Consider the following 57,015-nt stretch of genomic DNA (forward strand, 5'->3'; position numbering starts at 1 on the left):
TTCCCAGGACCGCACCGATCTGCCGGGTGGTGTTGTAGACGCCCGAACCGGCCCCTGCCTGGCGCGGCGGCAGGTTCCTGGTGGCCGTTGTGCTGAGCGGGGCCCAGATGCCGGCGTTGGCGAAGCCCAGGACGGCGCTGGGCAGCAGGAACAGCAGGATGGGCGTATCCGGCTGCATCAGGGCCGAGTTCCACAGCAGTGCCACCGCCATGAGCACCAGCCCGGTGGCGGTGATGTATTTCGGGTTGACCCGGTCCACCAGCTTGCCCACCACGGGCGCCAGCCCGCCGGAGATCAGGGCCATGGGCACCATCATCAGGGCGGACTGCGTGGGGGTGAGGCCCCGGACCAGCTGGTAGTAGAAGATGAGCGGCAGGCTGAAGGCGGTCACGGTGAAGCCCACGGTGGTGATTCCGATGTTGGCCAGGGAGAAGTTGCGGTCCCGGAACAGTCCCAGCGGCAGGAGCGGCTCGCCCTTGTTGAACCGCTGCCACAGGACGAAGCCGATCAGCACCACGATGCCGGCGATGATCAGGCCCCACACGCTGATGGGCCCCGTGATGGTGCCCCAGTTGTAGGTCTCGCCCTCCTGGATCCCGAACACCAGCAGGAAGAGCCCGACGGCGCTCAGCAGCACGCCGGGAATGTCGAACTTGTGCGGGTGGGTGCTCAGGGCCGGAACGTTGCGCAGCGCAAGGATGAAGCCAACGACGCCGATGGGCACGTTGATGAAGAAGATCCACTCCCAGCCAAGGCCGTCCACCAGGACCCCGCCCAGGATGGGTCCCACAAGTGTTGCCATCCCGGCCGTGGCGCCCCAGACGGCCATGGCTGATCCGCGGCGGTCCGGCGGGAAGATCCGGGTGATCACGGCCATGGTCTGGGGAGTCATCATCGCGGCGCCAAGGCCCTGGAGGACGCGGGCGGCAATGAGGATCCGGACGTCGCCTGAGAATCCGCACCACAGCGAGGCGAGGGTGAAGACCACCAGGCCGGAGAGGTAGAGCTTCTTGGGCCCGAACCTGTCGCCCAGCCTGCCGGTGATGAGCAGGGGGACGGCGTAGGCCAGCAGGTAGGCGCTGGTCACCCAGATCACCGAGTTGATGTCGGCGTCCAGGCCCTCCATGATGCGGGGGTTGGCCACGGACACGATTGTGGTGTCGATCAGGATCATGAAGAACCCGATCACCAGGGACCACAGTGCCGGCCAGGGCTTTGCTACGTTTTCCACTCGGTCTTCCTTCAGGAGTTTTTTGTGCCGGGCGGAACCCGGGTGAAGCTAGCCCAGCAGGTCCAGGATCTCCGTGCGGGCGAACATTTGCGCTGCGGCCCGTGCCGACGGCGAACCGGCATCCGGATCCGCGCCGGCGCCGAGCAGGACGCGGGCCACGTCCGTGTAGCCCTTGAAGGCCGCGCCGGCCAGCGGGGTTTGGCCCCGGTCGTTGGCGGTGTTGGGGTCGGCACCGTGCTGCAGGAGCAGCCCAACGGTGCCGGCGTGGCCGTGGTAGGCGGCCAGCATGACCAGGGAGTCACCGGCGGAGTTGGTCAGCGCGGCGGGAACCCCGGCGTCCAGGTAGGCACCCAGCAGCGCGTCGCTTCCTTCCCGTGCAGCCTGGAAAAGCGTTTGCGCCAAAGCCAGCGCGTCGTCGTCGTACCCTTCCGCTGCCTGCGCCCCAAGGCCGGCAGGGGTGGTCCCGGTGTGTTCGGTCATCAGCGTGGCCCTTTCAGGAATCCGGTCTGGCGCCCCACCACCTGGCCGGCGTCCGGGGCGACAATGAGTTCCTGGACGGCAGGATACGGCTCATCGCCGTCCAGGACCGTCAGTATCTCAGCCGGCGCCACGGAACGCTTTATGACTGCCAGGGCCACGGGCCCCATCTCGTAGTGCTGGGCCACCGAGGTCACCGTTCCCACCTTGCGCTCCCCCGCAAGGACCGGGCTTCCGGCCGCGGGGAGGGTGTGCTGCGAACCGTCCAGCTGCAGGAAGACGAGCCGGCGGGGCGGGTGGCCGAGGTTGTGGACGCGGGCGATGGTTTCCTGGCCTTTGTAGCAGCCCTTGGCCAGGTGCACGGCGGTGCGGAGCAGGTCCAGTTCGTGCGGGATGGTCTTGTCATCCGTCTCGGCGCCGATCCGGGGGCGCCACGCGGCAATCCGCAGGGCCTCGGCGGCGAGCACGCCGGCCAGCGCGTGCCCGGAAACTGCGTCCTCCAATTCGGCGGCGGGAATGAGGTACTCGAACCACGGACGCTCCAGCCCCGGATGTTTCTCCTCGGGGACGACGGCGTAGGAGTATCCGCCGACGGACACGTGCGGCCATGGGTCCTGCCAGGCTAGGCGGCCGGACCACTCGGGGACGGCCCGGGTGCTGCCCACGACGGCCCAGTCTGCCGAGACGTCGGCGATTTCCACCCGGAGCATGAATTTCATCCGGTTGAGGTACTCAGCCAGCGGCGCTGCCTCGGCGGCCTCGACGATCAGCCAGGTGGTCCCGCCGTCGTCAACGACCCGGGCGTCAAAGTCGATGCGGCCCTGGACACTCAGGAGCAGCAGTTCGCTGGACTCCCCCGGCTTCAGCGCCGCCACCTGTTGCGAGGACAGGGTATTGAGCCAGCTCAGCCGATCCGGCCCGGTGACGGTGACCACGCCGCGGTGGGAAAGGTCGACGACGGCGGTTCCGGCAGCGAGTGCGCGCTGCTCGCGCAGGGGCTCGCCGTAGTGGGCGGCGACTCCTGCGTCAGGGCCGCCGGCCTCGACGGCGCCGGGGCGCGACAGCAAAGGGCTCGGGGTAGTCATATGAAGTAGAAGTCCTCGCAGGCTAACGGTATTCCGGGTTTTCGAAATCGAAATGGGTTCCGGCGTTCCATTCGTTGGGCAGGTTGCCGTAGGCGGGGTATCCGCCCGCATTCTTCAGGATCTTTGCCAGGTGCAGGAGGTTCCAGGTCATGAAGGTGGTGTTGCGGTTGGTGAAATCGCTTTCGGGGCCGCCGGAGCCCTCATCCAGGTAACTCGGGCCGGGGCCAACCGGGCCGATCCAGCCGGCGTCGGCCTGCGGCGGGATGCTGAAGCCGATGTGCTGCAGGCTGTAGAGGACGTTCATGGAACAGTGCTTGATGCCGTCCTCGTTGCCGGTGATCAGGCAGCCGCCCACCTTGGGATAGAACGCCCACTGCCCATTGCTGTTCAGCTCGCCGGAATGGGCGTAGAGGCGCTCAATGAGTTTCTTGGTCTGGGACGAGTTGTCGCCCAGCCAGATGGGGCCCGCCACCACCACGATGTCGGCCTCCTGGACGGCGGGATAGAGCGCCGGCCATTCGTCGGTGGCCCATCCGTGCTGGGTCATGTCAGGGTAGACACCGCTGGCAATGTCGTGGTCCACGGTGCGGATCACCGTGGTGCTGACACCCTGTTTTTCCATGATGCCGCGGCTGATGGCGATCAGGCCGTCCGTGTTGGACGTCTGCGGCGACTTCTTCAGGGTGCCGTTAAAGAAGACGGCTTTGAGTCCGCCGTAGCCGCCGGGCTTCCCCGCTTGTTCCGTGCCGTCTTCCACGAGGAGCCCTTTCCAGGTCAGGAGACTCTTGCTGTGTCAGGAGACTCTGTGCAGGAACGCGGAGGCGTGGGCTTCGAGGCCGCTGCCGCCCTCTCCCCCTGTTGCCACGTCCCACCGCCACAGCAGGTTGCCGTCCACCAGGCCGAAGATCCGGGTGGCCGCGCTGTACTCCTTGGAGTGGCTGCCACGCATCACCATGTCGGTGGTCAACTGGATCTGTGGGCCCTTGATCTGGCCGTAGTACAGCTCCGTGATTCCGCCGGGGTGGGCGATGGACACCGAGATGTCGAAGCCGCCGTCCTTGTTGCGCAGCGCTTCGACTTCGTCGGCGCTCTTCAGCACCGGGACGATGTCGGCCGGCACCAGGCCGGGGCCGCCGTCGGCATCCAGCTGCTTGCGCTCCAGCGCCCAGAAGCCGGTCTCAACGGTGAGCGGCCGCAGGCGCGTGCCCTCGTCGTCGGTCAACCAGCTTTCGGCCCGGTACTGGAGGTACGGCAGGCCGTTGTGGGTGAAGGAGACGTGCTGCAGGAAGTGTTCCGAGTCCTCGTCGCCGCTGCCCAGCCGGCCGCGGCCCTCCCACTCACCAATGAGCCATGAAAGGGGGACGAGTTCAGGGGTCAGATCTGTAGGAATCTCAATGGGCATTGGTATTACCTCGAGATACGGCTGGCTCCGGAAAGGGGGTGGCTACTTCTGGCCCTTGAAGAGGCGGTAGACCACGAAACCGGCGAACCAGGCCATGGACAGGCTCGCGATGCCGAGCAGGACAAGGAAGAAGATTTCAAAAGCAAGTACGGACATGGTGCCATCCTAACCCGTTAGTAGATGAGTAGTTTGTCTATGAAGTACGCAAGGGATCCCACCGCAGAAACCGGGGCAAGGCCCATGCTCAGGGCGGCAGGAAAATTCAGCGGAGCGCCGCGGAGCGTGGCCAGCCTGCGGAAACTTGCCAGGACTGCGCCCACCACCACCCCGAAGACGGCGGCGGGCAGGACGGCGATGTCCGACAGGACCAGTCCCGCCAGCGGCCCGGCCAGGCCGGCGAGCACAATGCCCAGCGGCGCAATGATGCTGTCCGGCCAGCGGATGAGGCCGGCGAGCAGGGCCACAGCCGCGCTGACGGCCGCCACCAGCAGCATCTCGCGGACGCCGTTGAACCGGGCACCGGCAACCCAGCCTGCTCCAAGGCAGGACAGCAGGACGCCGGCGCAGCAGCCGAGCGTGGACTCCAGCCGTTGGGCCTGGCCCGTGCCGCGGACCAGCTGCACCACGAAGACCGCCATCATTCCCAGTGCCACGAGGGCCGGCGTCCAGTCCAGGTAGCCCGGAGCCGGTGTCACCCCGGCGGCCACCGCAGCGCCCGCACCCGGAAGGGCGATGACGGCGGCGAGGGTCTTCTTGGCGGGGATGCGCAGGAAGTGCGGCCACCCGATGCCCACCGCGGCGGCAATGAGGATGCCGACGGCGACGAGCGCAACAGGAGACGCATACAACCCGGCGATGATGGCGATGAGGCCCGCGATCCCAATGACGCCGATGGTCCACGAACCAAGCGAACGCACGGGTGCCTGCAGTTCCGCCGTCATGCGGGGCCCGGCCTGTGGTTCGTCGGTGCACTCACTGCGCTGTTTTCCCATCCTGGCGTCGGCCGGAAGGCTGGTCCGCCCCCTCGTGGCAGGGCTGGTCCGCCCTGCTTCAATCCTGCCTTATGTGAACCGCATATGTCGCAAAACGTGCCTGTCCGCGGCCTGAATCTGTGGTCTGGAGGAGGCCGCCGGGTATACTCAAGGTTCAGCTACGCTCCCTGCTGAGGTGGCTGGCCGGCGGCGTGCTGACGGCTGGGAACCTCGTGCAGGAAGCCCGTACCGGCCGGTGAGAATCCGGTTCAGTCGCCCAATGATGCGCGGACGGCCCTTGGAGGAACAATGTCGCACATCCTGTTACTGACCAACAGCACCGGTTCTTCGGTGGACATCCTGCCTGCCCTCGAGTTGCTGAACCACCGGGTCCATATCCTCCCCGCCGAGCCCACGGCCCTCCTTGAGACGGACCCCTGCGACATCGTCCTGCTGGATGCCCGCAAGGACCTGGTGGGCGCCCGTTCGCTCACCCAGCTCCTGAAAGCCACCGGACTCAGCGCTCCCCTGGTCCTGATCCTGACCGAGGGCGGCATGGCTGCTGTGTCCTCGGCGTGGGCCGTTGACGACATTGTCCTCGATTCCGCTGGACCCGCCGAAGTGGAGGCGCGTATCCGGCTCTCCGTTGCCCGGGCCGTGCCCGAGCAGGAAGACGCCCCGAGCGAGATCCGTGCCGCCGGCGTCATCATCGACGAGGCAAGCTACACGGCACGGGTCAACGGCGCGCCGCTGAACCTGACCTTCAAGGAGTTCGAACTCCTGAAATACCTGGCGCAGCATCCCGGCCGCGTGTTCACCCGCCAGCAGCTGCTCACCGAGGTGTGGGGCTACGACTACTACGGCGGCACCCGCACCGTGGACGTCCACGTCCGGCGCCTCCGCGCCAAACTCGGCGCGGACCACGAGAACCTGATCAGCACGGTCAGGAACGTTGGCTACCGCCTCACCCTGGTCCGGCAGCAGGAAGACGAACTCACCGAGGCCTGAGCCCCGGCCCGCCATTGACGTATAGCCTTGGCTCATGACTCCAGCGCATCCGCAGAAGTGGCCCGTCCATGTCGTCCGGGGCGGAGTTGATCAACGACTCCTCAAGGACTGCCGCGACCTCCTGGCGGCGGCTGAGGAATCGGATGGAAACCCTTCCATTTCCGAGCAGAGCCTGGTGACCATGCGTGCCGGGGATTCCGCCGGGCACACGCTGCTGACGCTGGCCCTCTATGCGCCCGATGAGGACTCAGATCCCGCCACCGGAGAGGACCTGGCCGGGTTCGCAGTCGTGGTTGAGGAACCGGACGGCAACGGCATCCTGGAGATCGCCGTTCACCCCTCCTACCGGAACCAGGGAGTCGCGGACCGGCTGGTCGGCGCCCTCAAGGAAGTACGGGGCTTTGACGGGCTGAACGCCTGGTCCCACGGCAACCATGAGGCCGCCGCCGATCTTGCGGCGCGCTACGGCTACGCGCCGGTGCGTGAGTTGTGGAAGATGCGGATGACGACGGCGGGCGCGGAGCTTCCCGACGCCGGCCTCCCGGACGGGGTGGCCATCCGCCCCTTCGTGCCGGGCAAGGATGAGGACGCCTGGCTGGCCGCCAACAGGGCAGCCTTCGCCCACCATCCCGAGCAGGGGAACCTCACCCGGGCCGACCTCGAGGCGCGCATGGCGGAGGACTGGTTCGATCCCGCGGGTTTCTTCCTGGCGGAGGACCGGGACGGCCGCCTGCTGGGCTACCACTGGACCAAGGTCCACCCCCGGCACGGCTCGCACCCCGCGATCGGTGAGGTGTACGTGGTGGGCATAACGCCGGAAGCCCAGGGCATGGGCCTGGGCAAGGCCCTGACCATCGCCGGCATCAAGCACCTCCGCGACGCCGGGCTGAACGGGGTCATGCTCTATGTGGACGCCGACAATACCGCCGCTGTTGCCCTGTACCGGCGGCTCGGTTTCACGCGCTGGGACATGGACGTCATGTATGGACCGGCGGCAGGGTAGGCAGGGCAGCAACAACGTTCCCCTGCAGGGCGTAAAACAAGGGCCGTGGGGCAGGTGAATGCTTGTAAGGTTGAAAGGGAACCGCGCGGGGCGGAAGCGCCGGCACCAACGCGCAAGCTAAAGGAGAAGCCATGAACCCGGAACCCTCCGGAACAGCTACGTCCCAGGAAGTTGCGGTGCCCGTCCGGGCACGCTTCGGCTCCTCCGAGGTACCGGCGTCCAGGGCTACCCAGGACCGCATCGACATTCCGGAATTCGCACCGAACCTGCAGCCGGAAGGCGACATCCGGCCGGACCGCTTCCTGGACCGTGAGCTGAGCTGGCTCGCCTTCAACTCCCGCGTACTGGAGCTGGCCGAGGACCCCACCCTGCACCTGCTGGAACGCGTCAGCTTCCTTTCCATCTTCGCCTCCAACCTGGACGAGTTCTTCATGGTCCGCGTCGCCGGCCTCAAGCGCCGCATCGCCACGGGCCTCGCCGTCCCGTCGCCCGCCGGCCTGAGCCCTGTCGAGGTGCTGGAACGCATCAGCGAGGAAGCCCACCGGCTCCAGGAGCGGCACGCCGAGGTCTACGCCGACCAGATCCGCCCCGCCCTGGCCTACGAGCACATCCACCTCATGCACTGGGACGAACTGGACGACGCCGCAAAGCAGCAGCTCAGCGTGATGTTCGCGGAAAAAGTCTTCCCCATCCTTACCCCCTTGGCCGTTGACCCCGCCCACCCCTTCCCCTACATCTCCGGCCTGTCGCTGAACCTTGCCGTGGTGGTCCGGAACCCGATCAGCGACAAGGAACTCTTCGCCCGCGTCAAGGTCCCGGACCAGCTGCCGCGCCTGATCTCCATTGATGGTCCGCGCGCCGGCGCAATCCCCGGCCGGGTGGCCCGGTTCATCGCGCTCGAGGAAGTCATCGCCGTCCACCTGGACAAGCTGTTCCCGGGCATGGAGGTCCTGGAGCACCACACCTTCCGCGTCACACGCAACGAGGACGTCGAGGTGGAGGAGGACGACGCCGAGAACCTCCTGCAGGCCCTGGAGAAGGAACTCCTGCGCCGCCGCTTCGGCCCGCCGGTCAGGCTTGAAGTCACCCATGACATCAACCCCAACATCCGTGCGCTGCTGATCCGTGAGCTGGGCGTGGAAGAGTCAGAGGTCTACTCGGTGCCGGCACCGCTGGACCTCCGGGGCCTGTCCGTTATCGCCGCCATCGACCGGGCGGACCTGCACTACCCCAAGCACGTCCCGCACACCTCGCGGTACCTGAACGAGTCCGAAACCTCCAAGGCCGCGAACGTGTTTGCCGCCATGCGCCGCCGCGACATCCTGCTGCACCACCCGTACGATTCATTCTCCACGTCCGTGCAGGCGTTCCTGGAACAGGCTGCGGCGGACCCCAAGGTGCAGGCCATCAAGCAGACCCTGTACCGCACCTCCGGCGACTCCCCCATTGTGGACGCCCTGATTGACGCGGCCGAGGCCGGCAAGCAGGTCCTGGCCCTGGTGGAGATCAAGGCGCGGTTCGATGAGCAGGCCAACATCTCCTGGGCCCGCAAACTGGAGCAGGCCGGCGTGCACGTGGTGTACGGGATCGTCGGCCTGAAGACGCACTGCAAGCTTTCCCTGGTGGTCCGGCAGGAAGTGGACGGGTTGCGCCGCTACTGCCACATCGGCACCGGCAATTACCACCCCCGGACCGCCCGCTACTACGAGGACCTGGGCCTGCTGACCGCGAACGAACAGGTGGGCGAGGACCTGTCCAAGCTGTTCAACCAGCTTTCCGGCTACGCCCCCAAGTCCACCTTCAAGCGGCTCCTGGTGGCGCCGCGTTCCGTCCGGTCCGGGCTGATCGACCGGATCGAGACCGAGATCCGCAACGCCCGGGCCGGGGTGCCCGGGCAGGTGCAGATTAAGGTGAACTCCATGGTGGATGAGGCCATCATTGACTCGCTGTACCGCGCCTCGCAGGCGGGGGTCAAAGTGGACGTGGTGGTCCGTGGGATCTGCTCCCTGCGCCCCGGCGTTCCCGGTTTGAGCGACAACATCACCGTCCGCTCCATCCTGGGCCGGTTCCTGGAGCACTCGCGGGTGTTCGCCTTCGCCAACGGCGGGGACCCCGTGGTGTACATCGGCTCAGCCGACATGATGCACCGCAACCTGGACCGCAGGGTGGAGGCACTGGTTCAGCTGACCAGCGCGGACGACATCACCTACGTCCTTGACCTCCTGAAGCGGTACATGGCACCGGAAACGTCCAGCTGGCACCTGGACAACGAGGGCCGCTGGACCCGGCACCACCTGTCTGAGGACGGGAAGCCGCTGGAAGACGTCCAATCCTGGCTGTTGGCGTCCCGGCCGCGTCAACGCAGCCTGAGCCGGCGATAGGCAGCCGCGTTGTCGAGCGATGCACTCGTAGCTGACCAGACTGACCACCCGGGGGAACCCGTCGCCGTAACCGCTGCGGGTGCCATCCCGTGGCGGGTTAACAAGGATGGCCTTGAAGTGGCGCTGATCCACCGGCCGCGCTACGACGACTGGTCGTGGCCCAAGGGAAAGATCGACAACGGCGAGACCGTTCCCGAATGCGCCGTCCGTGAGGTGTGGGAGGAGATCGGCCTCCGGGCGCCGCTTGGGATACCCCTGCCGCCCATCCACTACCACGTATCATCCGGCCTCAAGGTGGTCTACTACTGGGCGGTCAAGGTCAACGGCAACACCCTGGTCCCGGACGGCAAGGAGGTGGACAGCGTCATGTGGTGCGCCCCCGAAAAGGCGGCCCGCCTGCTGTCCAACCCCTCCGACGTCGTCCCTCTTGAATACCTGCGTGACGCGCACGAACGGGGCACGCTGGACACCTGGCCGCTGCTGGTGCTCCGCCATGCCAAGGCCAAACCGCGCTCATCCTGGAGCAAGGCGGAGGGCGAGCGTCCGCTCGCGGCCACCGGCACCCGGCAGGCGCAGGCCGTGGGCCGGCTCCTGCAGGCATGGAAGCCGATGCGGGTGGTCACCAGTCCGTGGCTGCGCTGCGTCGCCACCGTGGCCCCCTATGCGCGGGCCACGGGAGCAAAGGTGAAGCTGGCGGAAGGCCTGACCGAGCACAAGCATCAGCGCAGTCCCAAGAAGACGGCTGCGGTCATCGAGTCCCTTTTCGACAAGCAGCGGCCCGTGGTTGTCTGTACGCACCGGCCCGCGCTGCCCACCGTCCTCAAGCAGCTGGCGGAGCACATGCCCTCGCACCTGACGAGACTGCTGCCGGCCAAGGAACCCTACCTGTCCCCCGGCGAAGTGGTGGTGTGCCACGTGGCCAATGGTGGGAAGAAACGGGTAGTGGCGGTGGAGCAGTTCAAGCCCTTCGACGACTAGCCGCGGTCCTCGCAGCTTGACCCAAGGCTCTTGTCGGCATTGACTTAGTGGCACGACGCACCGTTCTGGGGGGATAACGTGCAGGCTGCCACAATTGCTGTTGTCAACGATGTTCCACCGATGGCTCTCCTGGGGCCGTTCCTGCTTGCCGGCGGCGTATATTTCCTGCTCCGGTCCCTCATCCGGGGAGGCAGTGGGAGTGACCGTGCGGCAACCGCGTCCCGGCACGCCTTCTGGGTCGGCCTGGTTGGGTGGCTGGCAAGTTCGTTGTTGCCGGCTGCCAATGCAGGGATCCTTCCGATTTCCCCGGGTGCCACTGTTCCTGTGGACATTCCGTCTGCCCTTGCGTGGCCGGTCCTTGGCTGCCTGGCCGTTCATGCGCTGGGGCAACTCAGCTACCCCAGAGGCTCCGTAACGCCTCGACAATCCGGAAACCCACGGCGGGTCCGGGATCTTCTCCCACGCAGGCTCGGTTGGACCGTCCTGGCGGTCTTCGTGGGAGCTGCCGCACAGATTCTGTGGACCTCCACCTTGCCGCGCTTCGCCCCTCTCCCCTATGAGTCACAGCCGGACGGCGCAGGCGGCTACTCGACCGTGGGCGGCGAAGGCCGCATTCCCGGCGCCGAGCTGGCAGGTTACCTCGGTGGCGCCCTGCTGGTGCTGGCGGCGGGAACCCTGGTTGTCCTGGTCCTGATCACCCGCCGCTCGCTGTTGGCGGGGCTCACTTCCCTGCAGGATAGCCTTCTCCGGACCATCACCATGAACCGGCTGCTCCGGACTGTTGCCACCGTTGCCTCCGGCCTTGGGGCAATTGCCGGTAACCACGCGGCTCGACCGGATCCCGCCCTGGGACCCACAAGTTGGATGAACCCGGCAGGCATGCTCAACCTGGCGGTCCTGCTGTTGATGCTGTGCTGGCCCCCTCCCAAGCTGGAAGGCCCAAATGGGATGGGGCGTGGCGCCCCCACCGCGGCCCAGCCCGCAACAAGATTGTCCGTATCCATCGGTGCGGCCATGGGGTTGGCCGCCTTCGTCCCCGCGCCGGCAGTGCTGTTCGTGCCGGGCGCCATCGCCGGCGGCCCTGCAGTTCTGGTAGCTCTTTCGGCCGCCGCCATTTTGGCTGTTGTGGCCGGCGGCGAGGTCCTGCTGCACCGCAACCATGGCTTGGAGACCGAGCCCCGCCACTGGCCACGCCAGCCCGTCTCCCCTGCCCTGATGTCCATGCTGGTCGTATCGGCAGCCGTTCTGGTTGCGGTGATTGTGGCTGTCGCGGTGCGGCAGGCTGAGGTTTTAGTGCAGCCAACGTGGGAGGTGACCGCCTTGACCAGCGCAGGCATTGCGTTCTTGTCCGGCATTCCCCTGATGCTTGCCCGGCGTCGATACAGTGTTGCGGCCACGGTCCCGGACCTGGACGCCGCGCTCCGGGCCATCACGGTGCATCGTGTGGTCCGGACGCTGGCCGCATTCTTCGCCGCGCAGGCCGGGGTGCTGTTGATGAGCTCAGGCCCGAAACTGCATACGGCATCGCCCCTTGGTCCTGAACGGTGGGACTCCGTCTGGCAGGCCGCGTCCGCCGTCGGGGTTGTCCTGGTCACGGCGGCCGTGGTGGTCGCCGTGATCCCTGTGGGGGCGTCCGGCCGCGGGGCGCCCGGCCTTTCCCGACGGCCAGCCAGTAGACTTGGGGCGTGAGCATCCCTACGCCTTATGAAGATCTCCTGCGCGACGTCCTGGCCTCCGGCACCCATAAATCGGACCGCACGGGAACCGGAACCACCAGCGTTTTCGGCCGCCAGATGCGGTTTGACCTGGCCAAGACCTTCCCGCTGATCACCACCAAGCGGGTCCACTTCAAGTCCGTGGCAGTTGAACTCCTATGGTTCCTGCGCGGCGAAACCAACATCAAGTGGATGCAGGACCAGGGCGTCACTATCTGGAATGAATGGGCTGACGAGGACGGCGACCTTGGCCCCGTCTATGGCGTTCAGTGGCGCAGCTGGCCCACTCCTGACGGCGGACACATCGACCAGATCGCCGAGCTGGTGGAGAACCTGAAGAGCAACCCGGACTCCCGGCGGCACATGGTCTCCGCCTGGAACGTGGCCGAGCTCAACGACATGGCGCTGCCGCCGTGCCACGCGTTCTTCCAGTTCTACGTGGCCAACGGCAAGCTCTCCTGCCAGCTTTACCAGCGCAGCGCCGACATGTTCCTGGGTGTGCCGTTCAACATCGCCTCCTACGCGCTGCTCACCTGCATGGTGGCCCAGCAGGTGGGGCTTGAGCCCGGCGAGTTCGTGTGGACCGGCGGCGACGTCCACATCTACGAGAACCACATGGACCAGGTCCTCAAGCAGCTGGAACGCGAGCCCTATGACTACCCGCAGTTGAAGATCACGCGCAAGCCGGCATCGATCTTCGACTACACGCTGGAGGACTTTGAAGTGGTGGGCTACCAGCACCACCCCACCATCAAGGCGCCGATCGCCGTATGAGCACCGGGAACTTCACCGATCCGCAGTCCTTCACGGAGGAATTGGCCAGCTCGATCACCGGCGTCGGCCTGGTCTGGGCGCAGACCTCCGACGGCGTCATCGGCAAGGACGGGGACATGCCCTGGCACCTGCCCGAGGACCTCAAGCACTTCACCAGGCTCACCAGCGGGCACCCGGTCATCATGGGCCGCAAGACCTGGTTGTCCTTCCCCGACAAGTACCGTCCCCTGCCCGGCCGGACGAACATCGTCATTACCCGGCAGAAAAGCTGGGCCAGCACGCCTGAGGCGGAGGGCGCCGTCGTGGTTCCTTCCCTGGATGATGCGCTCCTTGAGTCGCAGTTTGTCGACGGCGGCGAGACGGTGTGGATCCTGGGCGGCGGCGACGTTTTCCGCCAGTCCACGGACCTCGCGAACGTCGCGGTGGTCACCACCATCGACGTGACGGCCGACGGCGACACGTTCGCCCCGGAGCTTGGCCCCAGTTGGGAGGCCTCCGCCTCCGTCCCGCCGGACGGCTGGCTGACCGCCGCCAACGGCACGCGCTACCGATTCACCAAATGGTCACGGACCGAGGGCTAGGAACATGCTGAAGAAACCCGAAACCCTGTTCGTGCTGGGCTACATGTTGCTGCCGCTGCTGGCGCTGCTCTCCGCGATCGTGGGGCTGACCATGATCCTGGGCGGCAACAAGATCGCCGGTGCCATCGTGCTGGTCATTGTTACCCAGATCTTCGCCTTCGGCGCGTTCTTCGCGCTGCGGGCCCGAAAGGCTGCTGTGCTGGAGGAGTCAGACCGGGGCTAGTAGATTCTGCCGTGCATGGGGAGGCCACCCCATCGCGGCAGTTGTGATCCTGCCTTAGGCTGGGGCCTGCAGCGCTCTGAACTGCTGCGGGACGAATATTGGGGGGAATCCTGGTGGCAGGAACTTTGTGGGGTGCCGACGTAGATCAACTGCGCACCCTCGCGCAGCAGTTCAGCAAGACCGCGGACCTGCTGCAGCAGCAGTCAATGCAGCTCAGCAGCCAGATCAACAACAATCCAGCGTGGAAGGGCGCAGACGCGCAGCGGTTCCGTTTGGACTGGAACAGCAACCACCGCACCCTTCTTCAGCAGACGGTCGCCCGGCTCCAGCAGGAGTCGAAAGTGCTGCTGAAGAACGCCGACGAGCAGGAGAAGGCGAGCACGAACGGCACTGCTTCGGGCGGTGCGGGTGTAGAGGCCAGCAGCAGTGGCTCCCGGCCGCCAATCCCCGGGCAGGGCAGCAACGATCCCTGGGGGCCGGGCTGGCTTACGGACCCTGATTCCCCTTGCCGCAACGGCTGGGATATCTACGGCCTCGCCAAGGCTTTCCCGAACCTACGGACGGGCCTTTTCGACATCGGCGCCATGCTGCACAAGTCGCGCATTGGCGACTTCCTGGACCCGTCAGCATGGCGGGCGTTCCAGGAGTCCAACGAGTTCAGCAAGTTCTTCAACCTCTCCAACAACCTTTTCGAGGGCAAGTTCCACGAAGTCCTGAACTTGGCCGACACCACTACTGCATTCAAGTACCTGGATGGCTTTGGCAAGGGCCTGGGAATCGTGGGAGTGGGCTTGGACGCCCTGGATGCCTTCAACAACTTCAAGGAAGGCGATTACGACGCAGGCAAGTATTCGCTTTTCAAGGTTGCGATGGGGGCCGGCTCGTTCGCCCCGCCGCCAGTGGGTACGGCCTGCATGGTAGCCAGCGGCGCCCTCGCCCTCTATGACAATGTCCCCGTTATCCACGCGGCCGTAGATAACGCCAAAGATAAGATCGCGGAGGGGACCGAGGCTGTCAGCGGTGCCATCAGCGACGGGGTCGACGCCGTCGGCGACTTCTTCGGCTTCTAATAACTGAGGAGAATAACCATTGACTGAACCAAGCACGGCCTTCGGCACGGCCGCCGGACAAGGCTTTCCCGATGCAATCGGTTTTGGCTTCGCCGAGCTATTACTCCTCCTGAACCTGCGTCGCGGCCCTGCAGCAGAGGCGTCGGCCAAGGCACTGCGGCTGGCGGAAGAGCTGGACGATGCCTCACTTCTCGCTGCCGGTGCTTCCTCCTTGGTGGCCCGCGGCTTGGCCACGGTGGAACCGGGGGGTGACCTCTCCGTCGCTGGACCGGTGGCAGCCGTGACGAGTGCCCTGACGGAGGCAGCCAAGCGTGTCCAGATCAATCTTTTGACCGCTGACTCGGTGGACAATGTGCTGTCCCTGGAGTCCCCCGAGTACCAGATACTCCTGCAGCCCCGCGCGTACCTCAGCTGGTTCGCGATGGCCCAGCGGCCCGATGCGACACCCGCAGAAGCGAATTTTTACATAGTCCGTAAGCATCTCGAAGACAACCCCTCCGGCGGGGCCACGATCCGGCTCCTGCAGAATGATGCGGAGAAACAGCTTCTGGTCAAGCGGAGCGGGCAGAGGTGGGCAGTAGGGTATGGCACCATTGATGCCCCCTCCGAACCCATTCAGGAAATTACCGGCCTCACAGACAGCCAGGTCCTGGACCACATCCGATCGATCAGACAGGACTAAGGTGCAAAACGGCATTCCAGGCAGCAACACGGGCAGTGGCTCGACTTCGGACGACCAAGTCCGTGCCGAACACGAGCAGGCGCTGGCACGCGGGGAAAAGAGAGTCCTGTTCCGCACCGTCGAGGGGAGGCTCTACAGCTACGCAAAGGATGAGCTCGGAGTGGTCACCGCCAGTTCGCACCCCCAAGTAAGGTCTGTCGTCGGCTTCCTGGTGTTGGCGGTTGTCTTCGCTGCCGTCGCGGTCTTCTCCATCCTGCTGGTGGCAGGACCCACAAGCAGGGGTCAAGACCCGATGTGGGACGCCCTCTTCCTGACAGTGCTGGGAGTGGCTGGCGTCCTGTACGCCCTCCGTATGGCGAAGGTGGCTGCGAGGGCCAAACGCCTGCGGACAGAACGGGGAATACCCGAACCCACAGCCCGTCAGTTCGACCGATGAAGAAACCTCACCTCGTCTTCCGCCTAACAACCGAAGAGCGCCATGAAAAGTGAAGTTTCCGGATCGAAAGGGTCCGGCCGCCGAGGGTACTACCGGCGGCAGGTGGAACTGGAGGCCGCGAAGCAGGGACTCACAGTCGAGGAATACGGGGTTTACAAGGGCGATGTCGGCAGTGCCGTCAAACCCATCAATTCCGCGGGCGGTCTGCTGTTCCTGGCCATCCTGATCACTCTGATCATGACCGTCGCGGCAGCATTACTCGTCAAGTTGTTCATCGATGGGACGGAGGACCCTGACTGGGGCAAGATCGTGTTCACTGTCGCCTTCGGACTGTGGATTATCCCCACAAGCTGGTCCTATTACTACAAGGAACGCAAGGCTGCACGTCTCCGGAAGGCAGCGGGGAAGACACTTGAACCTCCTACGCGCCGTTCGAGCCTGAGGGACTGGTGAAAACTTTGGCCCAAGAGCAGTGGGACCTGAGTTGACCCTGATGCACAACGACAACCGGGAGCGGCGGAACGACGTGGTGTACGCCGAGCATAAGGGCGCGCTCGCGCGGGGTGAAAAACGTGTGCTGCGAAAGACCAACACCGGCGAACTGCACAGCTATCCCGCCGACGAAATTGGATTCTCTCCCGGCCTGGGTCAGGCGCAGGTCCGGACATGGTGGGGCATGGGAATCCTCACTGCCGTCATGGTGGTCCTGGCAGTACTGTCCCTCGTGATACTGCTGAGGCCCGTACCCGACGGTGGCCAGCCGTTCTGGGGCGGACTGTTCCTCACCGCGTTCAGCGTTTATGGAGCCTGGTACAGCTACAGGCGGGAAGCACTGGAGATTCCCGAACCCAGCGCCCAACAGCTGGACTGGAACCAGGACCGGCATGGCCAGGCGTAGCCGGGGCGTGCCGCAGGAACCGGGCTATGTTCCCTACCAGCCGCCAGAAAAGCGGACTCTGCACCGGCTCTCTGAAAACGGCGGGATAGTTGCCTACACAGACGAAGAGTACGGGGTCCGCAAGGACGACGGGCTGGGCATCGTCAAACCCGTGAATTCCTCGGGCGGTCTGCTGTTCCTTTCCCTCCTGATGACGGCCATGTTCGGCCTGATGCTTTACGGCATCGTCCAGATGGCAGTGACTGACCAGTGGGAGATCCTCAGCCGGACGTGGTGGATGTACCTGCTGGTGCTCTACCCGCTGTTCGCAGGCTGGGCCGGCTTCTTGATGGAGCGCAAAGCCGAAAAGCTGCGGAGGGCGAAGAATCTCCCGCGGCCCGTGGAATAGCGCCTCAGGTGCGTGCCGCCGTCGTACTTTTCGATGACCCGTCCGCAGTGACGTAACCGACTGCGCCCTGCCGGTCGAGCCGTCTAAAATAGTCGAATGACTACAGCAGCTACCCCCTCCGTCGGCCTGGTCGGATGGCGCGGCATGGTCGGTTCCGTCCTCATGCAGCGCATGCAGGACGAGGGCGACTTCGCCAACATCAACCCGGTGTTCTTCTCCACCTCCAACGCGGGAGGTGCCGCGCCTTCCTTCGCTGAAGGCGCCGGCAAGCTCGAGAACGCGTTCGACGTCGACACGCTGGCCAAGCTGCCTATTATCGTCACTGCCCAGGGCGGGGACTACACCAAGCAGGTCCACGGCGAGCTGCGCAGCCGCGGCTGGGACGGCCTCTGGATCGACGCCGCTTCCACCCTGCGCATGAGCGACGACTCGATCATCGTGCTGGACCCCATCAACCGCGACGTCATCGACAAGGGCCTGGTGAACGGCACCAAGGACTTCATCGGCGGCAACTGCACCGTCTCCTGCATGCTGATGGGCCTCGGCGGCCTGTTCAAGAATGGCCTGGTGGAGTGGGGCACCTCCATGACCTACCAGGCTGCCTCCGGGGGCGGTGCCCGCCACATGCGTGAGCTCCTCAGCCAGTTCGGGACGCTCAACGCCGAGGTCAGCACCGAACTGGACGACCCCGCGTCGGCCATCCTGGACATCGACCGCAAGGTCCTGGCCCACCAGCGCAGCGACATCGACGCCGCCCAGTTCGGCGTCCCCCTTGCCGGCTCCCTGATCCCTTGGATCGACGCCGACCTGGGCAACGGACAGTCCAAGGAAGAGTGGAAGGCCGGGGTTGAGACCAACAAGATCCTGGGCACCTCCGAGGAAAACCGCGTGATCATGGACGGCCTCTGCGTCCGCATCGGCGCCATGCGCTCCCACTCCCAGGCACTGACGCTCAAGCTCCGCGAGGACCTGTCGGTCGCCGAGATCGAGAAGCTCCTCGCCGAGGACAACCAGTGGGCCAAGGTGGTGCCCAACACCAAGGAAGCCTCCATGGCCGAGCTGACCCCGGTGGCCGCATCGGGCACCCTGGACATTCCGGTGGGCCGCATCCGCAAGATGGAAATGGGCCCGCAGTACATCAGCGCTTTCACCGTGGGCGACCAGCTCCTCTGGGGCGCCGCCGAGCCGCTGCGCCGCATGCTCAACATCGCCACCGGCAACCTGTAGCCCGTACAGCTGCCCCATGAGCGGCCCTTGCCTACCAGGCAGGGGCCGCTTTTGCGTGGAAGAGGGTCAGGTGGCCAGGAACGTGGTGTAACGCCCCGCTGCCTTGGCAAGGGCTGCGTGGGCTGCCGGGCCCAGCGGCTTGGCCTCATCAAAGAGTTCAGGGACGACGGCGGCACCACGGCCCGTGCCCTGGAGCGCCCAGGTGCCCACCACCTTCCCCGCGACGACCACCGTCTTCTTGAAGACGCCGTTGCCGCCCGGCACGATCAAGTCGAAATCCTCCGGCGCCAGGACGGGTGTCCGGTCCGTGTAGCCGAGGACGAACTCATCGAATCCGGGCAGCAGGTGGACGGAGCGGCCGCCGGGGACTCCGGATTCCAGGAGGGCGGCCACGTCCGGTGAGAGCCAGTAGCTGGTGCCATCGATGTCCAGCTCCACCAGCTGGCTCCGGACGTGCTGGAACGCGGCGCGAACCTCGGTCAGCGGCAGCTGCGTCCACCAGGCGAAGTCGCGCAGGGTGGCCGGACCATGGCTTCGGAAGTAGCGCAGCGCAAACTCGGCAGTGGCTTCCTGGCGCTCCATCCGGCGGGACTCCGGGATCCATTCATCGAAGGCCGCGATCAGCTGCTGGTTGCCGGACAGCGGCCCCGGTACCAGCCAGCCGTGCCGGCACAGCGTGCCCAGGAGATGGACGCCGCGCTGGCCCTGCGTGGGCTGGCCGCCGGCGTCGAACACCTTGAACAGCCCGGGGCGGCTGAGGGGACCATCAGTGAGGATGCGGTCCAGCGCCAGGTCGCGCGCCTTCTCAACATCAGTCCAGGTGATTTCCAGTTGCCGGTGCCTGGCCGCGATGCTCCTGGTGAGCCGTTCGGCGGTGAGGTCCAGCATCCAGCGCAGGTCCTCGGGGGCAACGAGGTGCAGTGTTCCCCGCATGGGCCAGGACCGGACCACAGTCCCGGAATCGATGGCAGCACGCACGTCGGAAAGCCCCGCACCGGGCACCCTAACCCCCACGGCCCAGAGGGCTGCCGGCAGGTCCTGTGCCTGCATTGCGGTCATCCACCGGACCAGCTCCGGAGCTGAGGCAGCACCCTCCCCGGCAAGCCGTTGTGATCCGAGCCGGAGCCTGCCGAGCATCCTGCGGTGAAGCAGGGAACCAGATGCAGCCATGCGCCCATCCTAGGCCGGACACGGCCCTGGCGGGACTCCTAGAGGTCCAGGCCGATGAGCAGCGGCTCCGGATGCAGCTGGATGCCAAAACGGCGTTCGACGCCGGCGCGCACCTCGCGTGCCACCGCCACCATGTCGGCGGCGCTGGCGGAGCCGCGGTTGGTGATGGCCAGCGTGTGCTTGGTGGACAGGGATGCGCGGCCGCCGGCCACACCGTCCGGTTCCAGGCCAAAGCCCTTGCCGAACCCTGCCTGGTCGATCAGCCACGCCGCGGAAAGTTTCACCCGTCCGTCCTGGCCTGCCGGATAGCGCGGCGCCGATTCCGGCAGCGTGTCCGCCACGTCCGCCGAGACGATGGGGTTGGTGAAGAAGGAACCGGTGGAATAGGTATCGCGGTCGGCGCCGTCCCACACCATGCCCTTGGAGGCGCGCAGCCGGAGCACTTCCCGGCGGACGTCATTGGCATAGGCACGCTTGCCCGCCTCCACGCCCAGGGAGCGGGCCAGCTCGGCGTAACGGATGGGAGCGCTCATCCGTCCCAGCGGAAGCTGGAACTCCACGGTGAGGACCACGTACCGCGGCGAGCCGTTGACGGTGGTGCGCTTGAGGATGGAGTCCCGGTAGCCGAACTTCAGCTCTGAGTTGGTGAACGTTTGGACGGCGTTGCGTTCGCGGTCCCAGGTGCGGACGGCCGCGATGGTCTGGGACACTTCAGCGCCATAGGCACCCACGTTCTGGACCGGGGTGGCACCCGTGGAGCCGGGGATGCCGGACAAGGCCTCGATCCCGGACCACGCGTGCCGGACGGCGTGCTCCACGAGCTTGTCCCAGTTGTGGCCGGCCTGCACCACTACTGCCACTCCCCCGCAGGAGTCCTCCGCGTTGACCGTGAACCCCTCCGAGGCAATTTTGACGACAGTCCCGGGGAACCCGTCATCGGACACCAAAAGGTTGGACCCGCCGCTGATGATAAGGACCTGTTCGCCGGCCGCATCCGCGGTCCGCACGGCATCGATGATCTCTGCCTCGGTCCGGGCCTCGATGAACTTGCCGGCGGGGCCGCCGACGGCGGAGGTGGTCAGGGAGGAAAGCAGGGTGGGAGTCACCCGTCAACAATACTAGGGAAAGCTAGCCGGCCTTCCGGGCCACCGGGGACAACACGAAGCTCACGGCGAGCATCACCATCACGGCGAGGAGTGAGTGCAGGATCCCCACGTGTTCGGCCAGCAGGCCGAGGAGCGGGGGCCCGCACAGGAACGCGCCGTAGCCGATGGTGGACACCACTGACACGCGGGCCGCGGCCTTCGCAGGATCGTCGGCCGCGGCGGACATGCCCACCGGGAAGCCCAGGGAGGCGCCCAGGCCCCAGGCCGCGAGGCCCACGTACGCGAGCCACGGCGCAGGGGCGAAGACAAACACCGCCAGGCCCAGGACCGCCAGGGCGGCGCACCAGCGCATGACGGGCACCCGGCCGAAGCGGTCCAGCACCACTGTCCCGGCGAACCGGCCGATGGTCATGAACGTGACGAAAAGGCCATAGCCGGCAGCACCGGCGGCATCGCTCTGTCCGTGGCCGTCCGCCAGGGCAAGGGCCACCCAGTCCCCCGCCGCGCCTTCGGCCAGGGCGAGGCCGAGCACCAGGACGCCCAGCAGCAGCGTCCGGCGGTCCCGCCACGCCTGGGCGATCCTGCGCTTGTTGTCCAGCGGCGCGTCAGGGGTGCTACCGGCAGGGATTACGGGAATAGGGCCCGTGGTGGGGTCTTCGAAGTTGTCCGGGGAGTAGGTGCGCTCCCCCGCCACCGGGGTGATGTCGGCACGGAACCAGGACGCCGCCGTCGCCACCGACACGGCCACCACTGTTCCTGCCGCCGCAAGGTGCCAGAACACGGGCACAGATGCAGCAGCCGCAGCGGCGCCCAATCCCGCGCCGGCCACGGTTCCCAGGCTGAAGGCGCCATGGAGCCGCGGCATGATGTGCCGGCCCACGGCACGCTCCACCGCCGCGCCTTCCACGTTGGAGGCGGTGTTCCAGCTCCCGGTTCCCAAGCCGATGACGGCCAGGCCAACAGCGGTTGCCACAGGGTATGACAGCACGGTTGTGCCAAAACCCGCCGCCAGCAGGCCTAATCCCGCCATGATGCTGCCAGTACGGATGGTCCGTTTGGACCCCAGCCGCAGCACGATGAGGCCGGAGGCGGACACGGAAGCGAAGGAGCCAAGCGTCATGCACAGCAGGATGACGCCGACGGCGCCGGGGCTAAGATCCAGCGCATCCCGCATGGCGGGCAGCCGCGACACCCAGGAGGCGAAGGCCAGGCCGCTTGCTGTGTAGGCCACCACCACGGCGTTCCGCCAGTGCCTGACCTGGAGGGACGTGGCCTCGATTCCGGCTCCTGCGCTCAAGGGTGCGGACTCACGACAGTTTGACGACGGCCTGGGCCTTCATCAGCACTTTTTGCCCGGCCGAGACAACGGTGAGGTCGACGCGGGCGGTGCCTGCATCGGCGTCGAGCTTCCCGATGGTGCCGCTGACCTCGATGGTGGCGCCGGGCTCGTCCGTGCCGGTGGTGTCGGTGACCAGGACGGGCTTGGTGAAACGGGTCTGGAAGTCGACGACGGCGGCGGGGTCGCCTGCCCAGTCGGTGACCAGCTGGACGGCCGAACCCATGGTGAACATGCCGTGCGCGATGACGCCCGGCAGCTCCACGCCGGTGGCGAAGGCCTCGTTCCAGTGGATCGGGTTGAAGTCGCCGGAAGCACCGGCGTACTTCACCAGGTCGGTCCGGGTGACTTCGATGGTGCGGCTGCCGATTTCCTGGCCGGCGCTCAGTTCATTGAAGGTGGGGCTCATGGTTACTGTCCCTCTCCGCGGACCAGGATGGATGACGTGGTGGTGGTGACCGGTTCCCGGGAGTCGCCGGAAGCGAGGGCGAAGATCTCCGAGCGTGTGGTAATCATGGCGCCGCCGCCCATGGCCCGGACGCCGTCGACGTGGAGTTCCGCGACGAGCCGGTCGCCGGCAACGATGGGCCGGTGGTGGGTGAAGCGCTGGTCCGCGTGGACCACGCGGGAGAAGTCGATGCCGGCGTCCGGATCCTCGATGAGCTGGGCATCCGCCCGCTGGGCGATGATGATGGCGAAGGTGGGGGGTGCAACCAGGTCAGTGTGGCCCAGGGCCGTGGCGGCATCGACGTCGAAGTGTGCAGGGTGGGTGGCTTTGACCGCGCGGGCGAACTCGCGGATTTTCTCGCGGCCAACGTCGTACACCTCTGCGGCAGGGTAGCTTCGGCCCTGCAGATCCGGATTGATAGTCATGGATTCCAGCCTATCCCCGGCGCACCCGGGACAGGTTCCGCAACCCACTGGTATGATGGATTCATCATTCCATCAAGCCGCAGGAGCCACTCCGTTGCTGTCTTCCGCCCAAGCTCCGCTGTACGAGATCAAGGCCAATCTGTTCAAGGGCCTGGCGCACCCGGCCCGGATCCGGATCCTTGAACTGCTGGCCGCAGCTCCGCAGGAAACTGCGGCCGTCAGCTACCTTCTGGCAGAGACCGGGCTTGAAGCCTCGCACCTCTCCCAGCACCTGGCCACCCTGCGCAGGCATAGGGTGGTGACCTCCGTACGCACCGCCAACGCCGTGACTTACCAACTGGCGCACCCAGGGGTTTCGCAACTGCTCGCCATCGCCCGGACCTTCCTCCTGGACAGCCTGTCCGAATCGAACGAACAGCTCCGGCTGGCACAGCAACTGCCGGCGGAGCACCTGTCCCGCGGATCAGCCTCGTGACGGCCACCGCCGCCACCGGCCGCGCCACTGCCAGAGCCGCCCAGAGGCTCACCAGATTCCTCCCTTCCCGGCAGGATTACGCCGGTCTTCGCTCATCGTGGCGCACGGACCTGCTGGCCGGCATCACCGTGGGCATTGTCGCCCTGCCGCTGGCCCTCGCATTCGGGGTGAGCTCCGGGGTGGGCGCCGAGGCCGGGCTTATCACCGCAATCGTGGCCGGCATGGTGGCAGCCCTTATGGGCGGATCGTCGGTGCAGGTTTCGGGGCCCACCGGCGCCATGGTGGTGGTCCTGGCGCCCGTAGTGGCGGTCCATGGCCCAGGCAGCGTAGCCCCGCTGTCATTGATGGCGGGGCTGCTGGTCTGCGTTATGGGATTCAGCGGCCTGGGCCGGGCCGTCGCCTTCATCCCCTGGCCGGTGGTGGAGGGCTTCACGCTGGGGATCGCGGCCATCATCTTCCTCCAGCAGGTTCCGCTCGCGACGGGCACGTCCGGCGTCCCGGGACACAACACCGTGATCGCCGCCGTTGAAGCTGCCTCAGCCGCGCAGGCTCCCACAGTCCTGTTGACGCTCGCCCTCGTGGCGATGGTCGCCGTCGTGATGGTCCTGCTGCAAAAGCTGTTCCGGGCCCTTCCAGCGAGCCTGGTGGCGGTCCTCCTGGCCACGGCATCGGCCGAACTCCTGCAGCTGGATGTCCCGCGGATCGGCCCACTGCCCCATTCCCTTCCCGCGCCGGCAGTGCCCGCCGTGGACATGGCCACCTTGGGCAGCCTTGCCATGCCCGCGGTCGCCATCGCCGTCCTTGCCGCCATCGAATCGCTGCTCTCCGCAAGGGTGGCCGCGGGAATGGCCGGCCCCGACGGCAGGCCCACCGGACCCTACAGCCCTGACCGTGAGCTGACCGGCCAGGGCCTGGCTTCCATCGCCGCCGGACTGTTCGGCGGCATGCCCGCCACCGGAGCCATTGCCAGGACCGCGGTCAACGTGCGTTCCGGGGCCAGGACCCGCCTTGCCGCAGCCGTTCACGCCGTCGTGTTGCTGGGCATCACTTACCTGGCGTCCGGAATGGTCAGCCGCATCCCGCTGGCAGCACTGGGCGGGATCCTGATGGTTACGGCTACACGGATGGTTTCCCGGCGCACCGTTGCCGCCATCCTCCGCTCCACCCGGGCAGACGCAGCAGTCTTCGTCCTCACGGCGATCATTACCGTGGCCTTCGACCTGATCGTCGCCATCCAGATCGGGCTGGCCGCGGCGGCGCTCTTCGCGCTGCGGAAATTCGCCTCCTTGAGCGGCGTGCAGCGCGAGCCGATCCCGGGGCCTTCCGCCGACGGCGATGAGCACATTGCGGTTCTTCGGCTGGACGGGGCGATGTTCTTTGGCGCCGCCGAACGCATCCTCCAGGAGATCAGCCAGGTCAACGACGTCCAGGTGGCGATCATCAGGCTCTCGCAGCTGCGGATGCTTGATGCCACGGGCGCCCACGCGCTGGTGGAGGTCATCTCCGCACTGGAACTGCGCGGCATCACGGTCCTGCTTAAGGGTGTGCGGCCGGACCACCTGGACCTGGTGACCAACGTGGGCGTGATCCGTTCACTCCGGCACCACAAACACCTGTTCCAGCATCTTCCGGATGCCGTGGAGCACGCCCGCAACCATGTCCTGCGGAACGCAGCAGCTAGCGCCTGATGTTCTTGCGGATCGACTGGCCGCGGACCACGATGCCCACGACGTGCAGGACAAGGCCCAGCCCGATCAGGGGCAGGGAGGCCATGGCCAGGGTTTGGTTGCCGCTGGTGTTGCCGATGATGTTGAGGATGATGCCGACGGCGATCAGTCCCATCGCGCTGAAGACCAGGACTTTATAACGGGTTGGCGCGGTGGCCCAGAATTCGTTCAGCACCGTGCAAGTCTACCGTCCAGGCCTGCGGCGCCCGGCTAGAACAAGGACTCCTGTACTGCCGGGACCTCCGAAGCGTAATCACCAAGTTTGATGGTCCGGGCGGCCAGTTGGGACAGGTTCACCACGAACGCGGCGTCCGTGCCATCGAGCCGGGCCAGCACGTTCGCCCCGCTCATTGCCGTGATTCGGAAGCCGTGCTGCCCCTGGTCCAGCGCGTGCGGGTAGGCATGGCGTTGGCCGGTCCCGTAGAGGGCTTCAGCGTGCGCGGGTCGGACCCACTGTTCCTCCACAGTTTCGAAGCCGACGACGGCGGTGCACGCCAGGAGGGCACGCACCTCGCCGGCTGCGCTGGCGTTGATGGCCTGCAGGTCCGTGGCTGGAAGCGGCTGCAGCAGGGCGTCCGCCTTGGCTGCGGAGCGCACCTGCTGCGTCAGGCCGACGTCGGCAGTCACCAGATCCTCAAGCACCCGCACCACGCGGCCATCCTGCGCCCGGGCAACATAAGCCGCCATGGCGGCGCCCTGCTCCGCGAGCCTGTTCCACTTCCTGGGACCGGAGGCCGTGCCCACCTTGGTGGTACCGCCGGCGAAGGTGGCAATGTACAGCCAGTGTTCCTGCATCAGGTAGTCACGCAGGCCCGGAGTGACCCGGCCGCCCCGGTGGAAGTCGTGCATCAGCCGGGACTCGTCCAGCACAAAACACCGCTCGCATTGCTTTCCGCGTGACGCGGGCGAACCGGCGGAGCAGAGGATGTGGCTGCGCGAGCTTGCCGACTGGACGCGGACGTGGCCCAGGCAAGACCTGCCGGGCTCCACCACCTCGAAACCGAGGCGTTCGCCGCGGTGGAGGCTGAGCTGCCGGAAGTCCCCCTCCGGTGACTGGAGGCGCAAAACCGGGCCGCCGGCGTCGTCCGTTGTCCTGGCATGATCCGCCGCCTTGGAACCGGCCGATGGGCTGGTACCCGGCGGCTGCCCATCCCAAAAGACCCCGTGGACCAAATAGCGGGTATCGGTCACGGGGTCTCCTGAAAGGTGAATGGGGGCTACAGCGCGGGCTGCACCCCGAAGGCGACGGCGAGCTTCATGATCTTCTCGGCGCGGCCCAGTCGGGGCAGGTCGGAGCCGTCGCGGATGACGCGGCCGTTGGCCTCGAAGTCGTTCATGAAGTCGGTGGCCCAGGCGACGTCCGACGGCGTGGGGCTGATGACCTCGTTGATGACCGGCGTCTGGTCAATGGCCAGGCACAGCTTCCCGGTCATGCCCATCATCACGGTGATGCCGGTCTGCTCGCGCAGGATGGGGTGGTTGGTGCCGACGGTGGGACCGTCGATGGGACCGGGCAGGTTGCCCACCCGGCTGGCGACCACGAGCTTGGCCCGCGGGTAGGCCATGGCCTCCGGGGTGGCAGCCATGCCCGTGTCGCGGCGGAAGTCGCCGGAACCGAAGGCCAGGCGGAACGCGCCCTGGGCCTTGGCGATGTGGTTGGCTTCCTCGATGCCGAGGGCGGATTCCACCAGGGGGATCACGGGGGTCTTGCCATCCATGCGGTGGAAGCTCTCGGTGACCTGGTCCGCGGATTCGGTCTTGGCGAGCATGACGCCCAGCAGGCCCGGCGTGCCGCGCAGCCCGGCGAGGTCATCGGCCCAGAACGGGCTGGTGGCGTCGTTGATCCGGACCCAGGCCTTGCCGCCGGCGGTCAGCCAGTCGATCACGTTGCCGCGGGCCTGGTCCTTCTGGGAGGGGTCCACCGCATCTTCAATATCCAGGATGATCGAGTCGGCACGGGAGACGGCCGACTGGTCGAAAAGCTCCGGCTTCATGGCATTGACCAGCAGCCAGGAACGGGCGATCTCTGCGGGGATATTGCGTTCCGGCCTAACGGTTTCGGCGGCGATGGTAGACGTCATGCTTTCTACAGTATCCGCCCCGCAAGCGGCACGGCGAAGAAAAGGGCCAGCTTGTGAGGATCAATACGAACTAAACGGGATATGACTGGGGCCCAAGTGAAAGTAGGTAGCGGCAAGTGTCGTTATGAGGCGCCAAAACGACACTTACCGCTACCTAGTTGGGAGGGGTTAGGGGATGTTGCTCCCGCGCGCCGTGACCCAGAGTTTGTACCAGTCGGCGCGGCTGAGGGCCTGCGCCACCCGGGCCGCGTCACCGCAGGCCCGGATCCGGTCCGGGTTCACCGTTCCGATCACCGGTGCGATCCCGGCCGGATGCTTCATCAGCCAGCCGAGCAGGACAGCCTCACCGGAGGTGCCGTACTGTCCCGCAAGCGCCGCCACGAGTTCGGCAGTTGCCGCATCGGCTGAGGTGGGGCTGTCCGGTTCCGCACCGGTATACACACCGCGCGCCAGGGAGCCGTACGCCTGCAGGGTGATGTTGTTGCGGACGCAGTACTCCACCGTCCCGTGCGGGAAGCTGTAGTCCAGGTGTTCCGGGTGGTTGACCAGGACCTGGCTTTCCAGCCATGCCCGCTTGAGCAGGCTCATCTCCAGCTGGTTGGCCACCACCGGGGATTCCAGCCGGTCCTGCAGCACCTCAATTTGCGCTGCGGACATGTTGGACACGCCCAGTTGCCGGACCTTGCCTTCGTCCATAAGCTGCCCGACGGCGGATGCCACCTCCGCAGGGTCCGCCAGGGGGTCCGGGCGGTGCAGCAGGAGGATATCCACGTAGCCGGTCCGGAGCCGTTCCAGGCTGCCGTTGACCCGTTCCAGGATGGCCTCCCGGCTCAGGTCGTAGTGGGTCTGCAGGCCGCGTTCGTTCAGCCTGATGCCGCACTTGGTCTGCAGCCGGATCCGCTCCCGCAGGCCCGGCGTGCCGGCCAGGACCTCGCCGAACACAGCTTCGGACTTGCCGCTGCGGTAGATGTCCGCATGGTCGAACAGGGTGATCCCGGCGTCCAGGGCCGCCTGGACGGCGGCAGCGGCCTGGTCCACATGGTGGCTTCCATGTGGCTCGTCAGACCAGCTGCCGCCCAGTCCCATGCATCCGTAGATGACTTCCTGCATCAGGCCCGCTCCCCCATCAGGACAGCCGGCCTTCCCAGGACTTTAGCCAGGCCCAACTCAACGCAACCAGGCGGTGGTGTTTGCCGGCAGCTTGCCGTCCTCCAGCGGGCCGCTGCTGACAAGCACCTCGCCGGCCGGAAGCTCGACGGCGGTGTTCCCGAAGTTGGTCACGGACTGCCAGCCGTTGGGCCGCTTGAAGTGCAGGACATCCGGATTGCCGTTTTCGGCCCACTCGAGTGCCTCGTCCGTCATTAGTTCGCGGCGGAGCTTCAGGGCCTTGCGGTAGAGCTCCAGGGTGGAGCCATCGGTCCCGTCCTGGGCCTCAACGGCGTACTTGCTGAACCAGTCCGGCTGCGGCAGGTGGGAGCCGCCCTCGCCGAATCCGAAGGAGGTGCCCTCCACCTTCCAGGGCAGCGGCACACGGCAGCCGTCGCGGCCGATTTCCACGCCCTTGTTGCGGAAGAAGGACGGATCCTGCCGCTCCGATTCGGGAATCTCGGCCACTTCCTGAAGGCCCAGTTCCTCGCCCTGGTAGAGGTAGGCGGATCCCGGAACGGCGAGCATCAACAGGGTGGCGGCCCGCGCACGGCGCTCGCCCAGTTCAACGTCCAGCTGGTCCTTGGGTCCGCCGGCCAGCAGCCAGTCCTTGCCGTCCTGGCCCTTGGCGCCGGCCTTTTCCTTGGCCACCTGGGGCAGCCCGTAGCGGGTGGCGTGCCGCACGACGTCGTGATTGGAGAACACCCACGTGGAGGAGGCACCGGTGGCGGCGGCCTCGGCCAGGTTGCGGGTGATGATCTCCTTGTACTCGGCGGCGTCGAAGTCAGCCTGCAGCAGGTCGAAGTTGAACGCCTGGCCCAGCCCCTGGGGGCTGGCGTAGCGGGCACGCCGGGTGGCGTGCACCCAGGCTTCGGCAACGGCTGTGCGCGGCGGGTTGTACTCGTTGAACACTTCGCGCCATTCGGCGTAGATCTCGTGGACCTCGTCGCGGTCCCAGAACGGGTGCGTCCCGTCGTCGAATCCGTCCACGCCCGTGTTGGCGGCGCTCAGTTCCAGCTTGGAAAGCAGCGGCTCGGTGAGGTCCTTGGTGAGGGCGTGGGCCACGTCGACGCGGAAACCGTCAACGCCGCGGTCGGACCAGAACCGCAGGGTCTTCAGGAAGTCATCCCGGATCTCGCGGTTGGACCAGTTCAGGTCCGGCTGTTCCTTGGCGAAGATGTGCATGTACCACTGGCCGGGGGTGCCGTCCGGTTCGGTGATGCGCTCCCAGGCGGGTCCGCCGAACACCGAGTCCCAGTCCGACGGCGGGAACTCACCGTTGGGGCCTTTGCCGTCACGGAAGATGTAGCGGTCGCGTGCCGGTGAGCCCTTTGGCGAGGCAAGGGCCTCCTGGAACCACCTGTGCCGGTTGGAGGAGTGGTTGGGGACGATGTCGGCAATGAGCTTGATGCCGGCCTCGTGCAGCGCGGCAGCCATTTCGTCGAAGTCGTCCAGCGTGCCCAGCTTGGGGTCCACGTCGCGGTAGTCGTCCACGTCGTAGCCGCCGTCGGCGAGCGCGGAGGGGTAGAACGGGCTCAGCCAAACGGCGTCGATGCCCAGCGACTTCAGGTACGGGACCTTGGCGGTGATGCCCTTCAAGTCACCGATGCCATCGCCATTGGAGTCCGCAAAGCTGCGCGGATAGATCTGGTAGACCGAGGCCTGGCGCCACCAGTTGGGGTCGGCCGGACGGTCGGAGTCGGACAGGGTTGCCAGTGTGGCAGTGGTTGACAAGGGGTGATCCTTTTCTGTGCAGCAGGTATATTTATATTGAATCTAAATTTACTTTCCCAAGTATTATCTGGTGCTTTGTACAGGAAGGTCAACAGCATGCCTGAATTGGTTCCGGCGACTCCCCAACTCCTGCGGCGGGTCAGTGCCGGCGCAGTCCTGGAGTTCCTGCGCGCCTCGGCCGCTGTGACCGTCACGGACGTCATGGCAGCAACGGGCCTGACCCGTGCCACCACCATCGCCGTCTGCGAGGACCTGGTCCGCCGGGGCTGGGTCCTGGAGCGGGAGAACCAGCGCGAATTCGGCGGGTACCAGAAGGGCCGCCCGGCCCGCCGCTTCGAACTCAACGAGCGCGCAGGCGTGGTCCTGGGCATGGACATCGGCTACGCCAAGGTCACCGTGGTGGTTTCGGACCTCCGGGGCCGGACCCTGGGACGGTCCAGCCGCCCCTTCCAGGCCGGCGAGGTGGGCTCCCGGGAGCGCATAGCCTTCATCGACGGAGTGGCTGGGGCGGCGCTGCACTCGGCGGGAATGGGGGCCGGGCAGGTGCTGGCAGTTTGCGCCGGAGTTGCCGCACCGGTTGACCGGCACGGCGACGTGGTGGCCACGCAGGAGTTCTGGGGACTGTTCGACCTGGGACTGCGGCCGGCCCTCAAGGAAACCCGGGGTTGGACCGTGCTGCTGGAAAACGACGCCAACCTTGCTGCCCTGGGTGACCGCTGGCAGGGCGCGGCCGCGGGGATTGACGACGTGGTGGTGATCCTGGCCAGCGAACGGCTGGGTTCAGGCATCGTTGAGGGCGGCCGGCTGGTCCACGGAACGCGCGGCAGCGCCGGGGAACTCGCGTACCTGGATCTGGTGGAAGGGGTGGGCGACACCTACGGCATCGCGTACCTTGCCCGTACCTGGGCCACCGACGCCCTGGCCACCACGGCCCCCACCACCCTCCGCTCCGTCCAGGGTCGGGTGCAAGCTGAACAGGTCTTCACCGCTGCGGAACAGGGTGACGCTGTGGCGCTGGGCATCCTGGACCGGCTGGCGGACAGGATGGCGAGGGTGATAGGGACCGTGGCCACCCTGCTCAACCCCGAGCTGGTGGTGATCGGCGGCGGCGTTGCCGATTCCGCAGGCATGCTCCTCGGGCCCATCAGCGAGCGCCTGAAGGAGTTCACCGCCACCCCGGCACGGGTGGCAGTATCCCCGCTGGGCGATTCAATCGTCACGGTGGGTGCCGTGCGCTGCGCCCTGGACTACGTGGAGAGGAACTCCCTGGACCTGGAGCTGGCCGCGCCGGCCACCCCGGCATAACCGCGCCCCTGCCCATCCTCCCCGAAGGTGCTTAGGCGCCCGGCTCCAGCGCGGCCGCCACCGGCAGGGTGCCGTCGCGGAACTCGATGGTCCGGCCCGCCGTCTGGGGCAGGTCCAGCACCGCCGCCGCCACAATCGCCGTGTTGGCGCGCGAGGTGGCCCGGTCACCGTCCGGGGACGGGTCGATGTCGATCAGCCCGGTTCCCGGCTTGTCCGTCAGTGCCCCGGGACCCAGGATGGTCCAGGCCAGCCCGGTGCCGCGCAGGTACTCGTCCGCGGCCGCCTTGGCTTCGGCGTACGCAAAGAAGCTGTTGCTTTCCGGCACCCCGTGGTCCTTGCCGGCACCGAAGTAGGACACCATGACGTACCGGTCCACTCCTGCCTGGGCGGCGGCATCCATGGAGCGGATGGCTGCGTCCCGGTCCACGGCATAGGTGCGGTCCGGGTTGCCGCCGCCGGCGCCGGCAGACCAAACCACGGCGTCGTGGCCGGCCAGCGCGTCGGCGATTTCCGCCGTCGTGGCATTCTCCACGTCCAGGACCGACGGCGAGGCGCCGGTGTCGGCGACGTCCCCGGCATGGTCAGGATTCCGGATGAACGATGTGACGGAGTGGCCTTCGCCGGTGAGGAGCTGGGACAGGAGGAGGGCCACTTTGCCGTGGCCGCCAATAATGGCGATGCGTGTCATGGACCCATTCTGCCTGCAGGCACCTGGATGCAGAAGCTGCGTGAGCCTGAACAGGGCCGTTATGCCCTACCCCGACTGAAGGCACCTGCCTAGCTTGGGGGGCATGGCTGCCGGACCCCATGCGGGGTTAGATGGACCCGCATCAGAAGCAATGTTGAAGCTGGGCCGTTTTTTCACACGGTGGGACCAGACCGACGACGGCAGGGCGGTCTTCCGGGAGGGCGGCCGCAAGGGGGACATCTTCTACCGCGACCGGTGGAGCCACGACAAGGTGGTCCGCTCCACCCACGGCGTGAACTGCACCGGCTCCTGCTCCTGGAAGGTGTACGTCAAGGACGGCATCATCACCTGGGAATCCCAGCAGACCGACTACCCCTCGGTAGGCCCGGACAGCCCTGAATACGAACCCAGGGGCTGCCCGCGCGGCGCGGCCTTCTCCTGGTACACCTACTCGCCCACCCGGGTGCGCTTCCCCTACGCCCGCGGCGTGCTGGTGGAGATGTACCGCGAGGCCAAGGCCCGGCTGGGCGATCCTGTGCTGGCCTTCGCGGAGATTGCCGCGGATCCTCAGCGGCGCCGGCGGTACCAGCAGGCCCGCGGCAAGGGCGGGCTGGTGCGGGTGTCCTGGCAGGAAGCGATCGAGCTTGCGGCCGCCGCGCACGTGAACACCATCAAGACCTACGGCCCGGACCGCTGCGCCGGCTTCTCCCCCATCCCGGCGATGTCCATGGTCTCGCATGCGGTGGGGACCCGCTTCATCCAGCTCATCGGCGGGGTGATGACCAGCTTCTACGACTGGTACGCCGACCTTCCCGTGGCCAGCCCGCAGGTGTTCGGCGACCAGACCGATGTTCCGGAATCCGGTGACTGGTGGGACGCGCGATACCTCATGATGTGGGGCTCCAACGTCCCCGTCACCCGCACCCCGGACGCGCACTGGATGGCCGAGGTCCGCTACCGCGGCACCAAGGTGGTCACGGTCAGTCCGGACTACGCGGACAACACCAAGTTCGCGGACGAGTGGCTTCCGGCGCAGGCCGGAACAGACGCAGCCCTGGCCGTGGCCATGGGCCACGTCATGCTCAAGGAGTTCTTCGTGGACCGGCAGGTCCCCTTCTTCACGGACTACGTAAAGCAGTACACCGACCTGCCGTTCCTGGTCAGGCTGGAAAGGCGCGACGACGGCGGCCTCACGGCGTCGAAATTCCTCACCGCAGCGGACATCCCGGCGGAGTCCGGGGCTGAGGATGCGGCGTTCCGTACCGTCCTGTTCGACAAGAAGGCCGGGCGTCCGGCCGTCCCCAACGGTTCCATGGGGTTCCGCTACTCCGGCAGCGGCGAGGGCAAATGGAACCTGGACCTCGAGGGGATCGATCCGGCGCTGTCCCTGCGGGAAGTCTCGGGTCAGAGCGCCGAAATCATGCTTCCATGCTTCGAGCAGGCGGACGGCACCGGCAGCGTGCTCCGGCGCGGTGTGCCGGTGATCGAGGTGGAAGGACAGCTGGTCACCACCGTGTTCGACCTGATGCTCGCCCAGTACGGGGTGGGCCGCGACGGACTGCCCGGGGACTGGGCCCTTGGCTATGACGACGCCGCCACCCCCTACACCCCCGCCTGGCAGGAGGAGATCACCTCCGTTCCGGCGCAGGCCTGCATCCGGGTGGCCCGCGAATTCGCCCGGAACGCCGAGGAGTCCAAGGGCCGCTCCATGATCATCATGGGCGCGGGCATCTGCCAGTGGTTCCACGGCGACACCACCTACCGGGCCATCCTGGCGCTGGTGATGCTCACCGGCTGCATGGGCCGTAACGGCGGCGGCTGGGCACACTATGTGGGGCAGGAGAAGACGCGCCCGGTCACCGGCTGGGTGTCCCTGGCCAACGCGCTGGACTGGTCACGGCCGCCGCGCACCATGATCGGCACCGGCTACTGGTACATGCACACAGACCAGTGGCGGCAGGACGGGTATTCGGCCGATGCGCTGAAATCCCCGCTCTCCACCGGCGCCCTGGACGGCCTGCACACCGCGGACGCCATCGCCCAGTCCGCCCGGCTCGGCTGGATGCCGTTTTATCCCCAGTTCGACCGCAACCCGCTGGACCTCGCCGACGAGGCGGAGGCCGCCGTCGCCGCCGGGAGCGCCAAGGACACCCCCAGCTACATTGCAGATGCGCTGAAGAACCGCACGCTGAACCCGGCCATCGAGGACGTGGACGCCCCGGAAAACTGGCCGCGCACCCTGGTGCTGTGGCGCTCCAACCTCTTTGGGTCCTCGGCGAAGGGCAATGAGTACTTCCTGCGGAACCTGCTGGGCACCCACAACAACGTGCTGGGCCAGGACCACGCCGAAGGCCTCAAACCCACGCACGTGAAGTGGCACGAACAGGCGCCGGAAGGAAAGCTGGACCTCCTGGTCTCCGCCGACTTCCGGATGACGTCCACCACGCTGCTCTCCGACGTCGTCTTCCCGGCCGCCACCTGGTACGAGAAGCACGACCTGTCCTCCACGGACATGCACCCGTTCGTCCACGCGTTCACCCCGGCCATCGACCCGCCCTGGGAAACCAAGACCGACTTTGACACCTTCCACCTGCTGGCCCGCGAATTCTCCCGGCTCGCCAAAACCCACCTGGGCGTCCGCCGCGACCTGGTGAGTGTGCCGCTGCAGCACGACACCCCGGGCCAGCTCGCCCAGCCCGGCGGAATCGTCAGAGACTGGCGGGAGCCTGGCATTCCTGCCGTTCCCGGGCAGAACATGCCCGTCTTCTCGGTGGTGGAGCGGGACTATACGGCCATCGCGGACAAGCTGGCCGCCGTCGGACCCTTGGCTGACAAGCTCGGCTTCACCGTCAAGAACGTTACCTACAAACTCGACGGCGCACTCAACCGGCTCAGCCACGCCAACGGCGTGATGCTGGGCGGCGCCGCGGACGGCCGCCCGGCGATGGACACCGACGCGAAAATGGCGGAAGCCATCCTGGCCTTCTCCGGCACCACCAACGGCCAGCTGTCAGTGCAGGGCTTCAAGGACCTGGAAGTCCGGACGGGACGGAAACTGGCGGACCTCTCCGAGGGGTCCGAGGAAAAGTTCATCACCTTCGCCCAGACGCAGGCGGCCCCTGTCCCGGTGATCACCTCCCCGGAATGGTCCGGCTCGGAGACGGGCGGGCGCCGCTATGCCCCGTTCACCATCAACATCGAACGGCTCAAGCCCTTCCACACCCTGACCGGCCGGATGCACTTCTTCCTGGACCACGACTGGATCACGGACATCGGCGAAGGCCTTCCCATCTACCGGCCGCCGCTGGACATGCACCGGCTGTTCGGCGAACCCAAACTCGGCCGGAACGGGGAACTGGAAGTGGTGGTCCGGTACCTGACACCGCACTCCAAGTGGTCCATCCACTCCGAATACCAGGACAACCTGCTGATGCTCTCGCTCTCCCGCGGCGGCCCCACCGTGTGGATGAGCCCGGCGGATGCGGACTCCATCCGGGTCAAGGACAACGACTGGGTGGAGTGCCTGAACATCAACGGCGTCCTGGTAGCCCGGGCCATTGTCAGCCACCGGATGCCGGCCGGGGTGGTGTACGTCCACCACGCCCAGGAACGCACCATCGACGTGCCGAAGTCGGAGGCCACCGGGCGGCGCGGCGGCATCCACAACTCGGTGACCAGGCTCCTGGTGAAACCATCACACCTGATCGGCGGCTACGCCCAGCTGGCCTACGCGTTCAACTATCTCGGCCCCACCGGAAACCAGCGCGACATGGTGGCCACAGTCCGCCGCCGCTCACAGGAGGTGCAGTACTGATGCGAGTCATGGCTCAAATGGGCATGGTGATGAACCTGGACAAGTGCATCGGCTGCCACACGTGTTCGGTCACCTGCAAGCAGGCCTGGACCAACCGGGCAGGCACCGAATACGTCTGGTTCAACAACGTGGAAACGCGCCCCGGGCAAGGGTATCCGCGCCGCTACGAGGACCAGGACAAGTGGCGCGGCGGCTGGGACCTGAACAAGCGCGGCAAGCTGGTCCTCAAGGCCGGCGGCCGGGTGCGGAAGATGTTCGGGCTGTTCGCCAGCCCGGTCCAGCCCGAGCTCAAGGACTACTACGAGCCCTGGACCTACGACTACAAAACCCTGGTGGACGCGCCCCTGGGTGACGATTTCCCGGTGGCCCGGCCCAAGTCCCTGATCACCGGGGAGGACACCAAGATCACGTGGTCCGCCAACTGGGACGACAACCTGGGCGGTTCCGCTGAGAATGGCCATTTGGATCCGCTGGTGGAGAAGGTCCGGCGGGAGTCCGAGGACAAGATCAAGTTCGCCTACGAGCAGACGTTCATGTTCTACCTGCCGCGGATCTGCGAGCACTGCCTGAACCCGTCCTGCATGGCCTCGTGCCCCTCCGGCGCGATCTACAAGCGGGTGGAGGACGGGATTGTCCTGGTGGACCAGGACAAGTGCCGCGGCTGGCGGCAGTGCGTCACCGGCTGCCCGTACAAGAAGATCTACTTCAACCACAAGACCGGCAAGGCGGAGAAGTGCACCTTCTGCTACCCCCGGGTGGAGGTGGGGATCCCCACGGTATGCTCCGAGACCTGCGTGGGCCGGCTGCGGTACCTGGGGCTGTTCCTGTACGACGCCGATGCCGTCACCGCCGCGGCGTCCGTCACCGATCCGCAGGAACTCTACGACGCCCAGATGGACGTGCTGCTGGACCCCAACGATCCCGTGGTCCAGGCCGCCGCCCGGGCGCAGGACATCCCGGCGGACTGGATCGACGCCGCCCGGCGCTCGCCGGTGTACGCCCTTGCAAAGGTCTACAAGGTGGCGCTGCCGCTGCACCCCGAGTACCGGACCATGCCGATGGTCTGGTACGTGCCGCCGCTCTCGCCGGTGGTGGACCTGCTGCGGGACCAGGGGCACGACGGCGAGGACCACGGCAACCTGTTCGGCGCCATTGACGCGCTGCGCATCCCGGTGGAATACCTGGCCGAGCTGTTCACGGCCGGGGACGCGGACCGGGTCACGGCGGTGCTGCGGAAGCTGGCGGCCATGCGTTCGTTCATGCGCGGGATCAGCCTGGGCAACGATCCGGATGAGTCCATCGCCGAGTCCGTGGGCATGGACGGGCAGACCATGTACGAGATGTACCGGCTGATGGCCATCGCGAAGTACGAGGAGCGGTACGTCATTCCCAAGGCGCACGTGGAGCAGGCGCACGACCTGGAGGAGATGGGCTGCTCGCTGGATTTCGACGGCGGCCCGGGCATGCAGGATTCCTCGCCTTTTGGTGAGGCGAGCGGCAGGCCCGTCCCGGTTGCCGTGGATACCTTCAACGCCCTCAAGGACCGGCAGACCACCGATGGAATCGCGGCGGGCACCAGCCTCAAAGGCCGGGTGAACCTGCTGAACTGGGACGGCCGCGGGGCACCTCCTGGACTCTTTCCGGACAAGGGGCCTGAGCCGGAGCCGGGAACCCTGGCAGCGGCGGAGGACCAGCCGTGAGCCGCCGGGACCAGGTGGTGTACCTTGCCGGGGCCTGGTGCCTGACCTATCCGGATGAGGATCTGGTGCAGCGGGTTCCCCTGGTGCGGGCCGCGCTGTCCGAGTTCCCCGGTGCGCTGCCCGCATTCGCACCGGTGCTGGACCTCCTGGAAACCACCCCGCCCATGGAACTGCAGGCCCAGTACGTCCGCGAGTTCGACCTGGGCCGGCGGCACGCCCTGCACCTGAGCTACTGGACGGACGGGGACACCCGCCGCCGCGGTGAAGTGCTGGGACTGTTCAAGGAGGCCTACCGGCACAGCGGCGTCCTGGTGGACCTGGACGGGGAGCTGCCCGACTACCTGCCCATGGTGCTGGAATTCGCCGCCCGGGTGGATCCCGCCGCCGGACGGACATTGTTGCAGCGATACCGGGCCAGCCTGGAAATGCTCCGGCTCGGGCTGCTGCGGGACGACCTGCCGCATGCCGCGATCCTGGCTGCCATCTGCGCCACTTTGCCCGGGAAGTCTCCCAAGGACGAGCAGGAAGTGATGCGCATGGCCGGCTACGGTCCACCCACCGAACGCGTGGGACTGGATCCCTACGACCCACGGCTGCTGCCGGTCAGGGGGTCATGAGCATGCCGGCACTCAACGGGACGTTCGCGACCGAGCCAGGCGCCGCCGTCGTCCTTAACTCCTGGGACACCGTCCTGTGGGGCGTCCTGCCCTACGTCATGGCGGTGGTGCTGGTGGGCGGGCTCATCTGGCGGTACAAATACGACCAGTTCGGTTGGACCACCAGGTCCTCCCAGCTCTACGAGTCCAGGCTCCTGCGGATCGCCTCCCCGCTGTTCCACTTCGGGCTGCTGGCCGTCATCGCCGGGCACTTCTTCGGCCTGGTGATCCCGATGGCGTGGACCCAGGCGGTGGGCATGAGCCAGGAGTTCTACCACTTCAACGCCCTGCTGGTGGGCGGCATCGCCGGGGTGGCAACGCTGGGCGGCATTGCCCTGCTGATCTACCGGCGCCGCACCACCGGGCCGGTCTTCATGGCCACCACCAAGAACGACAAGACCATGTATGTGGTGCTGACCGCTGCCATCGTCTTCGGTTTGTGGACCACGCTGGCCAGCATCTTCGAAGGCGAACATGGGCACAACTACCGGGAGACGGTGGCGCCCTGGTTCCGGTCGCTGTTCATCTTCCAGCCGGACATCGCGGCGATGGCGGCTGCGCCGTTCTCCTTCCACCTGCACACCCTGGTGGGAATGGCGCTGTTTGTCATCTGGCCGTTTACGCGGCTGGTGCACGCCTTCACCGCGCCCCTGCACTACCTCTTCCGCCCGTACATCGTCTACCGCTCGCGGGACAGGGAAACGAAGGGCCGGGGCTGGTCCGCCGTGGGCACGCCGGACAGGGACACCCGCAACCGCTGACCGGCGGCTTGCTTTTGACGATGCAGTGAGGAGCAGCAGTGGCCGGATCAACATCAACGCCAGGCACCGGCAGGGCGCTGAACCTGGCGCTTGCGACGGCGGCATCCGTGGCGGGTTTCTGGGCATGGAACTCCGTGGCCACGCTCGGCGCGTTCTACACCAAAAACCTTGAACTGACGCCGGCCACCACCGGGATCCTGGTGGCCATGCCGGTGTTTGTCGGTTCCCTGGGCAGGATCGTGGTGGGCACCCTGACCGATAAATACGGCGGCCGGGCAATGTTCACCGTGGTGCTGCTGGCCGCCATCCCTCCCCTGCTCCTGGTGTCGGTCGGCGGGCTCCTGAGCTCCTTCGCGCTGGTGCTGGGGGCGGGGCTGCTGCTTGGTGTGGCGGGCACCGTGTTCGCGGTGGGGATCCCCTTCGTCAGCGCCTGGTACGAACCGGCCCGCCGGGGCTTCGCCACCGGCGTTTTCGGTGCGGGCATGGGCGGGACGGCACTGGCAGCATTCCTGAATCCCCGGCTCGTTGCCGGGATCGGATACTTTCCCACGCACCTGCTGATCGCCGGTGTTCTGGCCGCGATGGCCGTGCTGGTCTGGTTCCTCATGAAGGAATCCCCGGACTGGGCACCCAACCACGCCCCGGTGCTGCCCAAGCTCCTTGATGCCGCCAGGACGTCCGTCACCTGGAAGATGTGTTTCCTCTATGCAGTGGTCTTCGGCGGTTTCGTGTCCTTTGCCACCTACCTGCCCACCTACCTGCGGGACGTCTACAGTTTTGATCCCGCCGGTGCGGGCGCCCGCACCGCCGGTTTTGCCTTGGCCGCTGTCCTTGCCCGTCCGGTGGGCGGTGTCCTTGCCGACAAGCTCGGCCCCAAACCGGTGGTGATCGCAGCCCTTGGCGCCGTCGCGGTCCTGGGCTGGGTGGTGAACCTGCGGCCCGACGGCGAGGTGCCGGCCGGTGCCACGTTCGTTGCCATGGCGGGCGCACTGGGGTTGGGGACCGGCGGCGTCTTCGCCTGGGTAGGCGTCCTGTCGCCGGCAGGAAAGGTGGGCAGCATCAGCGGCATCGTGAGCGCTGCCGGGGGGCTGGGCGGCTACTTTCCACCGCTGGTCATGGGCGCAACGTATGATGCTGCAACGCGCAGCTATTCAATTGGGCTCCTCCTGCTGGTGGGCACGGCCTTCGTGGCCCTGCTGTTCACCCTCCTCGCGGTGCAGCCCAGGGCGGGCGCGCCGGCGGTTCAGCATGCACCGTAGCGCAGGTACACCACACCGTTTCCGAACCGCCGCTCGTCCAGCAGCTCGAACCGTGCCTCCAGTCCGTCCGGGAGGAAGCGCAGGCCGCCGCCCACGGCGACCGGGTTGACGAAGAACTGGCATTCGTCCACGAGGCCTGCCTTGAGGGCGTGGGCCGCGAGGGTGGGGCCGCCGATGCTGATGTTCCTGTCCGCGGCGTCCTTCAGGTCCTGCACCGCCTCCGGGCGGAACTGCCGCTCCAGCCTGGTCCGGGGTGCAGCGGCGCTGTCCAGCGACGTCGAGTACACCACCTTGTCCGCCCCCTGCCAGATGCGCGCGTAGTCCTGGATGACCGGCGGGTCTTCGGACGTACCCATGGTTTCCCAGACGGACATCACCTGGTACATCCGCCGCCCCAGGAGGTAGGTGCCCACATCCCGCTCAAGGTCGTTGATGAAGGCGTGGACTTCCTCGTTCGGAGCAGACCAGTTGAAGTTGCCGTCCCTGTCTGCCGTGTAGCCGTCGATGGACATGATTGCGGAGTAGATCAGCTGCGCCATGGGCCCATTCTGCCGGTGGGCCTCGACCCTGGATAGGTTTTCGGCGCTCCTTGCGGCATTCCTTGGCTTGTTCGCACATCCATACCCTTCAACGCGGGTAATTGCGAACAGGCTTAGGACCGCAGCTTCCGCCGATACCGTGACTCGTCGGCTGCTCTTGCCAGACCGCTCCCCGAAAGCATTAACTGAGCTTTGCGCGGTCTTAAACTCCGGGCAAATGGAAGGAGCGCAGCCATGATCCTCCTGATCGGGGCTACAGGTGATCTGGGTGGCAGGGTTGCCAGAGGGCTTCGCTCTGCCGGACACAAAGTCCGTTGCCTGGTCCGGCAGAACACGGACGTTGCGCAACTGCAGGCAATCGGCGCCGAAATTATCCGCGGCGACCTCATCGACCCGGCCACGCTGGCGCCGGCGTGCAAAGGCGTCGATACCGTGATTGCCACGGCCACCGCCATGAGCCGCCGCCTGCAGGGCAGCAGCCAGGGCAGTATCCGGGACGTCGACCAGGTGGGCATGGAACATCTCATCGATGCTGCAGAGGCCGCGGGGGTTGGCCGCTTCGTCTACCTGTCCTTCGCCGGAATCGAAACCGCCGTTGAGACACCGCTGAGGCACGCCAAGCTGGCCATGGAGCGGCGCCTGGCTTCTTCTGGCATGAAAACCGTGATCGTGCGGCCGGACGCGTTCCAGGAAGTCCATCTCTCCCCCACCGGCCGCTTCGACATGGCCGCCGGCAAGGTGTCGGTGATCGGAAAGGGCAACACGAGGACACGATGGGTGGCGACGGATGATGTGGCCGCCCTCCTCTGCGCCGTGGCCCTGGAGGCGGACCCGCCACTGCTGGTCGAGTTTGGCGGCCCGGAGCCGCTGTCGAAGAATGAAGCCTGTGCCATGGCCGGGGAGCTGATGCACCGCCCAATGAAGGTGCAGCACATGCCGCGGCTCCTGGCGCGTCTTGCCGTAAGATTCCTCAGCCGCAGCAGGGACGGCCTCTCAGCCGCACTGGGGGCGGGCCTCACGGCAGACCTCAACAGGCCAACGTGGGACGACATGCCCCTTCGCCAACGCGGGATCAACGCCAAGCCTGTCAGCGACTTCCTCCGGGAGCAGGCACAGTCCTGCGGCGCCTGAAGCTGGACTCACTGCTGCCGCGACACCAGGAACTGCTGTCCCAGGGTCCAGAGGTTGGAGACTGTCCAGTAGACCAGGACCCCGATGGGAAAGAAGATCCCGCCCACACCGAAGACCACGGGCAGGACGTACAGAAGGACTTGCTGCTGGCGCATCAGCGGACTTTCACTGTCCTGGCCGGCCATGGTCCGTGAGGCAACAAGTTTCTGCGTCAGGAATTGGCTCGCAATCATCACCAGGATCATGACGACGGCGAGCACGGCCACGGCGGCCGGCTCGCCGCCGCCGTGCAGCAGGGAAGCTGACAGCGGCGCCCCGAAGATGCTGGACGAGTCGAACTGGACCACCTGGTCATGGCCCATCACCCCGATGCCTTCACCCTCGCGCGATGCGTTGGAAATTCCGGACAGCACCTGGAAAAGCGCCAGGAAGAACGGTGCCTGGATCAACAGTGGCAGGCACGCCGAGAACGGGTTGGTGCCATGTTTTTTGTAGAGGGCCATCTGCTCCTGGGCCATGGCCTGCCGCGATGCCTGGTCCGTCCTGCCCTTGTACCTGTCCTGGAGTTCCTTCAGGTCCGGCTGCAGGAGCCGCATCCTGCGCTGGGCCCGGACCTGGGCAAGGAACACCGGGATCAGGGCCGCACGGATGACCAGTACCAACCCGATGATGGACAGCGTCCACGTCCATCCGCCCGCAGCCGGCATGCCCACGGCACCCAGCCCGTCGTGGAAAGCCACCATGATGGCGGACACCAGCCATCGGAACGGCTCCATTACCGCCGTGAAAAAGTCCACCGATCCCCCATCCGCACGTTGCTGCCAAGCTACTGCGCAATGGAGCACCTTGTCACGACTCACGTGTTCCTTTTCGCCCCCCGAATTACATTAGGACCCCCATATGTGCGCCGCGCAGGTGAATATCTGCAGCGAAGATGCTTTAGAGCGTCGATTCGGGCTCGCCCGGATCCGGGAAACAGGAAAGCCCCCGGATCCTTGCGGAACCCGGGGGCTTAGCCTGTAGCGGTGGGGAGGCTCGATCTCCCGACCTCACGATTATGAGTCGTGCGCTCTAACCAACTGAGCTACACCGCCACGAATGAGAAAAACCTGCGTCAAGCCGGTCAAACCGCCTTGACGCAGGCCCTCATTCAGAGCCCCCCACCGGAATCGATCCGGTGACCTCGTTCTTACCAAGAACGCGCTCTACCACTGAGCTAGGGGGGCAACGAGTAAATACTCTACCGGAAGATTTCCGCACCAACAAATCGGCGCCAAGAGCGCTTCCGGGACCATGATGAAGGCGCTTTCACGGACCGCGGGAGCGGCTTTTTCCGCGGAATTCCGGGGCTGGAGGGGCCGGTACCGGCAAGTGGACGACGGCGGCGAGCACCTTTCAAGGTCCCGTGACCGCCGCGTCGGGGCAGGAATGTGGCCAGTCCCACACTCTTGCCGTTAAACGCCGATGGGCCGGCTCGAAAGCCGGCCCATCGCCGTCGTCAATTCCTCAACGCGAGGGGTGGTTTACCACTTGCCCTTACGGTTGAAGTCGCGGTGTCCGCTGTCGCCGCCGCTGCGGGGCTTGCGGGAGCCATCGCCGTGCCCGCCGAAGCGGGAGTCGCCCGCCTGGCCACGGTCGCTGAAGGAACGCTCGCTGTACGAACGGCCACCACGGTCAGCGGAGGACCGCTCGCCATCGTTCTTGCGGAATTCCTTCTTGAACCCGCCGTTGCCCTTGAAGTTGCCGCCACGCTCGCCGCCGCGGTTGCCCTGGTAGGCGCCACGGTCACCGGAGGGCTTGCGGCCGTTGTCCAGCTCGAGGTGGATCAGCTCGCCGCCGATCCGGGTGCGGGACAGGGCACGCAGCTGCTCGGCGCTCAGGTCCGCGGGCAGCTCCACCAGGGAGTGGTCCGAGCGGATGTCGATGCCGCCGATCTGCGCGGAGGAGATGCCGCCCTCGTTGGCAATGGCACCAACGATGGAGCCGGGCATGACGCGCTGGCGGCGGCCCACCGCGATGCGGTAGGTGGCGTTGCCCTCGGTCAGCGCACGGGTGGGCCCACGGGAGCCGAAGCCGTCCTTGGAGCGTTCGCGCTTCTGGAACTCGGGAGCAGCGGGCAGTTCCTTGACCAGCAGCGGCTGCCCGCCCTGGGCCATGACGGCCAGTGCCGCAGCGATTTCTGCTGCCGGCACCTTGTGCTCTTCCTCGTAGGAAGAGATCAGGTCGCGGAACATCGAGACGTCCTCGGACTCAAGGGTCTCGGTGATGCGCTCGGCGAACTTGCCCAGGCGCAGCGAGTTCACGGTCTCGGCGGTGGGCAGGTGCATCTGCTCCACCGGCTGGCGGGTGGCCTTTTCGATGGCGCGCAGCAGGTACTTCTCCCGCGGCGTCATGAACAGGATCGCCTCACCGCTGCGGCCCGCGCGGCCCGTGCGGCCGATACGGTGCACGTAGGACTCGGTGTCGTGCGGGATGTCGTAGTTGACCACGTGGCTGATGCGCTCCACGTCCAGGCCACGGGCGGCGACGTCGGTGGCCACCAGGATGTCGATCCGGCCTTCCTTCAGTGCGTCCACAGTGCGCTCACGCTGCTGCTGCGGGATGTCGCCGTTGATGGCGGCAGCCTGGAAACCGCGTGCCTTCAGCTTGTCAGCCAGGTCCTCGGTGGCCATCTTGGTGCGCACGAAGGCGATAACACCGTCGAACTCTTCCACCTCGAGGATGCGGGTCATGGCATCGAGCTTGTGCGGGCCCATGACCTGCAGGTACCGCTGGCGGGTGTTGGCGCCGGTGGTGGTCTTGGACTTGACGGAGATCTCGGCCGGGTTGTTCAGGTACTGCTTGGACATGCGGCGGATCTGGCTCGGCATGGTGGCCGAGAACAGCGCAACCTGGCGGTCCGACGGGGTCTGCTGGAAGATCTGCTCCACGTCTTCGGCGAAGCCCATGCGCAGCATTTCGTCAGCCTCGTCCAGCACCAGGTACTGGAGCTCGGACAGGTCCAGGGAACCCTTGGAGATGTGGTCGATCACGCGGCCGGGGGTACCGACAACCACCTGGGCGCCGCGGCGCAGGCCGGCGAGCTGGGGGCCGTAGGCGGAGCCGCCGTAGACGGGCAGCACAGTGAAGTCGTCGATGTGCTTGGCGTAGGAAGTGAACGCTTCCGCCACCTGGAGGGCAAGCTCACGGGTGGGGGCCAGAACCAGGGCCTGGGTCTTGCGGGACGGGCCGTTGAGGTCGTGGAGCTCGGCCAGGCGGGACAGTGCCGGTACTGCGAATGCTGCAGTCTTACCGGTTCCGGTCTGGGCCAGGCCCACCACGTCGCGGCCTTCGAGCAGCAGCGGGATGGTGGCTGCCTGGATGGGGGACGGCTTTTCGTAGCCGACATCCTGCAGGGCGGCCAGGACACGGCCGTCGATGCCAAGATCGGCGAAGCGCACGCCGTCTTCTTCGTCCTCGTCAGCCTTGGGTGCCGGCGCTTCTTCGGCCTTCGCTGCGGCAGCGGCCGGGGCGGCTTCGGGAGCTTCAGCGGTTACGCCGGCGGCCTCTGCTGCGGGGGCAGCGGGCTCGGTGAATTCGATGCCGGCGGTTGCTTCGGTGGTGGTTTCGTTCTGGTTTTCGGGCATAGGGAGATATTCCTCATCCATAGGGGGCCAGGCGGCACTACCCGAGGTGAGCGGAGCCGCAGTACGCGTGCCGATGATGCCGGGCAAACGTTGACCGGCCGGTCACAGAAGTCCGGCGCTTTCGCAATCCCGTGGCAGGACTTCGCGCTGCATCTCTTGGCTGCTATCCCAGCAGTCTGTACAGCGTTTTCTTTAGCCGGCTCTCCCTATGAAAATGCCCGCATCGCTTGCGCGGGCCCCAACACTTGCCAGTCCTGCCTCAAAAATTGGGCAGGAATAAGGGATTTCCGGAGTGGGGGATGTTTCAAGTGTAAGGGATGGACGCCGCTGACCGCCAATTCAGGGTCCGACGGCGGCGGTGAGCTTGCGCACACGGCCCGCCCACGGCGGGGGTGCTACTGCCCCAGCCGCCGCAAAAGCACCCGGAACTTGGTGTGGTATTCGTCCTGGAGCCTGATCTCGCCGTCGGCCTCTGCCCTGCGGAGGGCCTCGATGACCTCGGCGTCCGGCGCACTGAACCATCTGCCGATGGTGACGCCGTGGCGCGGCACGAAGGTCCGCTCGATGGGATCGCCGGCCCGGATGCTGCCGGTGCGGATGACCCGCAGGTAAGCCCCCACCCGCCCCTCCTCGGTGAACCGCTTCACCCACTGGGGTTCCTTCATGCGGCGCTGGAACGTGGCGCAGGGGGTGCGCGGGGACGTCACTTCGAGTTCGACGCCGGGCCCCACCTTCCAGCGCTCCCCGATGACGGCGTGGGTGGCTTCGATGCCGGACACCCGCAGGTTCTCGCCAAAGGAGCCCGGCGGCAGTTCCCGACCCAAAGCGCCGGCCCAGTAATCGGCGTCGGCCTGGGAGTAGGCGTAGACGGCCTGGTCCTCCCCGCCGTGGTGCACCCTGTTGGCCTGGATGTCGCCGCGCAGGCCCAGCTTGTGGACCTTCACGGGCCCGTTTGCCGGGCGCTTGTCGATGGCCGTGACGCCAACGTTCCCCTGGTCCCCGATCAGTTGGTGGACGCGGCAGACGGCGAGGACAGAACCTGATTCCATGGCATCAGTCTAGGGTTCTCCCCTGCCTCCTCCCGGTGATGCTGCCATGGGCACTTCTCCCCCGCCTTGGAGCGCGGTTCTACTCGCAGCCGCCCGGCGGAGGGATTACGCTGATCCGAGGATTGCAATGGGGGTGCAGCGCTGTGCCCAATTCACGTGGACAACTGAAGGGGACGCTGTGGATTCAAACACCATGGACCCGAACGAGGACCCCAGCAAAGCGCAGGACAAAGGGCCGGGCGGAGGCTCCGGGCAGGTGCCTCCGGAACCGGGCGCGGGCAGCAGCGCCAAGCCTCCGCCCTGGCAGGTCCCCAAGCCGGACCTGCGCCCCGAACTCCTCAATGAACCGGTCACCCCTGTGGACCCCTTCGGCCGGGAGCGGGAAAAACAGCTCAACGATGCAGCAGCGCGGAAGAAGCGCTCCCAGCGGCGCACCGTGGTGGTGGGACTCGGCGTGACGGCGCTGCTGGCCGGAACCATTACGGCAGTGGTGGCCAGCAATGAGGACGACCCCGAGTACGCACAGGTGTGCTTCAACGACGAAACCGGCGAGCGCGTGGAGGACAGGAGCTGCGAAAGCTCGGCGGGGAGGGGTGGCGGGATCTACGCCTGGTATTTCTTCTCCCGTGGCGCCTACGTCCCGCCGATTGGCCAGAACCGGTCAACCGCGCCCAATTACACCAGGACCGTTCCCAGCGGTGCCAAAGCGTCCACGGGCTACAGCAGCCAGGGCGGCACGGTCAGCCGCGGCGGTTTCGGCTCCAGCGCCAAGAGCGGCTCAAGCGGTGGCGGCGGCAAGGTTTCGGGAGGCTGACGGATGAAGAGGTTGTTGTCCCAGCCGCGTCCGGACTGGAAGCGGAAGATCGAAGAGCAGGGCCTGGTGTTTTCGACCACCACCATGGATGACGGGCGCCGGATCGAGTACTGGAACGAATCCGCGTACTACGAATTCACCATGGACGAGGTTGAGACCCTTGAGGTGGTGGCCGAGGACATGCACCGGATGTGCCTGGAGGCCGCGAAATTCCTTGCCACCGGCGCCATGGGCAGCATCGGCATCGGCCCGCAGGCTTTGGAACTGGCGGCTGAATCGCTGCAGGCCGGCGACGTGGATGTGTACGGCCGGTTCGACTTCATCTACGACGGCCGGGGCGGTCCGGCCAAGATGCTCGAATACAACGCCGATACCCCCACCGGACTCATCGAGGCCGCTGTCGCCCAATGGTTCTGGCTGCAGGACGTCCACCCGGGGAAGGACCAGTGGAACGGCATCCATGAAGCCCTGATCCGGCAGTGGAAGGAGTTCCAGTACCGCACCGGCATGAGCACCCTCCACGTTGCCCATTCGGAGGTGGAGGAATCCGGCGAGGACTGGATGACCGCGGCCTACATGCGCGATGTCGCCAGCCAGGCCGGGTGGACCACCATCGGGATCAACATGTCCGATATCGGCTGGGACCCCAACCTGAACCGCTTCGTGGACCTGGACAACTTCATGATCAGCACCATCTTCAAGCTCTACCCCTGGGAGTTGATGATGAAGGAGGAATTCGGGCCCCGCCTCCTGGAGCGGGCCCACAACCCCCGCTGGGTGGAGCCGGCCTGGAAGATGCTGCTCTCCAACAAGGCCCTGCTCGCCGCCCTGTGGCACCTCTACCCCAACCATCCCAACCTGCTGCCTGCCTACCTCACCGATCCGGGGCCGCTGAAGGAATGGGTGGCCAAGCCCCTCCACGGCCGCGAAGGCGACAACATCCGGATCCACGCGGACGGAATCAGCCTGGAACAGCCCGGCGGCTACGGCCGCGAGGGCTGGTGCTACCAGCAGTACCACCCGCTGCCGGACTTCGACGGCAACCACCCGGTCCTGGGGCTCTGGGTTGTGGATGGCGAGTCCGTGGGCTGCGGCATCCGCGAATCGGACGGACCGGTCACCGACTACTTCTGCCGCTTCGTCCCCAACACCATTGACGCGGCGGCGCCGCTTTCCGCGGTGACCGACACCACCAAGGCAGGAGTCGTTCTATGAAACCGGAGACAGCATGAGCACGGACATGACGACGACGGGCGGCCCCGGGCGCGGTACCGGCACCCCGGTGCCCGCCAAAGGGTTGCGGGCCGGCATCCTGGACCTGGGCGACTCGGTGATGCTGGGGCTGGCCTCCACCGCTCCGGTGTACTCGCTGGCCGCCACCCTTGGCCTCATCGTGGCGGTCAACGGAAACTACACTCCCCTGATCCTGCTGCTGGGCTTCATTCCGGTCCTGTTCATCGCCTACGCCTTCCGTGAGCTCAACAGCGCCATCCCGGACTGCGGCACCACCTTCACCTGGTCCCGCCGGGCCTTCGGCCCCTGGGCGGGCTGGCTGGGCGGCTGGGGCGTGGCACTTGCCGGCATCGTGGTCCTGGCCAACCTGGCACAGGTGGCTGGGCAGTATCTCTGGCTGCTGGTGGGCGACGGGTCGCTGGCGGAGAACCAATTACTGGTTACCGGCACAGGGCTGGCGTTCATCATCCTCATGACCCTGGTGAACTACCGCGGAATCCGGCTGGGCGAACACGTCCAGCGCGTCCTGACCTATGTCCAGTACATTGCGCTGGGCCTATTTGCGCTCGCCATCGTGGTGCGGATCGTGGGCGGTGCGCCGGAGGGGCAGGCCTTCGATTTCGAGTGGTTCAACCCTGCAGGCGCCTTCGCCGATCCCGGTGCCGTGGTGCACGGAGCCCTCCTGGCCCTGTTCATTTACTGGGGCTGGGACACCTGCCTTGCCGTGAACGAGGAGACGGAGAACCCGTCCACCACCCCCGGCCGCGGCGCCGTGATCTCGGCGTTCGTCCTGGTGGCAATCTACGTATCCGTGGCGCTGCTGGTGATGATGTACGCCACCGTGGGTTCCGAGGGGATCGGCCTGGGCAACGAGGCCAACCAGGACGATGTCTTCCTGGCCATGAAGGACGTGGTGCTGGGCGAATGGGGCTGGCTGATCGTCGTTGCGGTTCTGGCGTCCGTCCTGTCCTCCACCCAGACCACCATCCTGCCCACGGCCCGCGGGACGCTCTCCATGGGTGTCCACGGGGCGCTGCCGGCGAAGTTCGCGGAGGTGCACCCGCGAAACCAGACGCCGGGTTTTTCCACTCAGGTGATGGGCGGCGCAGCCGCGGCCTATTACGTGGCCATGAGCTTCCTGAGCGAAAACCTCCTGGCGGACTCCATCAGTGCCATCAGCCTGTTCATCGCGTTCTACTACGCCCTGACCGGCTTCGCCTGCTTCTGGTACTTCCGTGGAACGCTGCGCGAATCGGCGCGCAACCTCTGGTTCCGCGGCATCCTGCCGCTGGCCGGGGCGTTGCTGCTGACCGCGGCGTTCTTCATCTCGGCGGTGCAGATGTGGGACCCGGCCTACGGTGACACCCGGATCTTCGGCGTCGGCGGTGCCTTCGTGAGCGGCGTGCTGCTGCTGGCGCTCGGTGTGGTCCTCGCCGTCGTCTGCCGTTTCCTGCCCTCCACCCGCGGCTACTTCGAGGTGAAGAAATGAGAGGTGAAGAAATGACAGCGGGCCCCTCGGACGTCCTGGACCTCGATTCCCTGCTGTCGGCCGGGGAACTGGAGCTCCGGCAGAAGATCCGTGACTTCACCAACCAGCGGATCAAACCGGAGATCGCCCGGTGGTATGACGACGCCGTCTTTCCCCTGGACCTGGCCCCGGAGCTGGGTGAACTCGGGGTCCTCGGCATGCACCTGGAGGGCTACGGCTGCCCCGGCCGGTCCGCCGTCGAATACGGCCTCGCGGCGATGGAACTGGAGGCCGGCGATTCCGGCATCCGCACCTTCGTGTCTGTACAGGGCTCCTTGGCCATGACGGCCATCCACACCTGGGGATCGGAGGAGCAGAAGCAGGAGTGGCTGCCCCGGATGGCCGCCGGGGAGGTGATCGGGTGCTTTGCCCTGACCGAGCCCACCGCCGGTTCGGATCCCGCTGCCATGGCCACCTTTGCCGAGCGGGACGGCAGCGGAGAGGACGCCGGCTGGGTGCTCAACGGCGCCAAGAGATGGATCGGGCTGGCCTCCGTGGCCGGCGTGATGGTGGTGTGGGCCATGACGGACGACGGCGTGCACGGCTTCCTGGTGCCGGCAGGCACCCCTGGGGTGACCGCCACGCCCATCCGGCAGAAGCTGTCCATGCGCGCCTCCATCCAGTGTGATGTGGTGTTCGACGGCGTCCGGCTGGGTCCCGAGGCCCTGCTCCCGGCAGCGCGGGGGCTGCGCGGCCCGTTCACCTGCCTGAACGAGGCCCGGTATGGCATTGCGTGGGGTGCCATGGGCGCGGCACGGGATTCCTATGAGGCTGCGCTGGCGTACTCGCAGGAGCGGCTGCAGTTCGGCAAGCCGCTGGCCGGCTGCCAGCTCACGCAGGAAAAGCTGGTGAACATGCTGGTGGAGGTCCAGAAGGGCACCCTGCTGGCCCTGCACCTGGGCCGGCTGAAGGATGCGGGGAGCATCCGGCCGGAGCAGATCTCGCTGGGCAAGTTGAACAACGTCCGGGAGGCGATTGCTGTGGCGCGGGAGGCGCGGTCCATCCTGGGCGGCAACGGCATCACCACGGATTACTCACCGCTGCGGCATGCCGCGAACCTGGAGTCGGTCCGCACGTATGAGGGCACGGATGAGGTGCACACCCTGATCCTCGGCCGGCACATCACCGGCCTGGACGCCTTCCACTGAGCTGCCCCCTCAGGCCGAGAAGCCGCCGTCGGCCTTGATCAGCTGCCCGGACACCCAGCGGCCGGCGGGGGACAGGAGGAACGCCACGGTCCCGGCGACGTCGGCCGGGGTGCCCAGCCTGCCGGTGGGCTGGCGCGCGGTAAGCTCTTCGCGGATCTCCGGGGTCATCCAGCCGGTATCCACCGGCCCAGGGTTGAGCACGTTGGCCGAGATCCCCTGCGGACCCAGCTCGCGGGCCGCGGCAATCACGATCCTGTCCAGGGCCCCCTTCGAGGCACCGTAGGGAAGGTTGAACGCTGTGTGGTCACTGGTCAGCGCAACGATCGCGCCGCCGTCGTCCGTTGCCTGCCGCGCAAAGGCGGCGATCAGCTGCCAGCTGGCGCGGGTGTTCACCGCGAAGTGCCGGTCAAAGGACTCCACGCTGGTGTCCAGCACGCCTGAATCCACCGACTCCGCGTGGCTGAGCACCAGGCCATGCAGCGGGCCGGCCAGCTGCGCGGCCTCCGCCACGAGCCGGTCCGGGACGCCGGGATCCTGGAGGTCGGCTGACAGGACCTGGACCTTGGCGCCGATGGCCTCCAGCTCGGCGGTGAGGCGGACCACGTCCTCGGGTTCGCTCCCCCACGGCATGCGGGCGTCGTAGTCGGCCCAGTAGGACAGCGCCAGGTCCCAGCCGTCCGCCGCGAGCTGCCGGGCAATGCCGGCGCCGATGCCGGCCAGCCGCCCCACACCGGTGACCAGGGCAACGGGGCGGGAAGGGACGGGTGTGACGGGTTCCATCGGACCAGCCTAGCGGTGGCCCGCATCAGGCTGCTGCCGGCTCCGCTTCCCGCGAACTGCGGTTCCGGTGGATGGTGGCACTGATGACGGCGGCAATGGTGCACATGGCCGCCGCCGCCAGCCAGGCGTAAGTGTAGTGGCCGGTGGCGTCCCGCAGGACTCCGGCGGCGATGGCTGCCGCGGCGGCACCCAGTTGGTGGGCCGCGAAGACCCACCCGAAGACCACGCTGCCGTCAGCACCAAACGTTTCGCGGCAGATGGCGGCCGTGGGTGGAACGGTGGCCACCCAGTCCAGGCCGTAGATCACCACGAACACGATCATGCTGGGCTGCACCTCGGCGTTCAGCAGCAGCGGGAGCACCAGCAGCCCGATGCCGCGGAACTGGTAGTAGACGGCCAGCAGGACGCGAGGGTTGAAGCGGTCGGTCAGCCAGCCTGAGGCGATGGTCCCGATGATGTCGAAGATCCCGACGACGGCGAGCAGCCCCGCGGCGGTGGTTTCCGGCATGCCGTGGTCATGGGCGGAGGGGATGAAGTGGGTGCCGATCAGGCCGTTGGTGGTGGCGCCGCAGATGGCGAATCCAGCCGCAAGCGCCCAGAACGTGCGTACCCTGCTGGCGCGCTTGAGGACCTGGAGGGCCCGGACGGCGGCGTTGCTGCGCCGGCCATTGTCCGGAGCCGCTGTGGAACTGTCCTGCGCTTCAACGGGGAGCTCGTCTGCGCCATACGGCAGCACTCCGGCGTCGGCGGGTGAGTTCTTGAGGAACTTCAGCACCAACGGGACCACGGCGAGCGCGCCGGCGGCGATCAGCAGGGAAGCCTGCCGCCACCCTGGATCCTGCGCGAGGAGGGCGATGAAGGGCAGGAAGACCAACTGGCCGGCGGCGCTGCCGGCTGTCAGGATGCCGATCACCAGTCCCCGGCTTTTCGCAAACCAGTTGTTGGCGATGGTGGCGGCGAAGACCAGGGCCATGGAGCCGGTCCCGAGCCCGATCAGCAGCCCCCAGGTCAGCAGGATCTGCCACGACTGGTTCACCAGCACCGTCAGGGCGCTGCCGGCACCGATCAGCACCAGGGCCGTTGCGGTGACAGCCCGGATGCCGAACCGTTCCATCAGGGCCGCGGCGAACGGGGCCGTGAGGCCGAAGAGCACCAGGTTGATGCTGACGGCTGCCGAGAGGACCGTGGTGGACCAGCCGAACTCCTGCTGGAGCGGAACCATGAGGACGCCGGGGGCCGCCCGGAATCCGGCTGCTCCCACCAGGGCAAGGAAGGCCACGCCGGCAACGATCCAGGCTGGGTGCAGGCGCCGGCGCGGGCCCGGCGGCTGCGGGGCGGCCGCTACAGCTGGAATTTCTGCCGCTTCTTCGGGCAGGGTGCTCACGAAACCGCTCCCGTCCCCGACGCGGTGGACAACCGGATGGGCTGGTCGGACCTGGACCGGCTGTGCCAGCTGGTGTTGGCCGCCGTCAGCCGTTCGCCACACCGGGTGCAGGTGTCCGCCGAGGTGGTGGATTCCCCGCAACCGGTGTGGATCACGTACAGGTGCGCCTGGTCCGAGGGCGCGGGCAGGTGCTTTTCGGCCCAGATGGTGACCGCGTTCAGGACCGGGAGCGCGTCCTCACCCTTGGGAGTGAGCACGTACTCGTGGCGTGTGCGGCCGCCGTCGTCGTATGCCTTCCTGGCCAGCAGCCCGGACTCCACCAGGCCTGCCAAGCGTTTGGTGAGCACCGAATCCGCCACCTCCAGCCGGCTTTTCATGGCGTCGAAACGGCCGTTTCCGAAGAAGACCTCCCGCAGCACCAGGATGGACCAGGGGTCGCCCAGGATGTCCAGGCCGCGGGCCATGCTGCAGCTGCGTTGGGACCAGTCGGATCGAAGAGGCATAGGGAAACCCTAGCTGGCTTCTTTCAAGAAAGCCATACCTCCGCGACGTACTACGGGATGGCGGAGAAGGCCTGGTCCAGGTCCGCGATCAGGTCCTCCACGTCCTCAATGCCGCAGGACAGCCGGAGCAGGTTGACCGGGACGGCCAGCTCGGTGCCCTTGACCGACGCGTGGGTCATTTCGGAGGGGTAGTTCATGAGGGACTCGATGCCGCCCAGGGACTCAGCGAGGGTGAAGACGGACGTGGATTCCGCCACCTTCCGGGCCGCCGCCTCACCGCCCTTGAACTGCACGGAGACCATGCCGCCGAACTTCCGCATCTGCTTTTTGGCGAGCTCGTGGCCCGGGTGGGTGGGCAGGCCCGGATACAGGACGGCCTCCACCTCCGGGCGTTCGAGCAGCCATTCGGCCACGGCCTGTCCGTTCTCGCTATGCCGGTCCATGCGGACGCCCAAGGTCTTCAGGCCGCGCGTGGTCAGGAAGGCATCCATCGGGCCGGACACGGCTCCCACGGCGAACTGGACGAAGCCGATCTTCTCGGCCAGTTCAGCGTCCTTCACCACCACTGCGCCGCCCACCACGTCCGAGTGGCCACCGATGTACTTGGTGGTGGAGTGGACCACGACGTCGGCACCCAGGGTGAGCGGGGTCTGCAGGTAGGGGGACGCAAAGGTGTTGTCCACCACCAGGAGGGCCCCGGCGTCGTGCGCGATGTCCGCGAGCGCTGCGATGTCGGTGATCTTCATCAACGGGTTGGAGGGCGTCTCCACCCACAGGAAGCGGGTCTTGTGGGAGGCCACGGCGTCGCGGACCATGTCGAGGTTGGCCATGTCCACCGGGGTGTTGCCGATCCCCCAGTCGCCAAGCACCCGGCTGATCAGCCGGTAGGTGCCGCCATACGCGTCGTTGCCCAGCACGATGTGGTCCCCGGGGCGGGTAAGCGCGCGGATGAGGGCGTCCTCCGCGGCCAGGCCGGAACTGAAGCTGTAGGCGTGGGTGCCCAGCTCCAGCGCCGCAAGCTGTTCCTGCAATGCGTCCCTGGTGGGATTCCCGCCGCGCCCGTATTCATAGCCGCTGCGCAGGCCGCCGATGCCGTCCTGGGCATACGTGGAGCTGAAATGCAGCGGCGGCACCACGGCTCCGGTGCGGGGCTCGAACTCCTGGCCCGCGTGGACGGCGCGGGTGTTGAAACCTTGGTTTTCAGAGGCAGGCATGGGTGCTCCTTAATGCAGAATCAGTTGCTGAGGTAGGCCAGCAGGTCGTGCCGGGTGAGGATGCCAACGGGCGCACCCACGAAGGTCACCATCAGGGTGTCCGTGTCGGACAGCAGTTCCCTGGCGGCGGAGATGGTTTCCAGCGATCCGATGACGGGCAGCTTGGGCCCCATGTGCTCGGAGATCTTGTCCGTCAGCTTGGCTTCGCCGCGGAACAGCTTGGCCGTCAGCGTTCGCTCGTCCACCGCGCCGAGGACCTCGCCCATGACCACGGGCGGTTCCTGCGACAGCACCGGGATGTGGCTGACGCCGAACTCGTTCATGATGTTGATGACGTCGCGGACCGACTCGTTGGGGTGGATGTGCACCAGGTCGGGCAGTTCGCCGTTCTTGGACTTAATGACCTCCCCCACCGAGGTTTCCTCGCCGCCGGAGAGGAAACCGTAGGAGCGCATCCACTGGTCGTTGAAGATCTTGGCCAGGTAACCGCGTCCGGAGTCGGGGAGGATGACCACGACGACGGCGCTTTCCGGCAGGTCCCGCGCCGCCTGGAGTGCGGCTACTACGGCCATTCCGGAGGAACCGCCCACCAGCAGCCCCTCTTCCCGGGCCAGCCGGCGGGTCATGGCAAAGGAATCGGCGTCGCTGACGGCGATCACTTCGTCCGGGATGGTCTTGTCGTAGTTCGCAGGCCACATGTCCTCGCCGACGCCCTCCACGAAGTAGGGCCGCCCGGTGCCGCCTGAGTAGACCGAGCCCGCGGGGTCCGCGCCGATGATACGGACCACGCCGCCGTCGGACTCCGGCCGGTCCGCCGAGACCTCCTTGAGGTACCGCCCGGTGCCGGTGATGGTGCCGCCCGTGCCGGCGCCGATGACACAGTGCGTGACCAAGCCGTCGGTGTCGCGCCAGATTTCCGGGCCTGTGGTCTTGTAGTGGCTGCCAGGTGCGGCCGGGTTGGAGAACTGGTCAGGCTTGTAGGCGCCCGGGGTCTCCCGGGTGATCCGGTCCGATACACCGTAGTAGCTTTGCGGGCTGTCCGGCGGGACGGACGTGGGCGTGACCACCACTTCCGCACCGTACGCCTGCAGCACGGCACGCTTGTCCTCGCCCACCTTGTCCGGGACCACGAAGATGCACTTGTAGCCCTTCTGCTGCGCCACCAGGGCAAGGCCCACCCCGGTGTTGCCGGAGGTGGGCTCAACGATGGTGCCGCCGGGCTTCAATTTGCCCTCGCGTTCGGCGTCCTCAATCATCTGCGCCGCGATGCGGTCCTTGATGGATCCGCCCGGGTTCAGGTACTCAAGTTTGACCAGGACAGTGGCTTTGATGCCTTCGGTCACGTGGTTGAGTTTGATGAGCGGGGTATTGCCGATGAGGTCCAGGATGGACTGGGCGTACTTCATAGGTACAAAGCTACCGCTTCCTGCGCGGCGCTCCCTGCCCGGGATGCGAGGATAGGCCGGTGAAGCAGTTCGCATGACTCAAAGCCGCCCGGAGCTACCTGCTGCCCGGCGCCGCCCTGGCGGCAGGGCCTGGTGGCCGTGACGCTGACGGTGCCGCTGGCCGTCCTGGCGCTCTGGCTGGTCTCCGGCATGCTGTGAACCGCCCAGCAGCCGAAGTCAGGTGTCCCGGCGTGGTTCCCCTTCGGCGGGCAGATTCTCCCAGAGCCCCATCACGTTGCCCTCGGAATCCTTGAAGTAGG

At 66.7% G+C, this 57,015-nt stretch carries 55 protein-coding genes and 2 tRNA genes (2 of these 57 cut by a window edge); 28 read left to right on the top strand and 29 right to left on the bottom strand.

The annotated features are described in order from the left end of the window. The 6 genes from FBY33_RS19495 to FBY33_RS19520 form a co-directional block, all read right to left on the bottom strand. Window positions 1–1,231, bottom strand: partial view of a DHA2 family efflux MFS transporter permease subunit gene (locus FBY33_RS19495; protein WP_142032045.1) — the 5' portion only. Its footprint begins 293 nt before the window's first position; 1,231 of the gene's 1,524 nt are visible here — the first part of the coding sequence; its start codon is at window positions 1,229–1,231; its stop codon lies off the left edge, out of view. Window positions 1,232–1,279: 48 nt separating this feature from the next. Further along, the gene (locus FBY33_RS19500) at window positions 1,280–1,711 is read right to left on the bottom strand and encodes an ankyrin repeat domain-containing protein (protein ID WP_142032047.1); all 432 of its coding nucleotides are present in this window, start codon (window positions 1,709–1,711) and stop codon (window positions 1,280–1,282) included. Further along, a complete protein-coding gene (gene ygfZ, locus FBY33_RS19505) occupies window positions 1,711–2,793 on the bottom strand; it encodes a CAF17-like 4Fe-4S cluster assembly/insertion protein YgfZ (protein ID WP_200831425.1) in 1,083 nt (360 codons plus the stop codon). Before ygfZ ends, FBY33_RS19500 begins: the two co-directional genes overlap by 1 nt. Before the next feature lie 22 nt (window positions 2,794–2,815). Beyond that, a complete protein-coding gene (locus tag FBY33_RS19510) occupies window positions 2,816–3,550 on the bottom strand; it encodes a flavodoxin family protein (RefSeq protein WP_142032049.1) in 735 nt (244 codons plus the stop codon). Between the two features lie 36 nt (window positions 3,551–3,586). Then, window positions 3,587–4,195, bottom strand: a complete 609-nt coding sequence (locus FBY33_RS19515; protein WP_056334169.1) for an FABP family protein — start codon at window positions 4,193–4,195, stop codon at window positions 3,587–3,589. Window positions 4,196–4,368: 173 nt separating this feature from the next. Next, window positions 4,369–5,136: a permease gene (locus tag FBY33_RS19520; RefSeq protein ID WP_142032051.1), complete on the bottom strand. Its 768-nt coding sequence runs from the start codon at window positions 5,134–5,136 to the stop codon at window positions 4,369–4,371. Between the two features lie 339 nt (window positions 5,137–5,475). Between FBY33_RS19520 and FBY33_RS19525 the strand changes: the two genes are divergently transcribed. The 15 genes from FBY33_RS19525 (at window position 5,476) to asd (ending at window position 18,530) form a co-directional block, all read left to right on the top strand. Next, complete coding sequence (locus FBY33_RS19525; protein WP_018769102.1) at window positions 5,476–6,174, top strand: winged helix-turn-helix transcriptional regulator; 699 nt, start codon at window positions 5,476–5,478, stop codon at window positions 6,172–6,174. Window positions 6,175–6,208: 34 nt separating this feature from the next. After that, complete coding sequence (gene mshD / locus FBY33_RS19530) at window positions 6,209–7,177, top strand: mycothiol synthase (RefSeq protein WP_142032053.1); 969 nt, start codon at window positions 6,209–6,211, stop codon at window positions 7,175–7,177. Window positions 7,178–7,308: 131 nt separating this feature from the next. Next, entirely contained in the window at window positions 7,309–9,558 is a 2,250-nt protein-coding gene (locus FBY33_RS19535; protein ID WP_142032055.1) for an RNA degradosome polyphosphate kinase, read from the top strand. A gap of 9 nt (window positions 9,559–9,567) precedes the next feature. After that, entirely contained in the window at window positions 9,568–10,536 is a 969-nt protein-coding gene (locus tag FBY33_RS19540; protein ID WP_142032057.1) for an NUDIX hydrolase, read from the top strand. Window positions 10,537–11,031: 495 nt separating this feature from the next. Continuing rightward, window positions 11,032–12,225, top strand: coding sequence for a hypothetical protein (locus FBY33_RS19545; RefSeq protein ID WP_235010616.1), 1,194 nt, complete (start codon window positions 11,032–11,034; stop codon window positions 12,223–12,225). After that, entirely contained in the window at window positions 12,222–13,025 is an 804-nt protein-coding gene (locus FBY33_RS19550; RefSeq protein ID WP_142032059.1) for a thymidylate synthase, read from the top strand. The genes FBY33_RS19545 and FBY33_RS19550 overlap by 4 nt, the downstream gene beginning before the upstream one ends. After that, on the top strand, window positions 13,022–13,606 hold the full coding sequence (locus FBY33_RS19555) for a dihydrofolate reductase (RefSeq protein ID WP_142032062.1): 585 nt from the start codon (window positions 13,022–13,024) through the stop codon (window positions 13,604–13,606). The genes FBY33_RS19550 and FBY33_RS19555 overlap by 4 nt, the downstream gene beginning before the upstream one ends. Window positions 13,607–13,610: 4 nt before the next feature. After that, the gene (locus tag FBY33_RS19560; RefSeq protein ID WP_142032064.1) at window positions 13,611–13,829 is read left to right on the top strand and encodes an NF038396 family protein; all 219 of its coding nucleotides are present in this window, start codon (window positions 13,611–13,613) and stop codon (window positions 13,827–13,829) included. A gap of 113 nt (window positions 13,830–13,942) precedes the next feature. Then, a complete protein-coding gene (locus FBY33_RS19565) occupies window positions 13,943–14,899 on the top strand; it encodes a hypothetical protein (protein ID WP_200831426.1) in 957 nt (318 codons plus the stop codon). 19 nt (window positions 14,900–14,918) lie between these two features. Then, entirely contained in the window at window positions 14,919–15,581 is a 663-nt protein-coding gene (locus tag FBY33_RS19570) for a hypothetical protein (protein WP_142032066.1), read from the top strand. Between the two features lies 1 nt (window position 15,582). Continuing rightward, entirely contained in the window at window positions 15,583–16,017 is a 435-nt protein-coding gene (locus FBY33_RS19575; RefSeq protein ID WP_142032067.1) for a hypothetical protein, read from the top strand. A 42-nt stretch (window positions 16,018–16,059) separates the two neighbouring features. Beyond that, entirely contained in the window at window positions 16,060–16,470 is a 411-nt protein-coding gene (locus tag FBY33_RS19580; protein WP_142032069.1) for a hypothetical protein, read from the top strand. A 40-nt stretch (window positions 16,471–16,510) separates the two neighbouring features. Then, window positions 16,511–16,915 (top strand): hypothetical protein, encoded by a 405-nt coding sequence (locus FBY33_RS19585; protein ID WP_200831427.1) that lies wholly within the window; start codon window positions 16,511–16,513, stop codon window positions 16,913–16,915. Then, entirely contained in the window at window positions 16,902–17,303 is a 402-nt protein-coding gene (locus tag FBY33_RS19590; protein ID WP_142032071.1) for a hypothetical protein, read from the top strand. Before FBY33_RS19585 ends, FBY33_RS19590 begins: the two co-directional genes overlap by 14 nt. Window positions 17,304–17,399: 96 nt before the next feature. Next, window positions 17,400–18,530 carry an aspartate-semialdehyde dehydrogenase gene (gene asd, locus FBY33_RS19595; protein ID WP_142032073.1) on the top strand — a complete coding sequence of 377 codons (1,131 nt, stop codon included), beginning with the start codon at window positions 17,400–17,402 and terminating at the stop codon, window positions 18,528–18,530. Between the two features lie 66 nt (window positions 18,531–18,596). Here the strand turns inward: asd and FBY33_RS19600 are convergent, their stop codons facing one another. From FBY33_RS19600 to FBY33_RS19620, 5 genes are read right to left on the bottom strand one after another with little or no spacing between them, the layout of a single operon-like run. Next, complete coding sequence (locus FBY33_RS19600; RefSeq protein ID WP_142032074.1) at window positions 18,597–19,700, bottom strand: winged helix DNA-binding domain-containing protein; 1,104 nt, start codon at window positions 19,698–19,700, stop codon at window positions 18,597–18,599. A gap of 38 nt (window positions 19,701–19,738) precedes the next feature. Further along, window positions 19,739–20,806 (bottom strand): UDP-N-acetylmuramate dehydrogenase, encoded by a 1,068-nt coding sequence (locus FBY33_RS19605; RefSeq protein WP_142032076.1) that lies wholly within the window; start codon window positions 20,804–20,806, stop codon window positions 19,739–19,741. 22 nt (window positions 20,807–20,828) lie between these two features. Then, window positions 20,829–22,103 carry an MFS transporter gene (locus FBY33_RS19610; protein ID WP_235010617.1) on the bottom strand — a complete coding sequence of 425 codons (1,275 nt, stop codon included), beginning with the start codon at window positions 22,101–22,103 and terminating at the stop codon, window positions 20,829–20,831. Between the two features lie 10 nt (window positions 22,104–22,113). Further along, a complete protein-coding gene (locus tag FBY33_RS19615; protein ID WP_142032078.1) occupies window positions 22,114–22,551 on the bottom strand; it encodes a MaoC family dehydratase in 438 nt (145 codons plus the stop codon). Window positions 22,552–22,553: 2 nt separating this feature from the next. Continuing rightward, window positions 22,554–23,015, bottom strand: a complete 462-nt coding sequence (locus FBY33_RS19620) for an FAS1-like dehydratase domain-containing protein (RefSeq protein ID WP_142032080.1) — start codon at window positions 23,013–23,015, stop codon at window positions 22,554–22,556. Window positions 23,016–23,109: 94 nt separating this feature from the next. On the opposite strand from FBY33_RS19620, the gene FBY33_RS19625 reads away from it, so the two are divergent. Together FBY33_RS19625 and FBY33_RS19630 are read left to right on the top strand one after the other, a co-directional pair. After that, window positions 23,110–23,490: an ArsR/SmtB family transcription factor gene (locus FBY33_RS19625; RefSeq protein ID WP_160141866.1), complete on the top strand. Its 381-nt coding sequence runs from the start codon at window positions 23,110–23,112 to the stop codon at window positions 23,488–23,490. Further along, window positions 23,487–25,178 carry a SulP family inorganic anion transporter gene (locus FBY33_RS19630; RefSeq protein WP_200831428.1) on the top strand — a complete coding sequence of 564 codons (1,692 nt, stop codon included), beginning with the start codon at window positions 23,487–23,489 and terminating at the stop codon, window positions 25,176–25,178. Before FBY33_RS19625 ends, FBY33_RS19630 begins: the two co-directional genes overlap by 4 nt. Here FBY33_RS19630 and FBY33_RS19635 read toward each other — a convergent pair. The 5 genes from FBY33_RS19635 to FBY33_RS19655 form a co-directional block, all read right to left on the bottom strand. After that, entirely contained in the window at window positions 25,168–25,392 is a 225-nt protein-coding gene (locus tag FBY33_RS19635) for a DUF3188 domain-containing protein (protein ID WP_142032086.1), read from the bottom strand. The two genes, FBY33_RS19630 and FBY33_RS19635, sit on opposite strands and share 11 nt — an antisense overlap. Window positions 25,393–25,427: 35 nt before the next feature. After that, on the bottom strand, window positions 25,428–26,408 hold the full coding sequence (locus FBY33_RS19640) for a DUF2797 domain-containing protein (RefSeq protein ID WP_142032088.1): 981 nt from the start codon (window positions 26,406–26,408) through the stop codon (window positions 25,428–25,430). A gap of 26 nt (window positions 26,409–26,434) precedes the next feature. Then, a complete protein-coding gene (locus FBY33_RS19645) occupies window positions 26,435–27,298 on the bottom strand; it encodes an HpcH/HpaI aldolase/citrate lyase family protein (RefSeq protein ID WP_056334094.1) in 864 nt (287 codons plus the stop codon). Between the two features lie 168 nt (window positions 27,299–27,466). Beyond that, window positions 27,467–28,408 carry an aldo/keto reductase gene (locus tag FBY33_RS19650; RefSeq protein WP_142032091.1) on the bottom strand — a complete coding sequence of 314 codons (942 nt, stop codon included), beginning with the start codon at window positions 28,406–28,408 and terminating at the stop codon, window positions 27,467–27,469. A 57-nt stretch (window positions 28,409–28,465) separates the two neighbouring features. Continuing rightward, window positions 28,466–30,178, bottom strand: coding sequence for a glycoside hydrolase family 13 protein (locus tag FBY33_RS19655; RefSeq protein ID WP_142032093.1), 1,713 nt, complete (start codon window positions 30,176–30,178; stop codon window positions 28,466–28,468). 96 nt (window positions 30,179–30,274) lie between these two features. On the opposite strand from FBY33_RS19655, the gene FBY33_RS19660 reads away from it, so the two are divergent. Further along, on the top strand, window positions 30,275–31,483 hold the full coding sequence (locus FBY33_RS19660) for an ROK family transcriptional regulator (RefSeq protein WP_142032095.1): 1,209 nt from the start codon (window positions 30,275–30,277) through the stop codon (window positions 31,481–31,483). 31 nt (window positions 31,484–31,514) lie between these two features. On the opposite strand, the gene FBY33_RS19665 is transcribed toward FBY33_RS19660, so the two are convergent. Then, entirely contained in the window at window positions 31,515–32,171 is a 657-nt protein-coding gene (locus FBY33_RS19665) for an SDR family oxidoreductase (RefSeq protein ID WP_142032097.1), read from the bottom strand. 103 nt (window positions 32,172–32,274) lie between these two features. Between FBY33_RS19665 and FBY33_RS19670 the strand changes: the two genes are divergently transcribed. From FBY33_RS19670 to FBY33_RS19690, 5 genes are read left to right on the top strand one after another with little or no spacing between them, the layout of a single operon-like run. Next, window positions 32,275–35,985: a nitrate reductase subunit alpha gene (locus FBY33_RS19670; RefSeq protein WP_142032099.1), complete on the top strand. Its 3,711-nt coding sequence runs from the start codon at window positions 32,275–32,277 to the stop codon at window positions 35,983–35,985. Next, entirely contained in the window at window positions 35,985–37,685 is a 1,701-nt protein-coding gene (narH, locus tag FBY33_RS19675; RefSeq protein WP_142032101.1) for a nitrate reductase subunit beta, read from the top strand. Before FBY33_RS19670 ends, narH begins: the two co-directional genes overlap by 1 nt. Continuing rightward, window positions 37,682–38,302 (top strand): nitrate reductase molybdenum cofactor assembly chaperone, encoded by a 621-nt coding sequence (gene narJ, locus FBY33_RS19680; RefSeq protein WP_142032103.1) that lies wholly within the window; start codon window positions 37,682–37,684, stop codon window positions 38,300–38,302. Before narH ends, narJ begins: the two co-directional genes overlap by 4 nt. Window positions 38,303–38,304: 2 nt before the next feature. Next, a complete protein-coding gene (gene narI, locus FBY33_RS19685; protein WP_142032105.1) occupies window positions 38,305–39,102 on the top strand; it encodes a respiratory nitrate reductase subunit gamma in 798 nt (265 codons plus the stop codon). 38 nt (window positions 39,103–39,140) lie between these two features. Beyond that, entirely contained in the window at window positions 39,141–40,361 is a 1,221-nt protein-coding gene (locus tag FBY33_RS19690; protein WP_142032107.1) for an MFS transporter, read from the top strand. Here the strand turns inward: FBY33_RS19690 and FBY33_RS19695 are convergent. Next, window positions 40,346–40,900 carry a dihydrofolate reductase family protein gene (locus FBY33_RS19695; RefSeq protein ID WP_142032109.1) on the bottom strand — a complete coding sequence of 185 codons (555 nt, stop codon included), beginning with the start codon at window positions 40,898–40,900 and terminating at the stop codon, window positions 40,346–40,348. The genes FBY33_RS19690 and FBY33_RS19695 overlap by 16 nt on opposite strands. Before the next feature lie 234 nt (window positions 40,901–41,134). On the opposite strand from FBY33_RS19695, the gene FBY33_RS19700 reads away from it, so the two are divergent. Then, on the top strand, window positions 41,135–42,031 hold the full coding sequence (locus FBY33_RS19700; RefSeq protein ID WP_142032111.1) for an SDR family oxidoreductase: 897 nt from the start codon (window positions 41,135–41,137) through the stop codon (window positions 42,029–42,031). An 8-nt stretch (window positions 42,032–42,039) separates the two neighbouring features. Here the strand turns inward: FBY33_RS19700 and yidC are convergent, their stop codons facing one another. The 5 genes from yidC to FBY33_RS19725 form a co-directional block, all read right to left on the bottom strand. Continuing rightward, on the bottom strand, window positions 42,040–42,891 hold the full coding sequence (gene yidC / locus FBY33_RS19705; protein ID WP_327436761.1) for a membrane protein insertase YidC: 852 nt from the start codon (window positions 42,889–42,891) through the stop codon (window positions 42,040–42,042). 160 nt (window positions 42,892–43,051) lie between these two features. Next, a tRNA-Met gene (locus tag FBY33_RS19710) sits at window positions 43,052–43,125 on the bottom strand. A gap of 60 nt (window positions 43,126–43,185) precedes the next feature. Further along, a tRNA-Thr gene (locus tag FBY33_RS19715) sits at window positions 43,186–43,257 on the bottom strand. Between the two features lie 297 nt (window positions 43,258–43,554). Next, window positions 43,555–45,657, bottom strand: coding sequence for a DEAD/DEAH box helicase (locus tag FBY33_RS19720; protein ID WP_142032116.1), 2,103 nt, complete (start codon window positions 45,655–45,657; stop codon window positions 43,555–43,557). 395 nt (window positions 45,658–46,052) lie between these two features. Next, on the bottom strand, window positions 46,053–46,706 hold the full coding sequence (locus FBY33_RS19725; protein ID WP_142032117.1) for an MOSC domain-containing protein: 654 nt from the start codon (window positions 46,704–46,706) through the stop codon (window positions 46,053–46,055). A gap of 193 nt (window positions 46,707–46,899) precedes the next feature. On the opposite strand from FBY33_RS19725, the gene FBY33_RS19730 reads away from it, so the two are divergent. Genes FBY33_RS19730 through FBY33_RS19745 form a run of 4 tightly spaced genes read left to right on the top strand, consistent with a single transcriptional unit; the run spans window position 46,900 to window position 51,429 of the window. Beyond that, window positions 46,900–47,520, top strand: coding sequence for a Tat pathway signal protein (locus FBY33_RS19730; protein ID WP_200831475.1), 621 nt, complete (start codon window positions 46,900–46,902; stop codon window positions 47,518–47,520). A 3-nt stretch (window positions 47,521–47,523) separates the two neighbouring features. Then, window positions 47,524–48,735 (top strand): glutathionylspermidine synthase family protein, encoded by a 1,212-nt coding sequence (locus tag FBY33_RS19735; RefSeq protein ID WP_142032121.1) that lies wholly within the window; start codon window positions 47,524–47,526, stop codon window positions 48,733–48,735. 13 nt (window positions 48,736–48,748) lie between these two features. After that, the gene (locus FBY33_RS19740; protein ID WP_142032123.1) at window positions 48,749–50,242 is read left to right on the top strand and encodes an APC family permease; all 1,494 of its coding nucleotides are present in this window, start codon (window positions 48,749–48,751) and stop codon (window positions 50,240–50,242) included. After that, complete coding sequence (locus FBY33_RS19745) at window positions 50,239–51,429, top strand: acyl-CoA dehydrogenase family protein (protein ID WP_142032125.1); 1,191 nt, start codon at window positions 50,239–50,241, stop codon at window positions 51,427–51,429. Before FBY33_RS19740 ends, FBY33_RS19745 begins: the two co-directional genes overlap by 4 nt. 9 nt (window positions 51,430–51,438) lie before the next feature. Here FBY33_RS19745 and FBY33_RS19750 read toward each other — a convergent pair whose 3' ends face one another. The 6 genes from FBY33_RS19750 to FBY33_RS19775 form a co-directional block, all read right to left on the bottom strand. Continuing rightward, entirely contained in the window at window positions 51,439–52,209 is a 771-nt protein-coding gene (locus FBY33_RS19750) for an SDR family oxidoreductase (RefSeq protein WP_142032128.1), read from the bottom strand. 25 nt (window positions 52,210–52,234) lie between these two features. Continuing rightward, window positions 52,235–53,593, bottom strand: coding sequence for an MFS transporter (locus tag FBY33_RS19755; RefSeq protein ID WP_142032130.1), 1,359 nt, complete (start codon window positions 53,591–53,593; stop codon window positions 52,235–52,237). Further along, window positions 53,590–54,096, bottom strand: a complete 507-nt coding sequence (locus FBY33_RS19760; protein ID WP_142032132.1) for a winged helix-turn-helix transcriptional regulator — start codon at window positions 54,094–54,096, stop codon at window positions 53,590–53,592. The genes FBY33_RS19755 and FBY33_RS19760 overlap by 4 nt, the downstream gene beginning before the upstream one ends. Before the next feature lie 50 nt (window positions 54,097–54,146). After that, window positions 54,147–55,310: a cystathionine gamma-synthase gene (locus FBY33_RS19765; protein WP_142032134.1), complete on the bottom strand. Its 1,164-nt coding sequence runs from the start codon at window positions 55,308–55,310 to the stop codon at window positions 54,147–54,149. A 20-nt stretch (window positions 55,311–55,330) separates the two neighbouring features. After that, window positions 55,331–56,716, bottom strand: a complete 1,386-nt coding sequence (locus FBY33_RS19770) for a cystathionine beta-synthase (RefSeq protein WP_056329585.1) — start codon at window positions 56,714–56,716, stop codon at window positions 55,331–55,333. A gap of 216 nt (window positions 56,717–56,932) precedes the next feature. After that, on the bottom strand, window positions 56,933–57,015 hold the 3' end of the coding sequence (locus FBY33_RS19775; protein ID WP_142033063.1) for a VOC family protein. Its footprint extends 322 nt past the window's final position; 83 of the gene's 405 nt are visible here — the last part of the coding sequence; its start codon lies beyond the right edge, outside the window — the gene reads right to left on this strand; its stop codon occupies window positions 56,933–56,935.

The organism is Arthrobacter sp. SLBN-112, assembly GCF_006715225.1.
Taxonomy (GTDB): domain Bacteria; phylum Actinomycetota; class Actinomycetes; order Actinomycetales; family Micrococcaceae; genus Arthrobacter.

Coding starts and splice junctions, on each gene's coding strand:
- FBY33_RS19500 (WP_142032047.1), bottom strand. CDS start 1,711: ATGACCGAACACACCGGGACCACCCCTGCCGGCCTTGGGGCGCAGGCA.
- ygfZ (WP_200831425.1), bottom strand. CDS start 2,793: ATGACTACCCCGAGCCCTTTGCTGTCGCGCCCCGGCGCCGTCGAGGCC.
- FBY33_RS19515 (WP_056334169.1), bottom strand. CDS start 4,195: ATGCCCATTGAGATTCCTACAGATCTGACCCCTGAACTCGTCCCCCTT.
- FBY33_RS19520 (WP_142032051.1), bottom strand. CDS start 5,136: ATGACGGCGGAACTGCAGGCACCCGTGCGTTCGCTTGGTTCGTGGACC.
- FBY33_RS19525 (WP_018769102.1), top strand. CDS start 5,476: ATGTCGCACATCCTGTTACTGACCAACAGCACCGGTTCTTCGGTGGAC.
- mshD (WP_142032053.1), top strand. CDS start 6,209: ATGACTCCAGCGCATCCGCAGAAGTGGCCCGTCCATGTCGTCCGGGGC.
- FBY33_RS19535 (WP_142032055.1), top strand. CDS start 7,309: ATGAACCCGGAACCCTCCGGAACAGCTACGTCCCAGGAAGTTGCGGTG.
- FBY33_RS19555 (WP_142032062.1), top strand. CDS start 13,022: ATGAGCACCGGGAACTTCACCGATCCGCAGTCCTTCACGGAGGAATTG.
- FBY33_RS19560 (WP_142032064.1), top strand. CDS start 13,611: ATGCTGAAGAAACCCGAAACCCTGTTCGTGCTGGGCTACATGTTGCTG.
- FBY33_RS19580 (WP_142032069.1), top strand. CDS start 16,060: ATGAAAAGTGAAGTTTCCGGATCGAAAGGGTCCGGCCGCCGAGGGTAC.
- FBY33_RS19585 (WP_200831427.1), top strand. CDS start 16,511: ATGCACAACGACAACCGGGAGCGGCGGAACGACGTGGTGTACGCCGAG.
- FBY33_RS19590 (WP_142032071.1), top strand. CDS start 16,902: ATGGCCAGGCGTAGCCGGGGCGTGCCGCAGGAACCGGGCTATGTTCCC.
- asd (WP_142032073.1), top strand. CDS start 17,400: ATGACTACAGCAGCTACCCCCTCCGTCGGCCTGGTCGGATGGCGCGGC.
- FBY33_RS19600 (WP_142032074.1), bottom strand. CDS start 19,700: ATGGCTGCATCTGGTTCCCTGCTTCACCGCAGGATGCTCGGCAGGCTC.
- FBY33_RS19615 (WP_142032078.1), bottom strand. CDS start 22,551: ATGAGCCCCACCTTCAATGAACTGAGCGCCGGCCAGGAAATCGGCAGC.
- FBY33_RS19620 (WP_142032080.1), bottom strand. CDS start 23,015: ATGACTATCAATCCGGATCTGCAGGGCCGAAGCTACCCTGCCGCAGAG.
- FBY33_RS19645 (WP_056334094.1), bottom strand. CDS start 27,298: ATGACGTCTACCATCGCCGCCGAAACCGTTAGGCCGGAACGCAATATC.
- FBY33_RS19650 (WP_142032091.1), bottom strand. CDS start 28,408: ATGCAGGAAGTCATCTACGGATGCATGGGACTGGGCGGCAGCTGGTCT.
- FBY33_RS19660 (WP_142032095.1), top strand. CDS start 30,275: ATGCCTGAATTGGTTCCGGCGACTCCCCAACTCCTGCGGCGGGTCAGT.
- FBY33_RS19665 (WP_142032097.1), bottom strand. CDS start 32,171: ATGACACGCATCGCCATTATTGGCGGCCACGGCAAAGTGGCCCTCCTC.
- FBY33_RS19670 (WP_142032099.1), top strand. CDS start 32,275: ATGGCTGCCGGACCCCATGCGGGGTTAGATGGACCCGCATCAGAAGCA.
- narH (WP_142032101.1), top strand. CDS start 35,985: ATGCGAGTCATGGCTCAAATGGGCATGGTGATGAACCTGGACAAGTGC.
- narI (WP_142032105.1), top strand. CDS start 38,305: ATGCCGGCACTCAACGGGACGTTCGCGACCGAGCCAGGCGCCGCCGTC.
- FBY33_RS19695 (WP_142032109.1), bottom strand. CDS start 40,900: ATGGCGCAGCTGATCTACTCCGCAATCATGTCCATCGACGGCTACACG.
- FBY33_RS19700 (WP_142032111.1), top strand. CDS start 41,135: ATGATCCTCCTGATCGGGGCTACAGGTGATCTGGGTGGCAGGGTTGCC.
- FBY33_RS19720 (WP_142032116.1), bottom strand. CDS start 45,657: ATGCCCGAAAACCAGAACGAAACCACCACCGAAGCAACCGCCGGCATC.
- FBY33_RS19725 (WP_142032117.1), bottom strand. CDS start 46,706: ATGGAATCAGGTTCTGTCCTCGCCGTCTGCCGCGTCCACCAACTGATC.
- FBY33_RS19730 (WP_200831475.1), top strand. CDS start 46,900: ATGGACCCGAACGAGGACCCCAGCAAAGCGCAGGACAAAGGGCCGGGC.
- FBY33_RS19735 (WP_142032121.1), top strand. CDS start 47,524: ATGAAGAGGTTGTTGTCCCAGCCGCGTCCGGACTGGAAGCGGAAGATC.
- FBY33_RS19740 (WP_142032123.1), top strand. CDS start 48,749: ATGAGCACGGACATGACGACGACGGGCGGCCCCGGGCGCGGTACCGGC.
- FBY33_RS19745 (WP_142032125.1), top strand. CDS start 50,239: ATGAGAGGTGAAGAAATGACAGCGGGCCCCTCGGACGTCCTGGACCTC.
- FBY33_RS19750 (WP_142032128.1), bottom strand. CDS start 52,209: ATGGAACCCGTCACACCCGTCCCTTCCCGCCCCGTTGCCCTGGTCACC.
- FBY33_RS19760 (WP_142032132.1), bottom strand. CDS start 54,096: ATGCCTCTTCGATCCGACTGGTCCCAACGCAGCTGCAGCATGGCCCGC.
- FBY33_RS19765 (WP_142032134.1), bottom strand. CDS start 55,310: ATGCCTGCCTCTGAAAACCAAGGTTTCAACACCCGCGCCGTCCACGCG.
- FBY33_RS19770 (WP_056329585.1), bottom strand. CDS start 56,716: ATGAAGTACGCCCAGTCCATCCTGGACCTCATCGGCAATACCCCGCTC.